This is a genomic window from Pseudoduganella albidiflava (assembly GCF_004322755.1).
GTDB classification, from domain to species: Bacteria; Pseudomonadota; Gammaproteobacteria; order Burkholderiales; family Burkholderiaceae_D; genus Rugamonas; species Rugamonas albidiflava.
Genome location: NZ_CP036401.1, coordinates 1,770,490 through 1,827,342, shown reverse-complemented (window position 1 = coordinate 1,827,342; position 56,853 = coordinate 1,770,490). Strand labels below are relative to the sequence as shown.

Here is a 56,853-nt window from a genome sequence, read left to right as displayed (position 1 = left end):
CCGCGCGTCCATTCCGCGTGGAGCCCGACCGGTACGGACGGCGGCACGCCGGACTTCCATGTGCCGGCCGCCTTCGGTCGCTTGCTCACCGCGGCATGACGATGGGAAGCCTGCGCCCGCTCGCCCTGCTCCTGGCGTTCTCGGCGCAGGCCAGTGCCGGGCCATCGCCGCAGCGTGCCGATACGCCGCTTCCCGCGTCGGCCGCGGTGGTCGACACCACGTTCCGCGCAACGGACGAGGAGATCGCCAATCCCGAGCGCGGCATGTACGTGTGGGCGGCGGACAACCTGGCCGCGTGGACGCAAGCGCAAGCCGATGCGCAGTTCGCGGCCGGCTACCGGCTCGTGTATGCACCGGTACGGCTGGACGAGTATGCCGGTGGCCCACTGCCCGCGAGGGTGCTCGCCGGCTTATCGGAAAACTTTGCGACGGCGCGGCGCGCGGGCCTGAAAGTCATTCCCCGTTTTCTCTACAACTACCCTGCGGGCGAGACTGGATACCAGGCGGCGCAGGATGCTCCGCTCGGCCGCGTTCTCGGCCACATCGCGCAGCTCGAACCGGCGCTGGCGGCCAATGCGGATGTGATCGCGTTTCTGCAGGCCGGATTCGTCGGCGCCTGGGGCGAATGGCATACATCATCCAACAACCTCACCGAACCGGCATCGCGGACCCGGATCCGCGATGCGCTGCTGGGCGCCCTACCCCCCGGCCGGTTCCTGCAGGTGCGCTATCCACCCTACCTGATGGCGTGGGCGCCAAAGGCACCGCGCTGGCGCGACGGTTCGGCCGCCTCGCGCATCGGTGTCCATAACGACTGTTTCCTGGCATCGGTCACGGATGTGGGCACCTACAGCGAGGATGCGGCGGCGCGCCGGCGCGAGCGCGGCTACGTCGCCGCGCTGTCAACCGTGGCACCATTCGGCGGCGAAACCTGCAACCCCGCGGACGCGGTCGATCCGACGCCGCGCACGGACTGCGGCGACATCCTGCGCGAAGGCCGGCGGTTCGGCCTGACTTACCTGAACGACAGCTACTACCGGGGTCTCTTCCACACGCGCTGGGAAGCGCAGGGCTGCATGGCCGAGGTGAGGCGCCGCATGGGCTACCGTTTCGAGCTGGTGTCGCTGCGGCACAGTGCCGCCATCGTGGCCGGCCGGTCGGGCGGGCTCGCGCTGGCGGTGCGCAACAGCGGCTGGGCACGCGCCTTCAACCCGCGCGGCGTGCAAGTGCTGCTCAAGCATCGCGCCACCGGCGACGTCGTGCGGATCACCCTGGCGTCGATCGATCCGCGCACCTGGCTGCCCGGCAGGACCAGCAAGATGGCCGCCAGTCTCGCCGTACCGCCCGGCACCCCGGCCGGTACCTACGACGTGCTGCTGGCGTTACCGGATGGCGCCCCTTCCCTTGCGGGCGATGTCCGCTACAGCGTGCGCCCCGCCAATGCCGCGGATGCGGCCAGGTCGCAGGGATGGGACGAAAAACTGGGAGCGTTCCGCGCTGGAACGACGCTGGATATTCTGGCTCCGTGACCTGCCGATCCACGGCCCTGCCGGCCTAGCCGGCGATCAGCAGCTCGATGCCGGCTTCCCGCAGGCCATCGCGGTATTGGGGGCCGATGTCCGCGTCCGTGATGATGGTGCTGACGCGATCCAGCTGGACGATGCGGTGCAGGCTGATGAAGCCGAACTTCGAGGCGTCGGCGAGGACGATGACTGTCCTGGCGCGTTCCACCATCTTGTGGTTCAGGCTTGCTTCGGCCTCATGGTGGGTGGTCACACCGAACTGCAGGTCGAGGCCGTCGACGCCGAGGAACAGCTTGTCGAAGCTGTAGGCCTGCAGGCAAGCCTCGGCTTGCAATCCCTGGATCGACAGCGACTGCTTGCGCAGCAGGCCTCCCGTGAGGATCAGGTCGACGCCGGGTGCGTTGACCAGTTCCCACGCGATGTTCAGGCCATTGGTCATCACCGTCACGTTCTGGGCGTCGCGCAGGTGGCGCGCCAGCGACAGCGTGGTGGTGCCCGAATCGATGATGATGTTCTCGCCCGGCTTCACCAGGCTCGCGGCCAGGGCGCCGATGCGCTCCTTCTGTTCGTGATTGAGCGCGTCTTTCTGCGAGACCGTGTGTTCGGTCGGCGGCATGCGGGCCAGCGTGGCGCCGCCGTGGCTGCGGACGGCAAGACCCTGCGCCTCGAGTGCGGTGAGATCGCTGCGGATCGTCACCGCAGAGACGTTCAGCTGCTTCACGAGTTCATTGACTTGTACCGCCCCGTGTTCGGCAAGTGCTTGCAGGATGATGTCGCGGCGCTGGCCGGTTTGCCCCATGGTCGGACGAAGAGTGTCAGTAGAAGAGCAGCTTACCAGATTGAGGCTGTTTACTAGATTGAGGCTGTTTAGCAGATCGGGGCTGTCTATCGGATTGCAGGGCCGGCACCAGGCGCCGGACGCCGCCGTGGCGTCGCCCGTGCAGCCGGCCGTGGTGACCGGCGGCTTGTCACTTTGCGCCTGCCAGGCGTTCCAGCGCGGCGGAATCGAGCGGCGTGCCGGCGTTCAGCGCCGCATACAGCGCGGCACCGAGCACCGGCGGCAGGCGCGGCGCCACCAGGCGATACGGGCCCGCGCCGCTGCCGGCCAGCGCCCGCGCGAACGGCGCGCGCAACGGCCCTTCCGCGCCGAACAGGCCGCCGGAATAGGACACCGCCACTTCCGTACCGGGGCCGGCGCCGAGCTGGCGCCGTACCGCATCGACCAGCGCGGCCACCTCCACGGCAGCCGACTCGAGGATCGCCGCCGCCTGGAAGTCGCCCTGCGCGGCCGCTTCGGAGACGAGCCGCGACAGCGCGGCCACCTTGCTGCGTTCCCCTTTCAGTTCGCCGTAGACGACCTGGCACAGGTCGAGATCGTCGCGCAGCGCCAGGCGCGTGCGCATCAGCGCATGCAGCGGCCCGCGCGGCGCGCGGCCATCGCTCATGCGCGAGAACAGCGCCAGCCCGGCGCGGGCGATCCAGTAGGCCGAGCCTTCGTCGCTGAACAGTTCGCCCCAGCCGCCGGCCCGCGCGCGCTGACCTTTGAACTCGCCATACGCCATCGAACCGGTGCCGGCGATGACGCTGATGCCATCGGCGCAGGCCAGCGATCCGGCCCAGCTGCACACCATGTCGTTGCCGCACAGGTAGCGCCCGTGGCCCAGCACGGCGCGCGGCAGTGCATCGAGCTGCGGCTGCACGGCACGGTCCTCGCCGTACGCCGGCAAGCCGAAGAAAGCGAATGCGACATCGCCCGCGGTGACGCCGGCGCCGGCGAACAGCGCCGCGCAGCCGCGCGCCAGCACGGCGGCGGCACCGTCCATGCCCACTTCGAGGTAGTACGCGCTGCTCTCCTCGTGGCGCGCGAGAACGTGCCCTTGCCGGTCGACCAGCGCGAACGCCGTCTTGGTACCGCCGCCGTCAACCCCGAGGAACATGGCCGTCTCCCGTCAGCGGATAGATGGTGACGCCGCGCACCACGCGGTTGACCGTGCCCGACACGCTCGGCGTATCCGGGCGCAGGCCCAGGGCCAGCGACTGCAGCAGCGCGAAGGCCTGGCAGAACAGGATGTACGGCAGCGCCAGCGCCAGGTCGGCGGCCAGCCCGGCGCCGTGCAGCGTGACGCAATCGCCGCCCATTTCCGGTTCGTCGCGCCCGCTCAGCGCCAGCACGCGGCCGGCGCGGCCGTCGTTGCGCAGCTCGCGCAGCAGGTCCAGGTCGTAGCGGCGCGCCTGGGCATCGTTCGACAGCAGCACTACCACGAGGGTGTCGGCATCGACGATGGTCTTGGGACCGTGGCGGAAGCCCAGCGGAGAATCGAACAGCGCCACCACCTGGCCATCGGTCAGTTCCAGCAGCTTGAGCGAGGCTTCGCGGGCCAGCCCGCGCAAGGCGTTGCTGCCGAGGTAGACCACGCGGCGGAAGCGGCGCGCCACCAATCCTTCCAGCAGCGGCACCATCGTGTCCAGCACGCGCGCGGCCGCGGCCGATGGCTCAGCGGTGGCACCCGGCGGCAGCACGCCGAACGCGCTGGCGGCGGCCAGCAGCATCGACGTGAAACTGGTGGTCATCGCGAAGCCGCGGTCGTGCGTGGCGTCCGGCAGCAGGATCGAGTAGACGTTGGCGCGCCCTTGCGCCATCTGGCACAAGGCGCCGTCGGCATTGCAGGTGATCACCAGGTGATAGACCTCGTCGACCAGCTGGTCGGCCAGCGCGACGGCGGCCACGCTTTCCGGACTGCTGCCCGAGCGGCCGAACGACACCAGCAGCGTCGGCACCTTCGGCTGCAGGAACTGCTGCGGGCCGGAGACCAGGTCGGTGGTCGGCACGGCTTCGGCGCGCCAGCCGCCGCCCAGCATGGCCGGCGCCAGGCATTCGCCGATGAAGGCCGAGGTGCCGGCGCCCGTGAGCACGATGCGCAGGTCGCCACGCGCCAGCAGCGGGCCGAGGAAGGCGTCCAGCGCCTCGCGCTGGCCCGCGACCAGGGCTTCGATCTCGGGCCAGATGGCGGGTTGCTGCGCGATTTCGCGCGCGGTGAGGCCGGCGCCGGCGGCATCGAGCCGCTCGATGCTCATGCCGAGGATCTGCCTGTTCTTGTTGCTGTCTGCGACTAGCATGCTTCCAACTCCCTTGTTGCGGCGCCTGGCGGGCAGGCGTCCTTGTTACCGGCGTCCTTGCTACAAGCTTCCCTGTCACAAGCGTACATGTATTGGCGCAGCACCCTGGCCACGCCCTCTTTCAGCAATTCCACCGGGTGATTGCGCACCCTCCCCTCGCGCACCGACTCGTACTGGGCCGGCAGGTACTGGCTCAGCAGCGTGAGCGGCGGCGCCTCCCGTTCCAGGCTTTCCAGCAGGCGCGCCTGCGCCGCCTGGATGGCCGGATGCGGCCAGTAGTAGCGGATCCGGTCGCTCAGGCTGTACTGCTGGTCGAAACGCGCGCGGCGCGGATCGCGCGGGTCGTCGCTGTAGTACTTGCGCCAGTATTCCGGCTCGGCGCGCATCACTTCCAGCACCGTGTCCTTGAAGCCGGAACCCTTGCCGTCGCCGGCCATCGCCGCTTCGATATCGGCCAGCGCCCACAGCGTTTCGCGCAGTGCAAAGGTGGCGCCGGGCCCCACCTTCAGGATCGCGAAGTGGCCGGCCACCAGCGCGGCCAGGTTGGCCGGCGTCTGGTAATCGGTCGAATGGGCTTCATAGACCAGCGTGGGCACGTCCTCGATCATGCGGCTGAGGTCCACCGCGCGCTCCGGGCGGAAGTCGATCACCTTGTGGTGGTCGAACTCGACGCCGGGCTGCACCACCAGGCCGATCACGCGCGGCCAGGCGGCATCGAGCCCGGCGGCGGAAAATGCGCTGCGGTGCGCGGCGATCGTCTGCGCCGCCGCGTCGGGCGTCGTCACGCTCAGTTCCGCCAGGTCCTCGTGCGCGCCGCCGGGCACCGGCACCTCCGTGCCGACCACGTAGACGGGTGCCTCGCCGCCGCCCGCCTGCCAGGCCCGTTCGGCGATGGCGCACAGCCGCGCGGCACGCGCGGCCACCTCGTCATCCCGCAGTGGCACCGGGTCGCCGGCACACGACATCGAGCAATCCAGGTGGATCTTGCGGAATCCCGCCGCGACGTACTGTTCGATCAGCACCTCGGCCTTCGCCATGGCGGCATCGGCGCTCTCGCCTTGCCAGGCATTGGGACCCAGGTGATCGCCGCCGAGCAGCACGCGCTCGCGCGCCAGCCCCACGCGGTCGGCGATGCCGTGCACGAAATCGCGGAAGGCGGCCGGCGTCATGCCGGTATAGCCGCCATCCTGGTTCACCTGGTTCGACGTGGCCTCGATCAGCACCGGCTGGCCAGGACCCGCCGCTGCCGCCACTTCCATCGCCGCCTCGATCACCAGCGGGTGCGCCGAGCACACCGCGTGGATGCCGACCGGCTCGCCGGCCTTGTGGCGGCGCACCAGATTCAACATGTATTCCATTGTCAGACTCCTTCGGTTGATTCGGGGGGCGCGGCGCCGTCGTCCGCCTGCAGCGCGAGGAACAGCGCGGCCGCCAGCGACAGGCCGATACCGGCCAGCCGGTAGCCGCCCGGTACCGTGCCGGCCAGCGCCATCGCGATGACGGTGGTCAGCAGCGGCGCGCCGGCGTTCACCAGCGGCGACACCGTCAGCGCCTTGCCGTGCCGGAAGGCATACACCAGCGTCAGCGCACCGACCGCGTTCAGGACCTGCGTGGCGGCGGCCAGCCACGGACCGGACAGGCCATAGTTGATCGGCTGCGAAAAATCGGTCATCGCCAGCGCCACCGGAATGCACAGCAGCGCACTCGCGGTCATGTAGAAGAAGATGCTCTCGGCATCCATGCGCGTGTTGGCCAGCTTGATGAAGTAGGCCTGCAGGCCCCATGCCACCAGCACCGCCAGCGCCAGCACGAACCACAATCCATACTGCTGCGGCGCGCCGGCCGGATTGAAGTCGAACAGCGGCAGCGCACACACGGCCAGCACGATGCCGGCCAGGCCCATGCGGCCGGTGCGTTCATGCAGGAACAGGAACGACAGCACGATCGTGATGACCGGCGAAAGGGAAATCAGCGGGAAGATCAGGTAGGCCGGCCCGGCCTTCACCGCGTAGAACAGCACCATCTGCCCGCCGGCGCCGAGCAGGCCGATGGCCAGGCCGTACGCCAGCGCAGTGCGGTCGCGGCGCACTTTCCAGCCCGAGCGCGCCAGCACGAAGAGTGCCGGCGGCACCATGGTCAGCGCCCACACCACGTACACCAGCGTCTCCGGAAAGCCGTGCTGGGTGGGCAGGCCGGCAAACGCGCCCCATACGCCCCACAGCAGCGCGGTGGCCAGCGCGTAGCCGAGCCAGCGCGGCCGGCGCGCAGCCGTGGCGCCCGGTTCATCCGGCGTCGCGGTCGTCGTCTCCACGGCGGTCGTCCTCTCCATGCGGCCCATCAGAACGTCATGCTCGCTGGCGCAACGCCGACCGGGCCCGTGGCGTCCTGAAGTGCACTGCTGCTGTTGCTTGTCATGCCGGTTTTCCCCTCGATCATGGCGCGGTCGTTGTGGATGTTGCGTTGCGGTTTGCGTTACGAACAGTTTCGATCGTAATTAATTATCGAACGAAATGCAAAGAACTTTCATTTTATTTTCGTTTGCTGGCTTTTTTCTGCCACACGACGCATCTTCTCTTTTCGAATTCTTTCGCTTATCATCCAGAACCAGGACTTCGGCCCCTTGCGAAGTCCCGCCTTCCTTGCCTGTCATCCGCCCACGTACCCGCACTTTCGAATTGTCCCGGCTTGCCAGCGACAAGATCGCAAGCATCGAAAGCGCCGGCGGATGCGGCACCGGCGATCGAAGCGACCTTTCACGACAAACAGGAGATACGCATGCAAGACCGCTGGTCCAGGATGAGTAAACAACGACAAGGTACCTTCCTTCGCAGCGTAGTCGTTGCAGCGGTCGCCTTGCTGGCCACGCAGGCGCATGGCAGTCCGGCGACCGATCCGCTGGCCCCGGCAGGCCGCTGGGAAGGCAATATGGGCGGCAGCGCCAGCACGCCGCCGATGGGCTGGAACAGCTGGAATGCGTTCCGGACGGAAGTCGACGAAGACAAGGTGATGGGCGCCGCGCGGGTGCTGGTCGACAGCGGGCTCGCGAAACTCGGCTACACGCAGGTCAACCTCGACGACGGCTGGTGGCTGAAGCGCCGCACCGGCGACGGCCGCCTGCAGATCCGTACCGGCATCTTCCCCTCGGCAGCCACCGGCGGGAAGGACGGCACCAGTTTCAAGCCCTTTACGGACAGGCTGCACGCCATGGGACTGAAAGCCGGTATCTATACGGACATCGGGCGCAACGCCTGTTCGCAAGCCTACGACCTGCATTCGCCCAACCTGCCGCAAGGCACGACCGCCGAGCGCGAGGTGGGCCTGGACGGCCACGTCACGCAGGACATCAACCTGTATTTCCGGGAATGGGGCTTCGACTACATCAAGATCGACGCCTGCGGGCTGGCCGACTTCGTGCCGGGTTCGGAGCTGGTGAAGAAACAGGACTATCGCGCGATGGCACCGCTGATCGAACGTAATTCGATCAACCGCACCGATATCGCCGCGGTGCGCGCCCGCTACGAAGCCGTGGCTGCGGCGCTGAAGGCGGCCCGGCCGGCCAACGACTACGTGCTGTCGATCTGCGCCTGGGGCATGGCCAATGTGCGCACCTGGGGCAAGGAGGTCGGCAACCTGTGGCGCACCAGCAGCGACATCACGCCCAGCTGGACCAGCATGCTGCACAACTTCGACAGCGCGGCGAAACGCCCGCTGTACGCGGGCCCCGGCCACTGGAACGATCCGGACATCCTGCACATCGGCCATGGCGACTTCGACGCCGCCCACCCGGTCGAAGTGCGTTCGCATTTCTCCTTGTGGGCGATGATCAATGCGCCGATGCTGGTCAGCTACGACCTGCGCAACGGCCCGGCATCGTTCCTCGCGGTGCTGGGCAACGCCGACGTGGTGCGCCTGAACCAGGACAAGGCGGGACACCAGGGCGTGGTGACCTACGATTCCGACGATGCGCAGATCATCGTCAAGACGCTGGGCGACGGGCAACGCAAGGCGGTGGCGCTGTTCAACCGCGGCGCATCCCCCGCCCCGGTAACGCTGCTGGCCAGGCACCTGAAACTGTCGGACAGCGCGCCGGTCACGCTGCGCGACCTATGGTCGAAGCAAAGCGTGACCTTCACCGGCGAGAAGGCCTTCACGCTCGCGCCGCGCGAGACGCTGGTGTTCGAGGCGACCGGCACGCGGCAGCTGGAGAACGGCGTGTACCTTTCCGAGATTCCCGGGTCGATCAACGTGGCCGTCGACGGCACGCGGCAGCCGCAGCCCGATCCGACCATCCACCGCATGATCGACCCGTGGTCGAACACCCGCTCCGGCGGCTCGCGGCCGCAATATGCCGGCTGGGGCGGCGCGCAGGCCGACACGACGCCATTCGGCCAGACCTTGCAGGTGGCGGGACAGGCGTTCGACTCGGGCATCGGCATCCTGGCCGACTCGCGGCTCCAGGTGAAGAACGATGCCGGCCATGCGGTGTTGACGGCCTCCGTCGGCGTGGATGACTCGACCGAGAACACCAAGCAGCCGGTGCGCTTCCACGTGTATGGCGATGGAAAACTGCTGGCCGAAAGCCCGCCGGTGGCCTTCGGCGCCAAGGCGCATCGGTTGAGGGCGGACATCCGGGGCGTGAAAGTCATCGAGCTGGTGGTACGGGGAGCGGCATCGGACGGTGCGGCGCCTGTCGTGGCGACCTGGGGGGATGTGCAGCTGGTGCGTGCGGCGGGCCGCTGAGAAGCCAGGCAGCGTTGGCCGGGCTGGTCCCGCCACCGGGCGCTACAATGCTGCCTTTGCCGTGGAGCCGCCGTGAACTGGGATTACCCCGAACCGCATGTCTTCCCCGTCAGCCCCGCCGCCGGCGATATCGACGGGCTGGACCATACCAACAATGCCGTGTACGTGCGCTGGTGCGAGCAGGCCGGCTGGTCGCATTCGGTCGCGCTGGGCCTCGACCTGGGCGACTACCGCCGGCTGAACCGGGCGATGGCGATCGGCAGCGCGGCCTACGACTACCTGCTGCCGACCGGCCTGGGGGACGGGCTGCTGCTGGGCACCTGGCTGGTCGCCACGGATGGCCGGCTGACGATGGAGCGCCGCTTCCAGCTGGTGCGCGCGGCGGACGGCGCCACGGTGATGCGCGGGCGCTGGCAGCTGGTGTGCATCGAGATCGACAGCGGAAAACCAAGGCGCATGCCGCCGGAGTTCTGCGCCGCCTATTTGCCGGCGGTGGTCGGCCAGGGTGAGCAAGGGCCGGCCGAAGGGGATGCTTGAAACCGCAGGCGAGCAAGCGCCTGCGGTGACATCCAGCCAGCTGCCAGGCTAGGCGACTTTTGCCGGGGCGTTCGCCATCACGCCCGCCATGTCTTCCAGCTTGACGCCGCGCGTTTCGGTGAAGTACCGCGCCACCACCACGAACTGCAGCACCATCGCGACGGCGAAGAACACGAACGGCAACCCGCTCGATCCCGCCGCCATCAGGGGGAACACGCCGGCGATGATGGCGTCCATCAGCCAGTGGGTCGAGGCGCCGAGGCTCTGGCCGCGCGCCCGCACCTCGGTCGGAAAGATCTCGGAGATATATACCCATACGACCGCCCCCTGGGAGAAGGCGAACGAAGCGATGAACAGGATGAGCGCCCACAGCAGCAGATCGCGGCCGCTGCCGGATAGCTGGATGGCCGCGGTGGCGGAGAGCGCCGCCACCATCCCGATCGAGCCGATCAGCAGCAGCGTCCTGCGCCCCACCCGGTCGATGACCGTCAGCGCCAGCAGGGTAAAGACCAGGTTGGTGGCCCCGATCATCACCGATTGCAGGTCCGCGGACATCTTGCCGAAGCCGGCCGCGGCGAAGATATCGTTCGAGTAGTAGAGAATCGCGTTGATGCCCGACAGCTGATTGAAAGCGGCGATCGTCACGGCCAGGAGCATCGGCTTGCGATGCCGCGCCCATGACAGGCGCGCACCGCCCCCGCGCTGGCCTTGCGCATACTGCCTCAGTTCTTCTTCCACGTCCGCCACTCCGATCTGGCGCAGCACGGCCGCCGCTTCCGCACGCCGCCCTTTCAGCGCCAGCCAGCGCGGGCTGTTCGGAATGATGAACACCAGTGCGAACAGCAGCAGCGACGGCAGCGCGGCGACCCCGAACTTCCAGCGCCATTCGTCCGCCCCCAGCGCCAGCATGCCGACCAGGTAGTTGCTCAGGTACGCCAGCAGGATGCCAAGGACGATATTGAACTGGAAGGCACCGACCATCATGCCGCGCCGGTTCGCCGGTGCGATCTCGGCCAGGTAGATCGGCGCCAGCACCGAGGAGGCGCCGATGGCGATCCCGCCCAGCACGCGCGCGCCGACCAGCACCGCCAGGTTCGGCGCCAGCCAGCAGCCCAGCGCCGACACGACATACAGCAGCGCGATGGCGCGCAGGCAATCGCGCGCGCCGAAGCGGTCGCCCGGACGGCCGGCGAACAGCGCCCCCAGCAGGGTGCCCCACAGCGCGCTGGACACGGTCATGCCGAGGGCCGCCGGAGCGAGATCGAATGCGGCGGACAAGCCTTGCGTGGTGCCGGCGATGACGGCCGTGTCGAAGCCGAACAGCAGGCCCGCCAGGCCGCCGACCAGGATTCCCTTCAGCAGTGTGTTCATCGGCCCGCGCCCTCCGTTGCGTTCGCGGGCTTGAGCTGGACCGGCTTCATCGACCAGGCCGACAGACCGGTCACGCCGGCCGTGCCGCCTTCGCTGAACAGGGCCATGTCTTTCGACGTACGGCCGGGGAATACCTGGTCGGTCAGCACGGCCTCGCCCTGGCCGGCGAACACCGTCACCGATCCGCCATCGACCAGGATGCGCATCGGCAGCTGGCCGCTGCGCAGCGCCACGGGGGCATGGTGGCGCGCTGCGAAGTCCGCGTGGAAGCCGGCCTGCCCGGCGCGACTGCGGTCGAGATAGACGGTGCCCTTCTCGCGGTCGTAGCCGACCTCGGTGTATTGGCCTCCGTGCGCCTGCACGCGAATGCCGGAATAGCGGGCGCTGCCGGGCTGCAGGCGCAGCTCGATTTCCAGCGCATCACCCGCCGCGGACGAGGATTGCACCGGCAGCACGCCGGGCGCCACCTGCGCCGAGGCCAATTCGGCCACGCGCTGCGCGCGCTGGCGCTTCAGTTCCGCCAGCGGCTGCTGCACCAGCCTGATCTTGCCATCCACCGTGGCCAGGCTCAGCTCACGCGGCACCGACTGGGCGCCGCGCCAGGGCGTGGTCGGCACTTGCTGGCCGTAGAGCCAGTTGTTCATCCAGCCGACCAGAAGCCGACGCCCGTCCGGCACGCCGTTGTAGGTCACGCCGGCGTAGAAGTCGGCGCCGTAGTCGAGCCACTGGACCTGCCCGTCCGAGGCGGCGCGGTCCCAGGTGAAGCGGGTGCCATCGAAGTCGCCCACGAAATACTGGGTGCCGGAGCCGCCAGCCGGATGGCCGGGGTTCTGGCTCATGACGAGCACCCACTTGCGGCGCGCCGGGTCGCCGTCGACCGGCAGCTCGAACAGGTCCGGGCACTCCCAGATACCGCTGACCGAACCGGCCGGGCCGAACTCGCTCATCAACTCCCACTTGAGCAGGTCGCGCGAGCTGTAGAACAAGGCCTTGTGCAGGTTGGGCAGCACCGCCACCATCACCCACTTCTTCTGCGGCTCGTGCCAGAACAGCTTTGGATCGCGGAAGTCCCGGTATTCGGCGGCGTAGGGTGCGGGCGGCAGCTCGATCACCGGGTTACCCGGGTACTGGGTCCAGCTGCGCCCGCGGTCCAGGCTGTACGCCAGCGACTGCGCCTGGGTACCGGCCTGGATGGTCTTGCCGGCCAAGGTGCGCGCCTGCGGGAACATCGCCGTGTACAGCGCCACCATGGCCGGCTTGCCGGGCTGTCCCAGGCCGCTGGCATTGGCATGGTCGACCACCGCGCTCCCGGAGAAGAACATCTGCGTGATCGCACCTTTCGCGTCCTTCTCGACCGGCAGTGCTGGCGGCAGCTCGGACCAGTTCAGCAGGTCCGGGCTGACCGCATGGCCCCAGGACATGTCGCCCCAGGCGTTGCCGCTGGGGTTGAATTGATAGAACAGGTGATATTCGCCGTCGTGGTACACCAGCCCGTTGGGGTCGTTCATCCAGTTGCGCTCGGGGCTGAAGGAAAGTTGGGGACGGTGATGCTCGCGGTAGACGGCATCCGGGGGCGGCGTGGCGCAGCCGGACAGCAGCAAGGCGCCCAGGCCCAGCGCTGGCAAAGCGGTTTTGAAAGTCATGACAAGGATCCCTTGATAAATCACAGTGGCGAAACATGGGCGGCGCGCCGGACCGGCCGGGCGCCACCCGCAGGAAAGGCAATGCGGGAGCGTCTCAGAAGCGGTAGTTGACGCTGAAGCGAATGGTGCGGCCGAACAGCGGCCGGGCCGCACCACGGTTACGCGTGCCGTCCGGCGTCAGCAGGTCCGCGACCAGCGCATCGCCTTCGGTGAACGACAGCTGGTTCGTGACGTTGGCCACGAACAGCTGGGTCGACAGGCGCTCGTTCACCTGGTACTGCGCTCCCAGGTTCAGCATGTAATACGCCGGCAGCAGCGTCACGTTGCGGTCGGTGGAATCGGAGAAACGCGAGCCGGTGACCTGGTACTGGCCATACACGGTGAGCGGAATGCCGGTGGCATGCGACAGGTCGTACGACGGCATGAAATTGAGCATGTGCCTGGCCAGGCGGCGCGAGCGCCGGCCATCTTCGCTGACCTGCTTGAACTCGTAGCCGCTGATAACGCCCTGCGCATCGCGCACACTGTCCACCACCGTGAAGCGGGCGCCGTTGATCTTGGGGTTCTGCAGCACCACGCTTCCCTTGAGTTCCAGCCCTTCGACGGCGGCTGGACGCCAGCTCAGTTCGACCTCGGCGCCGACGTTTTCCACGCCGCGCTTGTACAGCTGCGCGACCCGCGGGCAGGTCGATATCTGCGGCACCCCGCCCAGCGACACGCACTGCGGCGACTGGAAGTCGTCGTACTGGTTGATCTGGCTGCGCGGCGAGAAGTCGTTGTAGAACACCGCCACCGCCGCGCCGACGCCGCGCGTCAGGTAGCGCAGGCCCGCCTCGTACTGCTTGATCGTTTCCACCGCGTCGACTTCGATGGTGCGCCCCTCCACCACGACCGGCCGGGCCATGGCCAGGTTGTTCAGGTCTTCCACGCTCGGCAGCCGGAACGAATGCGATGCCAGCGCATACACGGCCAGGGGCTTGCCGAGGCTGTAGTTGGCGCCGATCGACCAGCCGAACGCGTGATACTTCTTGTCCAGCAAATTGGGCTTGCCCGGGAACTGGACCGCATCGTCGGCAACGGTGTCCTCCAGGGAGCCGGGGACCACATTGGCCGGGGTCAGGTTGGTGATGACCTCGCGCTCGCGCCGGTTCGCCCTCCCGTGGACGTTCTGCCAGCGCACGCCGGCGTCCACCTTCAGCCGGCTGCCCATGGTCTCCCAGTGATCGAGCAGATAGGCGGCGCTGCCCGCGGCCCTGACGTCGCTGTTCCAGCCGAACGAGCCCGGCAGCAGTGCCGCGCCGGTGGTCAGGCTCGGGCCTACCCGGTTACCGCTGGCGTCGACCACCGCCAGGTCGACCATGCGCGCATTTTCGGCGCTTTCGACGACCAGCAGCGAAGACTGGAACTGCGGCGAGAACGCATAGCGGCTCTTGTACAGGCCGAAGGTCATGTCGTGGGTACCGGCCAGTACAAAGGTCTTCTGCGCCTTCAGGTCGAGCGAGGTGCTGTGCGCCTTGGACTGGGTCACGAACGGGAGCAGGAAGTTCAGCAGCGCGTTCGGCTGCACGCGGCTGCCGTCGTTGAGGTACGTGCCGACCACGCCGGTGGCCCTGGCGTAGTTCTGGAGGAAGGCGTCGCGGCTGATGCCGGCGAACTGCGCACACGGATTGACCGCCGGGACGTTGAAGTAGCCGATCAGCTTGGCGTTTTTCAGGTCGCAGGCCAGGGCCGCGTTATGCGCCGGCGAGACCACGTCGTTCTGGTAGCGCGCCGCCAGGAAGTTGGTGGCCGAGCTGGTGTCATTGCCCGTGAAGGTCGCATTGAATCCGCTGGTGCCCCAGGTATGGCGCAGCCCCGACGACAGGCGCCAGCCGTTCTGCAGTTCATGCGACAGCTTCAAGGTCAGCATCCTGAAATTGGGATGAATGCCGTCGGCCTGGTCGATGGTGCGCTGTCCGTACTCGCCCAGCATCTGGAACTTGCGGTTGTAGGGCGATGCGGTGGTGCCGTGCGCGAACGGAATGCCGAGCGGCTCGATGGTGTCCTGCTCGAGCACGGTCGGCCTGGCCGGCGTGCCGCTCTCCGTAAAGCGCGGCACCGAGATCGGCAGGTTCTGGTAGAAGGCGGTGCGGTCGTTCAGCAGCAGGGCGTCGACGCGCGCCTGGGTCTTGCGGTCATTGCTAGTCCAGACCAGGTTGCCGCGAATCTGGCCGCCCTTGTCGGCGGTGTAGCCGGTATCGCGGATGCCATCGCTCTTGCGAACGAAGCCGCCCACGGCATAGGTCAGGTTGTTGTTGATTGGACCGGACAGGTAGGCATCGTGGCGGAAGAAGCCGTAGTCGGCGTACTCGAACTTGTAGCCGCCTTCGAGCTTGTCGCCGCCGGTGCGGGTGACGTAGTTGACGGCCGCGCCCAGGCCGTTCGAATACAGGATGCCGCCGGTGCCGCCCTTGACGACTTCGACGTTCTCGGTCATCAGGTCGGTACGGATGAACACGTCGTTGTTCATGAACGGCACTTCCGGGTCTTCGTACGCCGGCAAGCCGTCGATCAGCTGCGGCGAGAAGCGGTAGCCGCCGATCACCGGCAGGCCGCGCACGGTGATGTTGTTGCTGGCCTCGCCGGCGGTGCTGCCCTCGGCGTAGATGCCGGGAATGTTATTGAGCAGGTCGGCGGTGCTCATCGGCGCGAGCTTGAGGATCTCTTCCGAGCTGAGGGTATTGATCGAGAACGTGGCATTTTTCTTGGTGGTGACACGGGTGACGCCCGTGACGATCACCACGTTCTTCGGCTCGGCGCCCTGGCTCCCCGCTTGATCCGTGCCCTGCTCCGCCGGGGCTGCGGCAAGCTGTTCGGTATTCGGCCCGGACGCGGTTTCCTGCGCGGCGGCCTGCTCTTGTGCGAACACGGCGGCCGGGAACAGGCAGATGGCCAGTGCGGCGGAACGTCCCAGATAACGTGCAATCGAATAACGCATAGATGTTGTCTCCTTCATTGTTTTTGATGTCGCCCTTGGTGGTGGTTTCAGCGCCAGCGTTTCGCCATCCGTCCGAACCTTCCGTGTTGTTGTTTTCCGTCGTGGGTCGTTCTCCTTGTCGAAACGAATAAAATGTCCACCGTTGTCATCGTAGCCACGGATTCTCTATTTGTCTATCGTTGTCATTTGTCTGGACAGTGACGATGTCCAACGTGCGACATTTTCGCAACGCTACCCTGTTCGAGTGGAGTGCGCCACGCCCAGCCGCGCCATGCCGACGGCCAGCTTGAACGGCGAGCCGCCGACGCGGGCCGGCCGTTCGCCACAGGCACCAATCAGGCTATTCCGGGCCATCGGCGGGCCGCGTAGCGTCGATGCGCCGGCCCTGTTCATCGAAGACGTGGAGTTGTCCCGCGACCGGGCCGACCGCCCAGGTGCTGTCCGCGCGCGGCGGCTCGCCGCGCATCGCCACCACCAGCGGCCGGGCGATGCCGGGCACGCCGATGTGCACATGGGATTCGGCGCCCAGGCGCTCGACCAGCAATACCGTGCCGCGCAGCGGACCGTCCGGATCGGGCGCCAGGTGCTCCGGACGCAGGCCCACCGTGACCTTGCGCCCGACCGCGCCCGCATAGGGCCATGCCAGCCGGCTTGCCGTGCCGACTGTCACGCCACCGGCGCCGGCCACGCCATCGACCAGGTTCATCCTGGGGCTGCCGATGAAGCCGGCAACGAACACGTTGGCAGGCCGCTGGTACAGATGCATCGGGCTGCCGACCTGCTGCACGCCGCCGGGACCCAGGACCACGATGCGGTCGGCCAGCGTCATTGCCTCGACCTGGTCGTGCGTCACGTAGACCATGGTCGCCTTCAGTTGCTGGTGCAGGCGGGCGATCTCGACGCGCATGTCGGCGCGCAGGGCCGCATCCAGGTTCGACAGCGGTTCGTCGAACAGGAAGGCGCGCGGCTTTCGCACGATGGCGCGGCCGATCGCCACGCGCTGGCGCTGCCCTCCAGAGAGCTGCGGCGGGCGGCGTTCCAGCAAGTGCTCGAGCTGCAACAGCTTCGCCACCGCGCGCACCGCTGCCTGGATCTCCGCCTTCGGCGTCCTGGCAAGGCGCAGGCCGAACGCGATGTTCTCGAACACGCTCATGTGCGCATACAAGGCGTAGTTCTGGAATACCATCGACAGGCCGCGCCTGGCGGGCGGCGTTTCGTTGATGCGCTCCCCATCGATGCGGATCTCGCCGCCGCTGATCTCCTCCAGTCCGGCGATCATGCGCAGCAAGGTGGACTTGCCGCAGCCGGACGGACCGACCAGCACGACGAACTCGCCGTCCTCGATGGTAAAGCTGATGCCCTGGAGGATCGGGGTATGTTCCTGTCCCGGGTATGCCTTGGCAACATCCTGGAGGACGATCGATGCCATGCCTTTCTCCTTATTTGCAGTGAACCGCGAACGCCGGAACGGTCAGGCCCTGGTCAAGCCGGATGCTGCCATCCGCTCGTTCCAGTGATGCATGACCGGTCTCCGCCGCCGCGCCCTGTCTATCGTTGTCATTTTCGGTCAAGTCACCAGCGCGTAGCGGCCATCTTCCAGCGCGAGCGCGATCGGATCGCCGATCCCGCCCAGGAAGCCGCCGTCCGGGCCCGTGTCCTCGAAGGCCAGCAGGCAGTCGCCGCCGGTGACGGGGTCGGCCAGGATCTTGCCGGCATAGCGGCGGCATGGCACGTCGCCGTCCAGGAAGCGCTCGGCGGGACGCCATGGCCCGAGCGGATCGCCTGCCACCAGGTACGAGGTGCCGGACACCCCGCCGCCGTGCTGTGCGCGCAGTGCTGGCGCCCAGTGCTCGCGGGCATTGCAGAAAGTGCAGAACCACTGGCCGTCGCGCTCGAATACCTGCGGCACTTCCAGCTGGCCGTAATGCCCGCCGTCATACACCGGCGCGGTGGCTTCCCATGTGACCAGGTCGTCCGATACCGCATGCCCGATCACGCCGCGTTCGAACTTCCCGCCCTGATTGCGGCGCGCGGTGAAGAACATGTGGTATTTGCCGTCGATCTTTTCGGCCAGCACGTACGGGTCGCGCAGGGCGCGGTCGTGCCAGCCGCCGTCCTCGTGTTCTTCGTAGAAGCGCTCGTCCAGGTCCAGCGCCAGGCCGTTGCCCACGCGCGTCCAGGGGCCATCGATCGAGGCCGCGGTGGCGTGCCCGATGCGCTGGCGCAGGCCGTTCTCGGCACGGCAGGTGCCGGTATAGAACAGGTGGTAGCAGCCTTCGGCCTTGATCACCGAACCGGTCCAGGTGGTGTAGTCGTCCCATGCGGGCGTCGCCGCCGGGCCGAACACCCGGCCCTTCACGCTCCAGTTGCGCAGGTCGGTCGAGACGGCGTGGCCGATCGACACATGCCAGTGGCGCAGGTCGGAATTGCCGATGCTCCGGTCGGCCTGCAGGAAAAACAGGTGCTGCATGCCGTCTTCGGCGTAATGCCAGAAGTCCCAGACGTATTTGTCGTCGAGTTTGAGTGCCATGTCGAGGTAGGAGTGAGGGTTAGCCTTTGATGCCGGAACCTGCCACCGAGGCCACGAACTGCCGCTGGAATGCCAGGAACACCGCGAGTACCGGCAGCGTGATCACCGATGCGTAGGCCATGATCTGCCCCCACGAATTGGTGCGGCCGAAAAATTGCTGGATGCCTGGCTGGACCGGCCGGAACGCTTCCGACTGGATCACCATGATGGGCCACAGGTACTGGTTCCAGGCGCCGACGAAGAGAATGATGGCGGCGGTGGCGATCACCGGTCCGCTGTTGGGCATGATGATGCGCAGGTAGACCGTCCAGGGGCCGGCGCCGTCCATCTTGGCGGCTTCGTCCAGCTCGGCCGGGATGTCGCGGAAGAACTGGTAGAACAGGAAGGTGCAGAAGGCATTGGCGACGAACGGAATGATCTGCACGTGCAGGCTGTTGAACCAGCCGATCTGGAGGCCCGGCCCGCCCGGCCCGATGACCGGCCAGGGCAGGTGCGCCACCAGCGACAGCAGCGGTATGGCGATCACTTCGAACGGCACGATCACCAGCGCCACCACCACGCCCAGCACGACATGGCGGCCGCCCCAGCGCATGCGCGCAAGGGCGAAGGCGAGCATGCTGTTGAGGAACACACCGGCGACCACGGTGCACACCGCAACGATGGTCGAATTGAGCAGGAAGCGCGGCAGGTCGCTCTTCTGGAAAATGGCGCGGTAGTTGTCCATCGACCAGCCGGGGCCGGGAACATAGGTCGACCAGTGGGCCAGGTTCTCGAATACCGCCGTGTCGCCCTTGAAGGAAGCGGCGAACATGAAGGCCAGCGGCATCGCGAAAACCAGGCCAAGGCCGGCCATGATCGCCAGCAGCAGCGCCTTGCGCAACAGGGTCCGCAGGGGTTGCTTCATCGGGCCGCTCCCTTCACGGCCAGCATGCGCTGGAGCGCCGATACGCCCAGCACGATCATGAAGAACACCAGCGCGATGGTCGAACCGTAGCCGATATCCTGCTCGTGGAAGCCCTTGCGCACCGCGTGGTACACCACGGTCGAGGTGGAATCCAGCGGACCGCCCAGCGTCATCACATCCACCTGGGTAAACAGGCCGAAGGCCAGCAGCGTGGTCGACACCAGCACGAAGACGATGGTGTTGCGCAGGCCCGGCAGCGTGACATGCACGAAGCGCTGCCAGGCGTTCGCGCCCATCAGCGTGGCGGCTTCGTACTGCTCGGGCGGAATCGACTGCAGGCCGGCCAGGAACACCAGCATCTGGAAGCCGGCGCCCTGCCAGGCCGACATCAGCGCGATCGAGGCCAGCGCCAGGCGCGGATCGCCCAGCCAGTCGGGTCCGGCGCCGGGATCGTCCATCAACGCGCGCAGCAGTTCGTTGATCAGGCCACGGTCGGTGTTGAGGAGGAACGACCAGACGATCGACGCCACCACCATCGAGGTCACCACCGGCGCGAAGTAGACGGTGCGAAAGAAAATCCGGCCGCGCAGGCGCTGGTTGACCAGGATCGCCAGCCCGAGCGCGGCACCGCACTGCAGCGGCAGCACCAGCAAGGCGAACAGGAACGTATTGACCAGCGAACGGACAAACAGCGGATCTCGCGCGGCCAGCACGTAGCGGGTGGCGCCCAGGTCGACATGGAAGGCGGGACGGTAGCCGGCCAGTCCAGGACGCGCCTGCCGGCTCTGGCGCCAGGTCGGAAACCGCACGTCCTCCTCTCCAGCCTGGCGCTGGTCGGCCTGCACCGTCAGGATCGTCACCGACAGGAGGCGCGCGTAGTTGTCCAGGCCGACGAAGCGTGTCGGCTCCGGCGAGACCAGCCGGTGGTTCGTGAAGGTGGCCCCCGCCGCCAGCAGCAGCGGCAGCAGGATGAAGGCGAAGAACAGCAGCATGGCTGGCGCGGCGAAGGAGCCGATCGCCCAGATGCTGTCCTGGCCAAGCCTGGCCGTCATTGCGCCGCTCCCACCTGATTGGCTGAAGAGAAACCATAACCATTGTTGCGCGCGATATCGTGCTCGATCGCTTCGACGGCTTCGTCCAGCGCCTCGGCCGGATCCTTCCCGGCGCGCAGGTCCGACAGGGTCTTCTCGAACACGGCCGACATCGCGGGATAGGCCGGCGTGGCGGGCCGCGGCAGCGCGTAGCGTTGGGCAAACTCGAAATAGATGCGGCGCGCGCCGCCTTCACGGTAATGCTCGGTCAACGCGGCCGCCTCGCGGCTGACCGGCACGTGGCCGGTGGCGCGCGACATGGCTGCCATCTCTCCGGTGCCGATCAGGTGCGCCAGCAAGGCGGCGGCCCCCTCGGGATGCCGGCAATCGCGGGAGATGGCCCATTGCCACGATGCCGCGCCGATGCGCGGACCGTGGCCGAAGTCGGGAGGCGGCATCACCACCAGGTCGGATCCGAACAGGCGGTCGTAGTCGTCGGACTTCCAGGAACCCGTGTAGTGGAACAGCGCCCGGCCCTGTTCGAAGGCGCGCTCGTCGGCCGGATTTCGCTCGACCAGGCCTTCCGCGTAGAGCGACGCATAATAGCGCGCCACGCCAAGCGCGGACGTACCATTGAGCACCCCATCCGCCCGCAGATAGCTGGAACGGTCGATCAGGTCGGCCCCGGCGCTTTGCAGCCAGGGCAGGAACGCATAGCTCGGCCACTCGGCGCGCGAGCGGCCGTTCACGTCGAAGGGAAAGCGGGCAATCTTGCTCTGCTTGGCCTTCACCAGGATAGCGTGGAACTCGCGGGCACTATAGGGCCGGTCGATGGTGGCGATGCGCACGCCCAGCGCCGCCAGTTGCGCGCGGCGCGAAAACAGCGCCAGCGTCACGTCGAACTGGCCCACGCTGTACAGCTTTCCGCGGTAGGTGCCGCGCCCGCCGGGCAACAGGCGTGCCACCGCGTCGCGCGGCAGCAGCGAGTCGAGCGCGCGCACGTGACCGGCCCAGGCGAAATTGGGCACGGTGGGCTGGTCGATCGCGAGCACGCAGGGCAATTGCCTGACCATCGACGCCGCAGTGATGGCGCTGGTATAGGTCGATTGCGGCATGGCCTCGACCACCACCTTCCATTTTTCCTGGCTGGCGTTGAAGCGCGCCACGGCGGCGCGCCCGGCGGCCATTTCGGCGTCGCCAGTATCGTGGCGCCACATGCGGATCTCGAGCGGCGCGGCGGCGCCCGGCGTGCTGTACATCGCCGTCCATGCCGCCAAGGCAGCCAGCAGAGCACCCGGAGCCAGCCGGCTCATGTGCGCTCCCATGTGCGCTCTCATTTGCGCTTCGTCTTGGCTGGCCTGGTGACGGTACCGCGTTCCACGCCAAGGCACGGCACCCGCACCGTGTCCGCGACGGCGTCGCCGGAAAACGCGTAGCGCGCGGCCAGCGCACCCATCTCGCGGTACGGAAGGGACACCGTGGTCAAGCCTGGATCGAGCGCCTCCGAGATGAGACGGAAGTCGTCGAAGCCGACGACCGATACATCGTCCGGCACGCGCAATCCGCGCCGTTGCAGGATGAAGATGGCGCGCATGGCCATCTTGTCATTGCCGCACAAGATGGCGGTGGGCCGGTCCGCGCTGGCGAACAGCCGGTCGATGGCGTCTTCCAGGTGGCTGAACTCGGCGTCGGGAATCGGCAGCGCGCCGTGCAGCATCCACTCCTCGCGTGGCCTGACCCCGTGCTCGCGCATGGCGCGCAGAAAACCCTGGAGGCGCAGCCTGGTCGCCACCATGTTATCGATCAGCTGCAGCAGGGCGATTTTCTTGTGGCCCGCCTTGAGCACCAGCTGGGCGGCCGCGTACCCGCCGCCCTCGTCGTCGGGCACGATCTGCGGAAAGCGCGCCGGGCTCTCGAAGCAGTTGACCAGCACGGTCGGTGTCGCGCCCAGGGCAGGCCCGATCGTCACGTGCGCGTGGTGCGGCGTGGCGAACATGATCGCTTCGACGCGGCGCTCGCGCATGTCGGCCACCAGCCGGCCGGCCGTGCCGGGGTGGCCGCCGGTTTCGCCGATCAGCAGCATCTTGCCGAACTCTTCGCAGACGGACTGGATGCCCTTGATGATCTCGGAAGAGTCGGGCGTGGTGGTCAGCTGTTCAGCGATCACCGACACCAGATCGGTCGGCCGGCCGCGCAGCATGCGCGCCGCCGCCGACGGTGCGAAGTCGAGCGCCTGCATGGCCTGCTCGATCTTCGCGCGAGTCTTGTCGGACACCGACGAGGCATCGTTGAGCACCCGCGACACCGTCTTGATCGACACCCCGGCCTTTTCGGCCACGTCATGAATTGTTGACACTTGTCTCCCATCCCGGCGGCATGAGCCCTTCTTGCCGCGCCATGTCTATCGTTGTCATTTTGTGAATGGTAGAACTTTATGAAGACCTGGTCAATAAGTTCTGTGGGGTCCGGGCTGCTTGGCGCTGCAAGCATTGCACCGGCGGGAAGAAAGGCTCGATCGACGTCAGCGGCCCGCCATGCTGCTGCACGTGACGCGTATTCGACTGAGGGGAAGCGGTGAAAACGACACCGGCCCCAGAAGGGGCCGGTTCGGAAATATATGGAGGCGAGGACGGGAGTCGAACCCGTCTAGACGGCTTTGCAGGCCGCTGCATAACCGCTTTGCTACCTCGCCAGAGGGAACTTTTACTGAAGACCCCAGCCGGTTATGAGCTGAAATCCTGGAAACCTGGAGCGGGAGAAGAGTCTCGAACTCTCGACCTCAACCTTGGCAAGGTTGCGCTCTACCAACTGAGCTACTCCCGCATGGAGTGAATCTTTACTGCTGGCTCCGCGTCTTTCGACTGGAGCGGGAGAAGAGTCTCGAACTCTCGACCTCAACCTTGGCAAGGTTGCGCTCTACCAACTGAGCTACTCCCGCATTTCAGGAACCGCCTGCACTAAGCTTCATGCACTAAGCGCTACATTATCGCAGAAACATCAAACGATGCACAGCGAATTGTTGACTCAACACTAAACGCCTCAAGCACATTTGGAGCGGGAGAAGAGTCTCGAACTCTCGACCTCAACCTTGGCAAGGTTGCGCTCTACCAACTGAGCTACTCCCGCTTCGTGCTTGCTGCTGCGTCGTCATCAACAACAGGCCAGCATTATAGAGGATCGGAACGGGCTGTCAAGGGAGAAACTAAAAATACTGTTTAGCTCAAATTGCCCGAGCGTTCCTTGATCAGCGGCCAGGCCTTTTTCAGGTAGTAGAACATCGACCAGACCGTCAGCACGCTGGCCAGCCACAGCAGCTTTTCACCCCAGAAGCGCGTATCGATGGCGCCGAAGAGCACGTCGTAGTACAGCAGCGCCGGCAGCGCCGTCATCTGCGCGGCCGTCTTGATCTTGCCGATGGAATTGACCGCCACCGATTTCGATGCGCCGATCTGGGCCATCCATTCGCGCAGCGCGGAGATGGTGATCTCGCGGCCGATGATGATGAAGGCGAGGATCGCGTTGCAGCGGTCCAGCTGCACCAGCACCAGCAGCGCGCCGGCCACCATCAGCTTGTCCGCCACCGGATCGAGGAAGGCGCCGAAGGCCGAGGTCTGGTTCCAGCGGCGCGCCAGGAAGCCGTCGAACCAGTCGGTGATGGCGGCCACGATGAAGACGACGGTGGCGGCCAGGTTGCGGTCCTCCAGCGGCAGCCAGGCGGGAGGGAGGTAGAACACGCCCACGACCAGGGGGATCAGCGCAACGCGCAGCCAGGTCAGCAGGATCGGTATGTTGAATGGCATAAGTGAGGCAAAAGCGGCGGGTAAAGGCGGCGACTGTAGGAATAGTGATAACGCGCCGCTAGTCTACCTTGCCGACCGGGGTAATGCCAGCAAGCACGGTTCAGCAGAACGCCGGCCACGGTCCGTCCTGCTATCGCGCGGCCGCTCAATGCAGGCGGCGGTAGATTTCTTCGGCGAGCTTCGCGGATATGCCCTCGACGGACATCAGGTCCTCGACGCTGGCATTCGATACGCCACGCAGGCCGCCGAAGCGCGCCAGCAGGCGCTGGCGGCGCTTTGCGCCAATCCCTTCGATCTCTTCCAGCGTGGACGTCTGGCGCGTCTTGGCGCGCTTGGCGCGCATGCCGGTAATGGCGAAGCGGTGCGCCTCGTCGCGGATCATCGCCACCAGCATCAGGGCGGCCGATTCCTTGCCCAGTTCCTGCGGCGCGCGGCCGTCGACGAACATCAGCGTTTCCAGGCCCACTCTCCTGCCCTCGCCTTTCGCCACGCCGACGATCAGGCTGATGTCGAGCCCCAGTTCGACGAACACCTGGCGCGCCATCTCCACCTGGCCCTTGCCGCCGTCGATCAGCACCACGTCCGGCATCACGCCATCGCCGTTCGCCACCTTCTCGTAGCGGCGCATCAGCACCTGGCGCATCGCCGCGTAATCGTCGCCGGGCGTGATGTCGTTGATGTTGTAGCGGCGGTATTCGCTGTTCTGCATCTGGTGGTGGTGGAACACCACGCAGGAGGCTTGCGTGGCTTCGCCCATCGTGTGGCTGATGTCGAAGCATTCCACGCGCAGCGTTTCCAGGTCCTCGTTTTCCAGGCCCAGCACGTCGGCCAGGGCGCGCGTGCGCGATTGCTGCGAACCCTGTTCGGACAGCAGCCGCGCCAGCGCGATCTCGGCGCCCTTCTGCGCCAGCTCGAGCCACTGGCGGCGCTGGCCCTGCGGTTGGAACAGCAGGTTGATGCGGTGGCCGCACTGCTCCTGCAAGGCCAGGATCAGCTCCGGCTGGTCGAATTCGATATTCAGGATCAGCACGCCGGGGATGGTCTTTTCCGTGTAGTGCTGGACCAGGAAGGCCGACAGCACCTCGACATCCATCGGCAGTTCGGCCACGGCCTCGGCATCCATCACATGCGTGGGGAAGTAGGCGCGGTCGCCCAGGTGGCGGCCGCCGCGCACCATGGCGAGGTTGACGCAGGCGCGGCCGCCCTGCACCACCACGGCGATGATGTCGACGTCGGAGTCCGAGGTTTCCATGCTTTGCTGGTGCAGCACCTTCGACAGCGACTGGATCTGGTTGCGCACCGCGGCAGCCTGCTCGAACTTCAGGTCGGCGGCGAAGCCGTGCATCTTCTGCTCCAGCTCCTCCATCACCTCGGTGGTGCGGCCGCGCAGGAAGCGCGCGGCATTGTTCACGTCGACCCGGTAATCCTCGGCACTGATCGCGCCCACGCATGGCGCGCTGCAGCGGCCGATCTGGTTCAGCAGGCAGGGCCGCGTGCGGTTCTGGTAGACGCTGTCCTCGCAGGTGCGCAGCATGAACACGCGCTGCAGGATCTGCATCGATTCCTTGACCGCCCACGCGGACGGGAACGGGCCGAAGTACTGGTTCTTCTTGTCGACCGCGCCGCGGTAGTACACCATGCGCGGCACCGCGTCGCCCGTCAGCTTCAGGTAGGGGTACGACTTATCGTCGCGAAACAGGATGTTGAAGCGCGGCTGCAGCGTCTTGATCAGGTTGTTCTCGAGGATCAGCGCTTCGGCTTCGCTGCGCGTGACCGTCGTCTCCAGCCTGGCGATGCGCTCGACCATCATGGCGATGCGCGGGCTGGACAGGTTCTTCTGGAAGTAGTTCGACACGCGCTTCTTCAGGTCGCGCGCCTTGCCCACGTAGAGCACCTTGTCTTCCGCATCGAAGTAGCGGTACACGCCGGGCAGGTTCGGCAGCTTGGCCACGGTGGCCAGGACCTGCTCGCGCGCCGACGGCGCCGCCATCGTCTCCGGTGCCGCTGCCGCTACCGCTGCCGCCGTGTTCTCCACTTTCATCTCACTCATCAAGCTTCTCCACGATCACGAACGCGACCGCGTATTCCTCTTCATCGCTGACGGTGACCTGCGCCGCCAGCTGGTTGTGCTCCATGTATTGTTTCAGATCGCCGCTGCAGACGATGCACGGCTTGCCCAGCGCATCGTTGAGCAGCTGCGCGGCGGGCCATGTCATGGGCGGGCGCAGGCCCAGGCCGAGCGCTTTCGAGAACGCTTCCTTGGCGGCGAAGCGGGTGGCCAGGTAGCGCACGCCGCGCACCGCGTTGCGTTCGCTGCGGGCGCGGAACACCGCCAGTTCGTCGGGACCGAGCACGCGGCGCGCGAAGCGTTCACCCTGGCGCGCCAGCGCTTCGCCGATGCGGGGAACCTTGCAGATGTCGGTGCCGATCCCGTGGATCATCGCGCTCCCAGGCGCGTGGAGACCATGATGGCCTTCATCTCGCGCACGGCGTTTTCCCAGCCGACGAACACCGAATGGGCGACGATCGCGTGGCCGATGTTCAGTTCCTCGATCTGCGGGATGGCGGCGATGGCCTGCACGTTGGTGTAGTGCAGGCCGTGGCCGGCGTTGACCTTCAGGCCGTGGCGCACGCCCCATTGCACGCCGTTGCGCACGCGTTCCAGTTCACGCTGCTGTTCCTCGCCCTGCGCATCGGCGTAGGCGCCGGTATGCAGTTCGATGACGGGCGCGCCGACATCGGCCGCGGCCTGGATCTGCGCTTCGTCGGCATCGATGAACAGGCTGACGCGGATGTTCTCGCCCTGCAGCTGCTTCACCGCGGCGGCCACTTCCTTGTGGAAGCGCACCACGTCCAGCCCGCCCTCGGTGGTGATCTCGGTGCGCTTTTCCGGCACCAGGCACACGTCCGCCGGCTTGATGCGGCAGGCGAAATCGATCATCTCCTGCGTGACCGCCGCTTCCAGGTTCATCCGCGTGACCAGTTGCGGCGCCATGCGGATCACGTCTTCATCCTTGATGTGGCGGCGGTCTTCGCGCAGGTGCAGCGTGATGCAGTCGGCGCCGGCCTGTTCGGCCAGCAGAGCGGCGCGCACCGGGTCGGGGTATTGGGTGCCGCGCGCGTTGCGCAGCGTGGCCACGTGGTCGATATTGACGCCCAGGTCGATCATCGTGCCGGAGGGGTGCAGGAAGCTCATGGTCTCTTCTTTTTACGGTTGCTATGAGGTTTGCTATGACGTTTGCTATTGCGGTCGCTATTGCGGTTGCTGTTGCGCTTGGCACTACAGTTGCATCAGGTCGATCAGGATCTGGCGCGTGTTCAGCGGCGCGCCGTTCAGCTGGTGCGCCAGCAGGAAGCGCATCAGCTGCTTGCTCTGCGCCTGCGTGGCCGGATCGGTGTATTCCTCGCGCTGCATGTCGAGCAGCGTCTTGCCGGCCACGCGGGGCGCCGTGTCGTCGTCGCGGGCGGGCCGCGGGCCGCGCTCGGGATCGACCACGTACTGCACGGCCGCCTTCACCTTGCCGCGCGTGTCCGCGCAGCGCGTGAGGTCCGCGGCCACCCCGGTCTCTTTAAGTAAGGCCGTTTCGAACTTTCGCAAGACGATCGGCGGCGGCTCGTTGTGGGCCAGCTGGTTCAGCGTCGACACGTAGTGGTCGAACAGCGCCGGGTGCGCGTCGTCGCGCGCCAGCAGCTTGACCAGCAGCTCGTTGAGGTAGAAGCCGCACAGCAGCGCGGTCTTTTCCAGCGGCAGCAGGCCGCCGACCCAGTCGGCATCGGTCAGCGTGCGCAGCTCGTTCTTGCCGGTCCAGCCGGTGGACAGCGGCTGGAACGTCTGCAGCACGCCGCGCAGCTGCGAGTGCGGCCGCTTGGCGCCTTTTGCGATCAGCGCCACGCGGCCGAAATCGCGCGTCAGCAGCTCGACGATCAGGCTGGTTTCCTTGTACGGATAGCTGTGGAGGACGAAGGCGGGCTGTCCGCTGACGCGGGTGCCCACGGTGCGCGGCGCGGTACGCTTGCGGGCCTGCTGGGGTGGCGCCGCGGCCGGGGCCGGCGCCGGGACCGATTTAAGCAAATAGGCGACGGCGTTGTCGCGCACTTCCATGGCCGGGCTCGGGCTTGCGCTGGCGGTCGTTTCATTGCCCGGCACGGTGGCGGGGTCTTGCTCGCTGGTAGCGATATCGACGGCGTTTTCGGCCAGCGCGGCATCCGTGTCCGGGACCGGAAGTGACGGGCTGGTGTCCGCTTCCGGGATCGACCCCGGTGTGGACACGAGCCCGGCCGTGGGCTGGCGCTTAGCCATGGCCGGATTACTCGTAGCCGTAGGCGCGCAGGCCGGCCTCGTTGTCGGCCCAGCCGGACTTCACCTTGACCCAGATCTCCAGGTACACCGGGCCGCCGAACAGCTTTTCCATGTCCAGGCGAGCCTGGGTCGAGACTTCCTTCAGGCGGGCACCCTTGTTACCGATGATCATCGACTTGTGGCCATCGCGTTCGACGAGGATGGCGGCGAAGATGCGCCGCAGGTTGCCTTCCTGTTCGAACTTCTCGATCAGCACGGTGCTGGTGTACGGCAGCTCGTCGCCGACGAAGCGGAACAGCTTTTCGCGGACGATCTCGGAGGCGAGGAATTTCTCGCTGCGGTCGGTGATGTCGTCTTCGCCGAAGATCGGCGGGTTTTCCGGCAGCAGGCGCTTGATCTCGTTTTGCAGGCCATCGAGCTGGAAGCGCAGCTTGGCCGAGACCGGCACCACGGCGGCGAAGTCGAATTTCGACGCGACCTGCTGCGCGAACGGCAGCAGCACGGCCTTGTCCTTGACGCGGTCGGACTTGTTAATCACCAGCACCACGGGCACGTCTTTCGGCAGCAGGTCGATGACTTGCTGGTCGGCCTCGCCGAAGGTGCCGGCTTCCACCAGGAACAGGATCACGTCCGACGAATCGAGCGTGCCGGTGACGGTCTTGTTCAGCGTCTTGTTCAGCGCGTTCGAGTGGCGGGTCTGGAAGCCCGGCGTATCGACATAGATGAATTGCGCATCGGACAGCGTCTGGATACCGGTGATGCGGTGGCGCGTGGTTTGCGCCTTGCGCGAGGTGATGCTGACCTTGGCGCCGATCAGGGTGTTCATCAGCGTCGACTTGCCCACGTTGGGGCGGCCGACGATGGCAATGTAGCCGCAGCGAAAATCCGCGGGCGTGGTGGGGTCGGTCATGATGTTTCTCGGTTATTTGTTGGCGAGCTTTGTTTCCGCCGGGTCATCGCCCTGCACGGTGGCGATGCCCGCCAGTTTCAGCTGCGCGGCGCGCGGCTTGGCCCGGCGCGCGGCGGCCGGTGCTTTCTGCAGGGCCTGCTCGGCCACTTCCAGCGCCAGCTTGGCGGCTGCCTGTTCGCCGGCACGGCGGCTGCCGCCACGGCCATACACCTGGATGCCCAGCTTGGGCACCAGGCACTCGATTTCGAATTCCTGGCTGTGCGCGGCGCCATGCGTGGCGACCACGTTGTACAGCGGCAGTGAAATCTTTTTACTCTGCAGGAATTCCTGCAGCAGCGTCTTGGCATCCTTGCCCAGCGTGCGGGGATCGACGGTATCCAGGATCGGGATATAGAACGCCCGGATCACGCGTGCCGCGGCATCGAATCCGGCATCGAGGAAGATCGCGCCCAGCAGCGCCTCGAGGGTGTCGGCCAGGATCGACGGCCGGCGGAAGCCGCCCGATTTCAGTTCGCCCTCGCCCAGCCGCAGGAACTGCGACAGCTCCAGCTTCTGGGCGATTTCATACAGCGATTGCTGCTTCACCAGGTTGGCGCGCAGCCGCGACAGGTCGCCTTCGTCGATCTGCAGGTATCGATCGTAGAGGATCGAGGCCACGACGCAGTTCAGGATCGAATCGCCGAGGAATTCCAGGCGTTCGTTATGCAAACTGCTGTGGCTGCGGTGCGTCAGGGCCTGCTGCAGCAATCCAGCATCCCCGAAACTGTGGCCCAGCTTGGCTTGCAATAACTGTAGATTCATCGTCCTGTCTTGTCCTGTCTGTCGTGTTACTCGGGTTTGGCGGCTGGGCCGGCCTTCGCGGTCGAGCCGCTGTATTCGAGCAGCACGCTGGCCGGCCCGGCCAGGTGGATTTTCTTGTCGTAGGCGAACGAGACTTCCAGTTCGCCATCGACACGCTCGATCGTCAGGTCGCGGCCGCTGATCGAGCTGATGTAGTTTACCTCGGCGCTCCGGTCGAACGAGGCACGGATTTCCTGCGGCGTGCCGCCGGCCGTCTTGGCCTTGGCGATCGCCGCGCTGACCGAGCGGTATTCGCTGTAGGTGGGCAGGATCTTCATCGCCAGCACGCCGATCACGCCGATCAGCGCCAGCACCACGATCAGGCCGGTCAGCGAGATGCCCCGCTGCCTGTTGGCCGGAAATTGCATTCCCCGCATCGACACTCCCTTGCTGCTGGTCACTGTAGTTGGCTTACTGCGTATGGCTCAAACGTGCGGTTGCCCCGGCTGCTTACTGGATGCCGCCGATGCGGCGCAGGTTCGACAGGTTCATCCAGACCGCCACGGCCTTGCCGACGATGTTGCGGTCAGGCACGAAGCCCCAGTAGCGGCTGTCCGCGCTATTGTCGCGGTTGTCGCCCATCATGAAGTAGTTGCCGGCCGGTACCGTGCAGGTGAATCCGTCATACGTGTACGTGCACGCTTCCTTGCCGGGGAAATCGCCCACGTCCGACAGGTTCAGGGTGCCGGCGCGATCGTCGTTCAGGATGCGGTGCTCGGTGCCGGACAGGTTTTCCTTGAACTGCTTCTTGTAGTTCAGCGACTCTTCTTCGAGATAGTCTTCCAGCGGCGCGTAGCTGATCGGCTTGCCGTTCACTGTCAGGCGCTTGTTTTCATAAGTGATCTTATCACCCGGCACCCCGACCACGCGCTTGATGTAATCCTGGCTCATGTCCTTCGGGTACTTGAACACCATCACGTCGCCCCGCTGCGGATCGTTGAGCTGGATGATCTTCTTGTTGACGATCGGCAGGCGGATGCCGTACGTGAACTTGTTCACCAGGATCAGGTCGCCCACGAGCAGGGTCGGCACCATCGACGACGAAGGGATCTTGAACGGCTCGAACAGGAACGAGCGCAGCACGAACACCAGCGCGATCACGGGGAAGAAGCTGCCCGAGTATTCGATCCAGGTGGGCTGGCGCAGGTGCTCGGCCTCGATCTTCTCGCGCGCGTTCTGGTGGCTGTCCAGGCGGATGCCGTCGGCGGTCAGCTTCGCGGTGCGGGCGTCGTACTCGGCCAGCGCCCGGTCGGCGGCGGCGCGGCGCTGCTTGGCAAGATAGAACACGTCCAGGACCCAGATGATCCCGGTTACCACCATCAACACGAACAGGATCAGCGCGAAATTGCCGAGGATGCTTTGCAGTGTCATTTCTCTTCCACTTGGAGGATTGCCAGGAACGCTTCTTGCGGGATCTCAACCGAGCCGACCTGCTTCATGCGCTTCTTGCCGGCCTTCTGCTTTTCCAGCAGTTTCTTTTTCCGCGAAATGTCGCCGCCGTAGCACTTGGCCAGCACGTTCTTGCGCAATGCCTTGACGTTTTCGCGCGAGATGATGTTGGAGCCGATCGCGGCCTGGATCGCCACGTCGAACATCTGCCGCGGGATCAGTTCGCGCATCTTGGCTGCCACCTGGCGGCCGCGGTATGGCGCGTTGGCGCGGTGCACGATGATGGCCAGCGCGTCGACCTTTTCGCTGTTGATCAGCATGTCGACCTTGACCACGTCGGCCGAACGGTATTCCTTGAACTCGTAGTCCATCGACGCATAGCCGCGCGAGGTGGACTTGAGCTTGTCGAAGAAGTCCAGCACGATCTCGGCCATCGGCATCTCGTACACCAGCTTGACCTGGCGGCCGTGGTAGGCCATGTCCAGCTGGATGCCGCGCTTGGCGATGCACAGCGTGATGACGGAACCGACATACTCCTGCGGCATGTACAGGTTGACCGTGACGATCGGCTCGCGCACATCGTTGATGTGCGACGGATCGGGCATGCGCGAAGGATTGTCGACCTTCAGGATGGAGCCGTCGCGCTGCTCGACTTCATACACCACGGTCGGCGCCGTGGTGATCAGGTCCATGTCGAATTCGCGCTCCAGGCGTTCCTGCACGATTTCCATGTGCAGCAGGCCCAGGAAGCCGCAGCGGAAGCCGAAGCCCAGCGCCTGCGACACTTCCGGCTCGTACATCAGCGCGGCATCGTTCAGTTTCAGTTTTTCCAGCGAGTCGCGCAGCGCGTCATACTGGTTCGCTTCCACCGGGAAGAGGCCGGCGAACACCTGCGGCTGCACTTCCTTGAAGCCCGGCAGCGGCGCTTCGGCCGGCTTGACGGCGGTCGTGATGGTGTCGCCCACGCGGGCCACCTTCAATTCCTTGATGCCGGCGATGACGAAGCCCACCTGGCCGGCCGACAGCTGCGGCAGCGACACGGAGCGGGGCGAGAAGATACCGATGTCTTCCACCAGCTGCACGGAGTCGGTGGCCATCAGCAGGATCTTTTCCTTCGGCTTGAGCGTGCCGTTGACCACCCGCACCAGCATCACGACGCCGACATACGGGTCGTACCACGAGTCGATGATCAGCGCCTGCAGCGGCGCGGCGGGATCGCCCTTCGGCGGCGGCACCTTGGCGATGATCGATTCCAGCACGTCTTCGACGCCCAGGCCGGTCTTGGCCGAGCAGTGCACCGCGTCGCCCGCCTCGATGCCGATCACGTCTTCGATCTCGGCGATCGCCGATGGCGGATCGGCATTCGGCAAGTCGATCTTGTTCAGTACCGGCACGACTTCCACGCCGAGATCGAGCGCGGTGTAGCAGTTCGCCACCGTCTGCGCCTCGACACCCTGCGAGGCGTCGACGACCAGCAGCGCGCCTTCGCAGGCCGACAGCGAGCGCGAGACTTCATACGAGAAGTCGACGTGGCCCGGCGTGTCGATCAGGTTCAGGTTGTAGATTTCGCCATCGCGGGCCTTGTACTTCAGCGCCGCCGTCTGGGCCTTGATGGTGATGCCACGTTCGCGCTCGAGGTCCATCGAATCGAGCACCTGGGCTTCCATCTCGCGGTCCGACAGGCCGCCGCACAGCTGGATGATGCGATCCGCCAGCGTGGATTTGCCATGGTCGATGTGGGCGATGATGGAAAAATTGCGAATGTTGTTCATTTATAAAGCGGCGATAAAAACGGCGATGAATACAGCGAAAAGCACAGCGAAAAGCGCAGCGAAAAGCACAGCGAAAAGCACAGCAACAGCATGGCGTGAGCCCGAATGACCCGGCCAATACAAAAAAGCGCCCTGGGCGGAAAGCCCTGCCGAGCGCCTTTCGAGAAAACGTGCAAGGAAAAACCCCCCGCATTTTACCGGATTTCAGAGGGGAAAGCCCAAAATCCGGCGTACCGGTCAAAGGAGGTGGCCGTGACAGCCGTCAGCGGCGATGACCGCCGAGCACGGCAAGCACCTTCGGGGCATCGAGGAAGTAATGGCACAGCTGTTCGTCGCCGGCATACAGCACCGGCACGAGCTCGTCGAAACGGGCCACCAGCGCCGGATCGGCGTCCACGTCGATCACGTCGACGGAGAACGGTTGCGCGGGCGTGCGCAGGGCCAGCAAGGCGTCGAGCATGTCCTGGCACAGGTGGCAATAGCTGCGCGAATACAAGGTAAAGGTCATTGCAGGGTAAAGGTCATCGCGGCGTAGAGGTCGTCGCGGCGTAAAGGTCATCGCTGATCCGGCATCCGGACGGCGGGCGGCGGCGCGGTGGCTTGCCCGGCAACGGATCGTTGCAGGCAAACCGCTGGCCGCCGCCCTGCCCGCTTACTTCGGTGCCGGGGCCGGGGCCGGACGCAGCGTCAGGAAGCGTGCCACGTCGCCGCGGCGCACCAGTACGACGGCGTTGCGCTTCGGATCGAGCTTCGATACCAGCGCGGCGAACTGTTTCGCATCCGTGATCGGCGAGTTGTTCAGCTGCAGCAGCACGTCGTCCGGCTGGATGCCGGCGCCAGCGGCCACGCCTTCGGACGCATCCACCTTCACGCCGCCCGGCACGCCCAGCTCCTTGCGCTCGGCCGCCGACAGGTCCGACACCTTCAGGCCCAGCGCATTCGAGGCGCCTTCGCCGCTCGGCTTGCTGCGCTCGCCCCGTGCGCCTTTCGATTGTTCGGATTCCAGCTCGGCCACGGTAACCGGCAGGTCGACCGCCTTGCCCTGGCGCCAGACGGTGATGGTGGCGCGCGTATTCGGCGCGGTGTTGCCGACCAGGCGGCGCAGGTCGGACGAGCGCTCGATGTCCTTGCCGTTGAACTTGGTGACGATATCGCCCGGCTTCAGGCCCGCCTTGGCTGCCGGGCCGCCCTCCTCCACCATCGACACCTCGGCGCCGCGCGCATCCTTCAGGCCCAGCGATTCGGCCACGTCGCGCGTGACTTCGCCGATCTGCACACCGATGCGCCCGCGGGTCACCTTGCCGCTCTTCTTCAGCTGGTCGGCGACGCGCATCGCCTCGTCGATCGGGATGGCGAAGGAAATGCCGTTGTAGGCGCCGGACAGCGTGGCGATCTGCGAATTGATGCCGATCACTTCGCCGCGCATGTTGATCAGCGGGCCGCCCGAGTTGCCGGGATTGACCGCCACGTCGCTCTGGATCAGCGGCAGGTATTCGCCCGTATCGCGCGCCTTGGCCGAGATGATGCCGGCCGTGACGGTGTTCTCCAGGTTGAATGGCGAACCGATCGCCACCACCCATTCGCCGACGCGGATCTTGTTCGAATCGCCCATCGTCAGCACCGGCAGGCGCGAGCCGTCGATCTTCAGCACGGCCACGTCGGTACCGGCGTCGGCCCCCAGCACCTTGGCCTTGAACTCGCGCTTGTCGGTCAGGGTGACGTACACCTCGTCGGCGCCGGCGACCACGTGGGCATTGGTCAGCACGTAGCCGTCGGCGGAAATGATGAAGCCCGAACCCACGCCCCGCTGCACTTCGCGCTCCGCCGGTGCCTGCTGCTGCCGGCCGCGCGGCTGCTGGCCTTCGCGGCGCGGGGTCGGCACCTGGCCGCCGAAGAAGCGGCGGAAGAACTCCTGCATTTCATCCTCGTCCGTCATTCCCGGCGTGCGCATGCGCAGGCGCTCGGTGGTGCGGATGTTGACGACGGCCGGACCGACTTTGTCCACCATGTCGGCGAAATCGGGCAAACCGGCCACGGCGCCGGTGGCCGGCGCGGCATGGACGGAAGCCAACCCCAGCGCGGCGGGCGCGAACAGGATACCCGCGCTGACCAGCAGCGCCGACAGGGTTTTATTACCAGCAGAGATTTTGGTTTTCATAGGTTGTCTGTTTTCGGTATGGGTCAGGACGCAACGCAAGCCAGAGGCTTCGCCGTATGGTAAGCGAAAAGCTGGAGTTGCAGCACGCACAAGATGTTGCAACAGATAACAAATTTCAAGGGGAGATTTGTAGCGTGCTGTATCGCCGCGCTAGCGGATGTAACCACGCATGAATGGCCTGGCGGGCATGAGCGGCCCGGCGGGTGTGATCGGGCAGGAGGCGGGATCGCGGGTCACGGAAGCGTGGCGGTAGCGATGGTGGTGGCTGTGATGGTCGTGGTGGTCGTGGTGGTGGTGGCGGTCGCGGTGGCTGAACCTTCGCGCGGGGCCGTGTCGGCGGGCCGCCCCGGCATTTCTTCAGTGGCCAGGCGCTCGGCGAGCCGCGCCGCGAAACCGGCGGACAGCCCGGCCTCCGGCTGGTGCGCGCGCAGGACGTCGCCAGCCAGGTGGTAGAGGCGCCAGGCGGCGAGCCCTTCGGGTTCGGACAGCGCGGCCAAGGTCAGTTCCACTTCGCATGCCGGCAATTCCTTGTCCACCATCGCCGAGATGTTTTCCTGGAGGCGGTTCGGAGTTTCCATGACATATCCCTGCGCAGCAAAAGTAAGCAACGGGTTTACAAGCTGAACTACAAGCTGAACTACAAGCGAACTTCACGCTGAACTACAAGCTGAACTTCAAGCTGAACTCCAAGTTGCACCACAAGCTCACTTGCAACCGTGTTGCGAGCTGAGCTGCGACCTGGGTTATAACCTGAGTTATAACCTGCGTTATAACCTGAGCCATAACCTGAGCCATAACCTGAGCCATAACCTGAGCCATAACCTGAGCCATAACCTGAGCTATAACCTGAGCTATAACCTGAGCCATAACCTGAGTTGCCAGTGTCGGAGCCTCACCAGCGCTTGTCAACCGGCAGGTCCAATAGTGGCCGCAGTTTGTCGGCGATCACTTCGCGGGCGCGGAAAATACGGCTGCGCACGGTTCCGATGGGGCACGACATGATTTCCGAAATCTCGTCATAGCTCAAGCCTTCGATCTCGCGCAGCAGGATCGCCGTGCGCAAGTCGACAGGCAGCGACTCCATCGCGGCGTTGACCGTTTCCGCGATCTGCTTGGTGGCCAGCATGGACTCGGGCGTGTTGATGTCGCGCAGGCCGTTTCCTTCATCGGACCCTTCCGCGCTTGCCGCATCGACGTCGGTGGACGCAGGGGTGCGCCGGCTCTGGGTCACGAGGAAGTTCTTGGCGGTGTTGATGCCGATCCGATACAGCCACGTGTAGAAGGCGGAATCGCCACGGAAATGGCGCAGGCCGCGAAAAGCCTTGATGAAGCTTTCCTGGACGACGTCTTCCGCTTCGGCGGGATCGTGCACGATGCGCGATACCAGCCGCATCAGCCTGCGCTGATACTTCGACACGAGCAAGTCGAATGCTTGCCGTTCACCTGCCTGGACTCGCTCGACCAGCAGCTGATCGCTCTCACGGTCCGTTGTCACACCACGGTCTGTTGTCACACCTTGGCCCTCGGTGGTCCCAGCACCGGCTCTCCATATGCCTATAGAGGCCACGCGGGGTAATTGGTTCAGGGGTTTTGCGGATTTTTTTTCGCGCCGCCGGTGCCGCGGGCGGCGATCGCGCGCGCCGCCAGTGCCAGCCTGCGCCGTACGTCCGGCGCGGCACTATCCGGCAGCACGGCCAGCCAGTGCACCCGGCCGGCCTCGCGCCCGCCACGCCGTGCACCGGAGTCCTCTCCGGTGCCGTCCGCGATGCTCCCCGCAGTGTCTTCAGCGGCGGGTTCGGCAGCATCTTCCGGAACGGTTTCAGCGGCATCCAACCGCAATCGCAACAGCAGCAAACCGGGCCACAGCGTGGAGCCCGGCAGCAGCCGCACGCTTTGCCCCAAGCCCGCGTGCCGTGCGTCCTTCTGGTGGTATACCGCCAGGCGCACCTGGCCGACAGCCGAAATATCAATCCGCGCAAGCTTGACAAGCCCGCGCTGGCGGACGGCCCCCGCCACGCCTGCCGCGACCAGCAGCGCGCCGGCCAGGCTGGCCCCGCACCAGGCGCCACAAGCCAGCACCGCCACGCACAGGGCCGCATGCGCCGCGCGCAGTGTGGGCGATGGATGGATGACGGCGGACACGGCGATGGACATCGTGGAACCCGGCGAAAAGGGGTGGAACGCGCCCTGCGGCAGGGCTGCGATGCGGTTCATACCGGGTGCTGAATCCGGGCGCTGAAACCGGGCGGTAGAACCGTGCTGCGAAATCAACCGCAAAGTCGGCTGCAAAACTCCGCATTGAAATGCTGTCGCGGAAAATCACCTGCATAAGCTGCCGGGAAACGCCGCTGCAAAACGCTGCCGCAATGAGCGATGATGATGCCGATGATGTTCCCGATTAGGGGAAATGCTGGAAGCGCCGGCCTCTTGCCGGGCGATGATGTGCCGAAGAATGCCGGCACAGTGGACCGCGGCGGTCAACGTTCAAGTCAACCGCCGGGCCTTTGGCGCTCACTCCGTTAAGACCGGAGTGAGCCGGGAAAGTTCACATTTTTCCGAACACGAGGCTGCCGTTCGTTCCGCCGAAGCCGAACGAGTTCTTCACGGCATACTGGATCGCCATCGGGCGGGCGACGTTGGCGCAGAAGTCCAGGTCGCACGCCGGGTCCTGTTCGAACAGGTTGATCGTGGGCGGGGCCACCTGGTGGTGGATCGCCAGCACGGTGAACACGGCTTCGAGGCCGCCGGCGCCACCGAGCAGGTGGCCGGTCATCGACTTCGTCGAGCTCACGACCAGGCTCTTGGCGTGGTCACCGAACGCATACTTGATGCCGGTGACTTCGGCCACGTCGCCCAGCGGCGTCGAGGTGCCGTGCGCGTTCAGGTACTGCACCTGGTCGGGATTGATGCCGGCATTCTTCATTGCCGAGATCGCCGACTTGGCGCCGCCGCTGCCATCTTCCAGCGGCGAGGTCATGTGATACGCGTCGGCGCTCATGCCGAAGCCGAGCAGTTCCGCGTAAATCTTGGCGCCGCGTGCTTTCGCGTGCTCGTATTCTTCGAGCACCATCACGCCGGCGCCCTCGCCCAGCACGAAACCGTCGCGGTCCTTGTCCCATGGGCGGGACGCGGTCGCGGGATCGTCGTTGCGCGAGGACAGCGCACGGGCGGAGGCAAAGCCGCCCAGGCCCAGCGGCGACACGGTGGATTCGGCACCGCCGGCCACCATGATGTCGGCATCGCCGTATTCGATCAGGCGGGCCGCCGCGCCGATGCTGTGCAGGCCGGTGGTGCAGGCAGTCACGATCGCCAGGTTGGGACCGCGCATGCCGTATTTGATCGAGAGGTTACCGGAGATCATGTTGATGATCGAGGCCGGCACGAAGAACGGCGAGATACGGCGCGGACCGCGCTTGTCGTAATCGGCCTTCTGTTCTTCGATCATCGGCAGGCCGCCGATGCCGGAGCCGATGATCACGCCGATGCGATCGGCGTTCTCTTCGGTGACGACCAGACCGGAATCCTGGATCGCCTGGATACCCGCAGCCATGCCGTAATGGATGAAGGCATCCATATGGCGGGCTTCCTTGACGTCGAGATAGCTTTCGACGTTGAAGTTCTTGACCTCGCCGGCGAAGCGGGTCGAGAACGCGCTGGCATCAAACTTGGTGATGTTGGCGATACCGGATTTGCTTTCGGTAATCGCGTTCCACGCTTCGGCAATCGTATTGCCGATCGGGGACACGACGCCGAGGCCGGTAACCACCACACGACGGTTTTTGGAACTCAAGCGATTCTCCTGGAGTCGATCTTTGCTGCTGCTGCGAACTTAGGCCTTGACGTGGTTCGTCGCGTAGTCGATAGCCTGCTGCACGGTGGTGATCTTTTCAGCCTGTTCGTCAGGGATTTCCATTTCGAACTCGTCTTCCAGTGCCATTACCAGTTCAACGGTGTCGAGGGAGTCGGCGCCCAGGTCATCGACGAAGGACGATTCGTTCTTGATGTCGGCTTCGGCGACGCCCAGTTGTTCGGCGACGATCTTCTTAACGCGTTGTTCGATATCGGACATGTTATGGCTCCATTGTGTGTATGTTACGGAAAGCGCGCATTTTATCAGGTTTGCGCACTGAAAAACTAATTTCGGCTTCTGTGCTCAGCTTTACCGAAATCACTGCTAAAAAACGGCTTTACCCACATAAATCGTGCGCAAAGCCGCTTAATTCCTCATTCATTCCCGGCTTATTCGCCATCACCCCATGTACATGCCACCGTTCACGTGCAGCGTGGTACCGGTGATGTACGCGCCGCTCGGCGATGCCAGGAAAGCCACCGCCGCGGCGATGTCTTCCGGCTTGCCGAGACGGCCCAGCGGGATCTGCGTGAGCAGGGCCGCATGCTGGTCCTCGCCCAGCACCTTGGTCATGTCCGTGTCGATGAAGCCCGGTGCGACACAGTTGACGGTGATGTTGCGGCTGCCGATTTCACGGGCCAGCGCGCGGGACATGCCCTCCACGCCGGCCTTGGCCGCCGCATAATTCATCTGGCCAGGATTGCCGGACGACGCCACCACCGACGTGATGTTAATGATACGCCCTGCTTTGGCTTTCATCATGCCACGCAGGACCGCGCGGGACAGGCGGCCCACCGCGCTCAGGTTGGTGGCGATGACCTTGTCCCATTCATCGTCCTTCATGCGCATCGCCAGCTGGTCGGCGGTGATGCCGGCATTGTTGACGAGGATGCCGATCGCGCCGAAGCTCTTGCCGATTTCATCGATCACGGCGGCGCAGCGCGCCGCATCCGTCACGTCCAGCGCCAGGCCCTTGCCGGCATCGGCGCCGATCTCGGCCAGGTAAGCGGAAATCGCTTCGGCACCGGCTTCGGTGGTGGCCGTGCCGATCACTTTCGCGCCCTGGCGCGCCAGTTCGGTGGCAATGGCCTTGCCGATGCCGCGCGAAGCGCCCGTGACGAGCGCGACTTGGTTGGACAGGTTCATGGTGTTTCCTTCGAATTCTTCAGTCAGGTTCAGCCGGCCGGCTTCAGCGCGGCCAGCAGGCGTTCCAGCGACGCCTGGTCGGTGATGGCGTCCCCGGCCAGGTTCGCATCGATGCGCTTGGTCAAGCCCATCAGCACCTTGCCGGGGCCGCATTCGATGACCTGGGTGATGCCGCCCGCGGCCACCTTCTGCATCGTTTCCACCCAGCGCACCGGGGTGGCGGCCTGGCGTACCAGCGCATCCTTGATGCTTGCAGGATCATGCAGTACAGCAACATCGACGTTGTTGATCAAATCGATCTGCGGTGCGTTGAAATGGAGGTTTTCCATGTAGTCGCGCAAGCGGTCCGAGGCGGGCTTCAGCAGCGACGAGTGGAACGGCGCCGATACCGGCAGGCGCATCGCGCGCTTGGCGCCCTTGGCCTTGGCGATCTCGCAGGCCTTGTCGACACCGGCGGCGTGGCCGGCGATCACGACCTGGGCCGGCGCGTTGTAGTTGACGGCTTCCACCACCTGGCCCGGCGCGGCGGCCACGGCTTCGGCGCAGGCGGCCCGCACGTCTTCGTCCGACAGGCCCAGCACCACGGCCATCGTGCCCTGCCCGACCGGCACGGCTTCCTGCATCGCGTGGGCGCGGAAGCGCACCAGCGGCACGGCATCCTTGAACGGGATCACGCCGGCGGCGACCAGCGCCGAGTATTCACCGAGGCTGTGGCCCGCGACGATGGCCGGCAGCGGGCCGCCGGCGGCGATCCATGCGCGATACACGGCGACCGCGGCGGTCAGCATCACCGGCTGCGTATTGGTGGTCAGGTCGAGGTCTTCCTTCGGGCCTTCGGCGATCAGCTTGCCGAGGTCGAACTGCAGCGCGTCCGACGCTTCGGCGATCGTTTGCTCGACGACCGGGTTGCCGTTGAAGCCGGCCATCATGGCCACGGCCTGGGAACCCTGGCCGGGGAATACAAAAGCGAATTGGGTCATATGTGTTCTCGTTATGAAAAGCGGACGCGCGAGGCGCATCCGCATTTAGAGCACTGCTTCTAAAACGGCGCGCATTGTACACCGCCGTTCGCATTCCACCTAAAACTTGCATTCCCGCCACATTTGGCGAGCAGGTAAAGCTTTATCTCCTACATCCTCGCCAGGTCCTGGCGAGCAGGTAAAGCTTTTACTTCCTACATCCTCGCCAAGTCCTGGCGAGCAGGTAAAGCTTTTCGGGTCACATCCTCGCCAAGTCCTGGCGAGCAGGTAAAGCTTTTATCTCCTACATCCTCGCCAGGACGGCCCCCCACGTAAACCCGCCGCCGACGCCTTCCATCATGACGACGTCGCCCTTCTTCACGCGGCCATCGCGCACGGCGGTGTCCAGTGCCAGCGGGATCGACGCGGCCGACGTGTTGCCGTGCTGGTCGACCGTGACGACCATCTTGTCCAGCGCCAGGCCGAGCTTCTTGGCGGTGCCGTTCATGATGCGGATATTGGCCTGGTGCGGGATCAGCCAGTCGATCTGGCTGCTCGTCATGCCGGCCGCGTCCAGCGCTTCGTGCGCCACCTTTTCCAGCACGGTGACGGCCAGCTTGAAGACGGCCTGGCCATCCATGTACAGGAAGGCGCTGCCCGCCACGGCGCCGCCGGCCACGTTGCCGGGCACCGACAGGATGTCGGAATGGCGGCCGTCCGCGTGCAGCTTGCAGGCCAGCACGCCCGGCTCTTCGGAAGCACTCATCACCACGGCGCCGGCGCCGTCGCCGAACAGCACGCAGGTGGTGCGGTCTTCGAAGTTCAGGATGCGCGAAAACACTTCGGAGCCGATCACCAGGACGTTCTTGTACATGCCCGACTTGATGAAACTGTCCGCCGACGCCATCGCATACACGAAGCCGCTGCAAACAGCCTGCACATCGACGGCCGCGCTGGTGTTGGTCATGCCCAGCTTGCGCTGCACGATGCAGGCGGTGCTGGGGAAGCTGCCGAAGAAGTCCGGCGTGGAACTGGCAACGATGATCAGGTCGATGTCGTTCGGCTGCAGCTGCGCCATCTCCAGCGCGCGCTGGGCCGCGATCACGGCCAGGTCGGAGGAATTCTGTTCCGGCGCAGCGTAATGGCGCGCCGAGATACCGCTACGGGAGGAAATCCACTCGTCGGACGTTTCGATGCCCTTGGCCGCAAGCTGCTCGGTCAGTGCCTGGTTCGTCACGCGTTGTTCCGGCAGGTAGCTGCCGGTGCCGATGATTTTGCTGTACAGGGTCATGCCGTCTCATCCAATGGTTGTATTTTCGCGCGGCATCAGTTCGGCGATGAGATCCGCCAGCTGCTGCTGCACATCGTTCTTCGCAGCATCGTAGGCCCGGCGGATGGCCCATTCATAGGCTTCCGCTTCGGCACTGCCGTGGCTCTTGAACACGAGACCGCGCAGGCCCAGCAGGCTGGCACCGTTATAGCGCGCGGGATTGAGCCGCTGGCGGATCCGCTTCAACGCACTGTTGGCGATCGCGGCACCCAGCATGGTGATGGGATTGCGCTTGAGTTCGGTCGTCAGCACCATCTTGAAGAAGCCCGCCACGCCTTCAACGGCCTTGAGGGCGACATTGCCGACAAAGCCGTCGCACACGACCACATCGGTCGTGCCCTTGAAGATATCGTTGCCTTCCACGTTGCCGTAGAAGTTCAGCTTGCCGCGCTCATGGTCGGCCTGCAGCAGCGCGGACGTGGCCTTGACCACCTCGTTGCCCTTGATATCCTCGGTGCCCACGTTGAGCAGGCCGATCGTGGGGCGCGCGATGCCTTCCATCGCATGCACGAGCACGGAGCCCATGATGGCGAACTGGTGCAGGTGGTGCGGTTCGCAATCCACGTTGGCGCCCAGGTCCATCACATACGTGGGGCCATCCTTCTGGTTCGGCATGATGCCGCAGATGGCCGGGCGGTCGACGCCGGCCATGGTCTTCAGCACATAGCGGGAAACGGCCATCAGCGCGCCGGTATTGCCGGCGGAAACGCAGGCCTGGGCCTTGCCATCCTTGACCTGTTCGATGGCCACGCGCATCGACGAATCCTTCTTGCGGCGCAGCGCCACTTCGAGCGGATCGTCCATCATGACCTGCTCGGAGGCATGCAGCACGGTAATGCGGGGATGGTCTCCGGCGCGATGCTTCTTCAGTTCGGCGCGGAGCACGTCTTCGAGGCCAACCAGGATCAGTTCGGCATCGGATTCGCGGTTCAGGAAGGAAATTGCGGCAGGAACGGTGACCGACGGGCCGTGGTCGCCGCCCATGCAGTCGATAGAAATTTTAATTGTCATTGCGGGCAAGATGCAATCCCGGCGCGAGCGCCGGAGCCTGCGGTTTCAAGACACATCAGTTCCCGGCAGGCCGGGGAGCAGCATGGCGGCACAGCATATGGCACAACATATCGCAGAACATATGGCACAACAATGAGTGGCGCGCTGGATGCTGGAAAGTGCTCGGGGTCGACGAAAAGAAAAAGCGGCGCCACGACAAAACTTTCGCGTGCACCGCTTTTGGTCTTTGGCCGAAACCAAAACGCCGATTACTCGTCGTTTTTGGTCTTCAGCACCTTGCGACCACGATAAAAGCCGTTCGGGCTGATATGGTGACGCAGGTGGGTTTCGCCGGTGGTCGGCTCGACTGCCAGGTTAGGGGCGGTCAGGAAATCGTGCGAACGGTGCATGCCGCGCTTCGACGGGGACTTCTTGTTCTGTTGAACAGCCATGATGACTCCTAATACTAAGTTCTAAAATTTTAACACAATCGACTGGCAAATACATGCAAATCGAGTATCCCAGCGGCACCACACTTGCGCGAGGCACCATGCTGCATTACTACTCAATGCCAATACTCGCAGCCCGATTGGCATGTTCTTTCAACTACTCGGTGAATCCCGATAACGCGGCAGGCGGCGTGCGATAACGGCCGCGAAAGCCTGTCAACCGGGCGCATGTCGCTGCGCCGGCCGCTGCAAACCGCCGGCTGGCGCCACGCGGTAACGGATCGGAATTCCTTATTTTTTCAGCGCCTTCAGCGCATCGAATGGCGATTTCTTTTCGCTGCGCACCGAATCGAGCAGCGCCGTATCGGGGCAGACATCGTGCTTCGGTGCTTGCGGCAAGGCCAGCAGGGCCTCGTCTTCAATCAGGTCCATCAGGTTCATCGACCGCGTACCGACGATCACGTCGATCGTCTCGTCATCGACCACCTCTTCGATTTCATCGGCCTTGGCGTCGTCCTCGCCCAGCATCAGCACGGTCGAGGAATCGATCTCGTAGGCGAACGGCGCGAGGCAGCGCTGGCAAGCCAGCTGCACGGTGCCGCTGACGGCCAGGTGCATTTGCGGGAAGCCTTGCCGGCTCGTGCCGCCCTCGGCGCGCCAGGCAATCTCGCCATCGGTCGACGCGCAATCGCGCACCAGGCGTTCCATGGCAGCCACCGGCGTCACGCCTTCACGGCTGGCGCCCGTACGACAGAATTCAAAAGCGTCGATCAGCTGGGTGGTCATTGCAGCGCTCATCGGCTAAAACTTCCCTCGAAAACCTGAGATAATAACAGGGTTTTCAACGGCCGGTCAAAGACTTGCGCGTCATTCCGCACTTTCGGGGCCCAATCCAGCGGATGATGCCGTGGATAATGCAGCGGATTCGCCACATCGCTACAACACCGGTACGACGCCGCTCCAACGGCGCCCAGAGCATATAACAATTCAAAGCGCGTCGCCACAAGAAAATGTTTCCATGAACCAAAGACATTCCCCTCCCCCTCCGCTGATCCTCGCATCGAGCTCCACCTACCGCCGCGAACTGCTCGAACGGCTGCGGCTGCCATTCACCGTCGACGTGCCGGCGATCGACGAAGCGCCGCTGGCGGGCGAGTCACCATCGGCCACCGCGTTGCGCCTGGCGCGCGAGAAAGCGCGGGCCGTCGCGGCGCGCCACCCCGGCAGCCTCGTGATCGGTTCCGACCAGGTCGCCACGCTGGACGACGGACAGATCGGCAAGCCCGGCACGCACGCGGCAGCCCTCGACCAGTTGCGCAAGATGCGCGGGCGCGAAGTGATCTTCCATACCGCGCTGTGCCTGTGGGATGGCCGTACCGGCAACTGCATGCTGGAAGATATCCGCACCGCCGTCACGTTCCGCGACCTGCCCGACGCCGAACTCGATGCCTACCTGCGCATCGAGCAGCCCTACGATTGTGCCGGCAGCGCCAAGAACGAAGGCCTCGGCATCGCCATCCTGGAACGCATCGATTCGTCCGACCCCACCGCGCTGACCGGCCTGCCGCTGATCGCCCTGACCGGCATGCTGCGCGCAGCCGGCGTCACCTTCTTCCAGGACTGAACATGCCCGGCACCCTTTACCTGATTCCCAATACGCTGGGCGCGACCGCGGCGCTGGACCACGTCATTCCCGACCATGTGCAGGCGACCACGGCGCAACTGGCGCATTTCGTGGCGGAAAACGCCAAGACCGCGCGTGCGTTCCTGAAACGCGTGCACGCCGTGCACCCGCTGGCGCGGCCCTTGCAGGAAATCGCCATCACCGAGCTGAACGTGAATACCAGGGCGGATGCGCTGGCCGGCCTGCTGGCGCCGCTGCGCGACGGCCATGATGCCGGCCTGCTGTCGGAAGCCGGCGTGCCCGCCGTGGCCGACCCGGGTGCCGACCTGGTCCGCCTGGCCCACAAGGAAGGCATCCCCGTGCGGCCGCTGGTCGGCCCGTCGTCGCTGCTGCTGGCCGTGATGGCCAGCGGGCTGAATGGCCAGAGCTTCGCCTTCAATGGCTACCTGCCCACCGATGCCGCCGCGCGCGCCAAGCGGCTGAAAGACCTGGAACAGCGTTCGCGGACCGAAAAGCAGACACAGCTGTTCATTGAAACGCCGTACCGCAACGGCGCCCTGCTGGAAGCGCTGGCGACCAGCTGCCAGCCCGCCACGCTGGTCTGCGTGGCTACCGACATCAGCTTGCCGACGGAAAGCATCCGCACGCAGACGGCGGCGCAATGGAAGAGCGCACTGGCGGCGAACCAGGGGCCGGATTTCCACAAGAAGCCGACGGTCTTCCTGCTGCTGGCAGCGGGTTAGGAGGCGAAAAGAAAACCGGAGGACGCGGCGGTGGGCGCCGCGGGGCTCCGGTGTCAGCGCACCGGCGCGGCACTCACGCCGCTGGTGTATTGATTGATCCATTCGTACGCCGCCACCTGGCTCGCATACAGCGTGGAAGGCGCCAGGTCCAGCCGGTGCAGCAAGCCCGTCAATTCAGGACCTTCGCGCGCCTCTTCGACCAGTTCGATCAGCTTCAGCACGTCGCCGTAGTCGCCCGTGCGGTGCAGCAGGGCCGTGCGCACGTCGTGCAGCACGTTCACGCTGTCGAGGATTTCCGGCATCGCCACCGAGAACAGCGTATCCATCAGCGACATGATGCCCACCGTGAAGCCGATGTCGGCGCCGATACGCTCGCCCGGGCGCAGGTGTTCCATCAGGTTTTCCATCGTCTTGCCGCGTGTCGTCGCCAGCTGCAGCAGTGGCGAATCGTATTGATGGCCTTTCACGTACAGCAGGATCTGCAGCCAGCGCTGCAACTGCTGCCGCCCCAGCACCACCAGCGCATGGCCGACCGAGTTGATGCGGAACCGGGCACCGACCGCCGGCGTATTCACCAGGCGCAGCAGGTTCAGCGTGATCAGCGGGTCCAGCTTGATGGCCCGCTCGATGTCGCGCTGGTCCGCATCGGCCGCCAGCAACTCCAGCAACTGCATCACGGCCATCTGGGATGGCGCAATTTTCTTGCCGGAGAGGATCACCGGGCGGGCGAAGTAATATCCCTGGAAATATTCAAAACCCAGGTCCATGCAGTGGCGGAATTCTTCCTGCGTTTCGACCTTCTCCGCCAGTAATTTCTGGCGCGGGTTCTTCAGCGATCGGGTCAGTTCAGCCAGCGAATCGCGGGCCATGCCCTTGATGTCGATCTTGATCACGTCCATCAGCGATTGCAGCTTGGACAGGCTGTCCGAAGCGCCCACCACGTCGTCCAGGGCAAACTTGTAGCCGGCGCGCTTCAATTCCGTGACGCGCGCTACCACGTCGGGCGTCGCATCGACCGATTCGAGCACTTCCAGGATGACTTTGTCGTTGGGCAGGAAGTGGATGAAGTCGCTCATCAGGCCGGCCGTGTCCACGTTCACATAGGCCAATTGTTCGCCGACCACCTTCTGCATGCCCAGTTCGGAAGCATGGGCGATCACGGAAGCGGTGGCCGCCGCGCCGTCCGTGACTTCGACGTCATGGCTGTTGGCGTTGCGGTACAGCAGCTCATAGGCAACGAGCCGCTGGGAACGATTGAGGATGGGTTGCCGCGCCAGGAAAAAATGATTGGCGTATGGCATCGGAATATCCGGGCTTACTGCCAGCGTCATGGAGGGACCTGCTAGAAAACGATGGCGCTACCTTAACCCGTCAATAACGATATGGCAACCAGTTTATGACCGCCGCGTGACATTCCGGTTGTCCTGGACGCGCCCCGCCGACTGCTCGCCACTGTCGAGCGTGAAACCCGCGCCCTTGTCGCGCCCGAGCACCTGCACGAGGTACGGCATGACGGTTTTCAGCGTTCCCGCCAGCGTGTAGGGCGGGTTCAGCACGAACATGCCGCTGGTGTGCAGGGCGATGCCGTCCGGCGTCGGCCCGGAGACCGACAGCGTCACGTTCAGCCAGCTCTGCGCCGGCAGGTGCTTGAGCTTTTCGGCGAAATTGCGCGCCTCGATGCGCTGCAGCACCGGATACCAGATCGCATACGTACCGCTCGGGAAGCGCTTCAGCGCATCGCCCAGCATGTCGACCACCTTGCGGTAATCCTGTTTGTCCTCGTACGGCGGGTCGCACAGCACCAGCGCCCGGCGCGACGGCGGCGGCAGCAATGCGCGCACGCCGAGGAAGCCATCGGCCTTGTTGACGATCACGCGCTTGCCGCGCACGGTGCTGCGCACGCCCTGCGCCGCCTTGTGCTGCTCCAGCTTGATGAAGTTGTCGGACAGCAGCCGCACATCGGCCGGATGCAGTTCGAACAGGCGCAGGCGGTCCATCTCGCGCGCCACCTGCTCGGCCACATAGGGCGAACCCGGGTAGTGGCGCATCTTGCCGCTCGGATTCATGCCGCGCACCAGGTTCACGTACTCGGCCAGCGGTGCCGGCAAGTCGGTGCGCTCCCACAGAGGCGCGATGCCCGTTTCGAACTCGGCGGTCTTGGTGGCCTGCATGCTGTCCAGCGCGTACACGCCGGCCCCGGCATGGGTATCGATGTAGGTGTACGCCACGTCCTTCTGGTTCAGGTATTGCAGCAGCTGGATCTGAACGAAATGCTTCAGAACATCGGCATGATTGCCGGCATGGAAGGCGTGGCGGTAACTGAACATGGTCTTCTAGGGGATGATTCGAGCCGCCATTATCCCAGAGAACCGCGCGGAACCCCAAAAGCTCGCTTCGAACTGGCAGGCGGCGCCACGTTTTCGGCGCCGTCGCAGCTACCGGCGCCTCAGGCCAGCCGCTGCTGGGCCACCAGGATGCCGTCGGCATCCGCATACAGCCAGTCGCCCGGATTGACGGGCACGCCGGCGATCTGCACGCGCACATTGCGCTCGCCGGCGCCTTTCTTGGCGCCGCGCTGCGGGTGGGTGGCCAGTGCGCGGATGCCGATATCGCAACTGTCGATTTCCATGCTGTCGCGCACGCAGCCATCGACGACCACGCCGGCCCAGCCATTGTCCTGCGCCAGCAGCGCCAGCTGGCCACCGACCAGCGCACGCCGCAGGCTGCCGCCGCCATCGACCACCAGCACCTGCCCGTCGCCCGGCGTTTCCAGCATGGCGCGCACCAGCGCGTTATCCTCGAACACTTTCAGCGTGACCACGCGTCCGGCGAAACGGGTGCGCTTGCCGAAATGGCGCAGCACGGGCGGCAGCACCGCCAGCCGGCCATCCTCGAGCAGCATGGCATTGTCGTCGCACAGGTCGGCGGTGGCGAAATCGGTCACGAACGGAGCAATGCTGGGCGTGGCGTGGCTCATGGAAATTCCCGGGCTAGTTGGATTGACCCGATTCTAGGCGTTTTTCAGCGCCACGGCACGGGTGCTGCCGCCCACGCCGACCGCCGTGCCGATCGCCAGCGCCTGGAACAGCGCGATGCCGGCAAACAGCCAGCCCGGATGGCCGGCGTCCATCACCGCGCCGAACATCAGCGGGCCCACCGAGAGGCCGGTATCGAGGCCCGAATACACGACACCGTACACGCGCCCGGTGGCGTTCTTCGGCGCGGCGGCGCGGATCATCAGGTCGCGCGATGGCCCGGCCACGCCGGAGCAGAAGCCGATCAGCGCCATCAGCGGCAGCGCCAGCCAGCCCGGCACCACGGCCATGCCCAGTACCAGCGCCAGCGCGGCGGCGATCGCGAACGCAATTGCGATATTGCGATCATGGCTGCCGGAACCGGCGCCGACGAAACCGCCCACCACCATGCCCGCCGCCGAGGCCAGCATGTAGGCGGTATAGGAACTGGTCGCCAGCTCGCGCGAGATGCCGTACAGCTGCTCCAGCCCGATCGAGGAAAATGCCTGGATGCCGCCCAGCGACACGGCGGTCAGGAAAAAGAACGCAAAGCACATCCATACGGAAGGCAGCCGCAGGAAGGCCAGCGTGCCCTCGCCCGCCTGCTGCGTGCCGGTGTGTTGCGGCGGGTTCGGCCGCAGCGCATGGCGGTTCAGCACCAGCACCACCAGCACGGCGAACGGCAGCAGCGCGGCCAGCGCCAGCGCGGTACGCCAGCTGGCCAGCGCCGCCACGGTCGTCATGAACAGCGGCGATGCCGCCCAGCCCAGGTTCCCGCTGATACCGTGCACCGAGAAGCCGTGCGCCAGCCGCTCGCGCGAGACGCGCTGGTTGAGCAGCGTGTAGTCGGCCGGATGGAAGATGCTGTTGCCGATGCCGGCCAGCAGCGCGCCCGCCATCAGCGCGGCATAGCTGCCGGCCACCGACAGCACCAGTGCCGACACGCCCAGCATGCCGACGCCGAAGAACAGCACGCGCCGCGCACCGACCCGGTCGACCACGAAGCCGGCGCATGCCTGCCCCACGCCGGAGACGACGAAGAAGACCGTCATCAGCAGCCCCAGCTGCGAATAGCTGAGGTTGAAGGCGGGCTTCAGCCACGGAAACAGCGCGGCCAGGATCAAATGGTAGAAATGCGACGTGCCGTGCGCGAGCCCGACCAGGCCGATCACGCGGGCGTCCTGGCGGAAGGTTGGTTCGTTTTTCATGTCAGCCCATGGTCAAAAGGCCAGTGTAAGAAAAACGGTGGCGCCTGTTTTAAAATAGGATGTCAACTTTTATCGAAATCCTGCCATGTCGGTGCCTGTCGTCCGTCACACCCTGCCTTATCCGGATGGCTTCGAGCCCACCGTGGAGCGTCCGATCACGCTGATCGCCCGCGACCTCGACCGCCGCGATTCGATGCTGCCGCACCGCCATGCCTGGGGCCAGCTGACGCACGCGCTGGATGGCGTGCTGCGCGTGACGGCGGCCGGCAGCACGTGGATCGTGCCGCCGTCGCGCGCGGTGTGGATCGCGCCCGGCGTGGAACATGCGGTGACGGTGATGCAGGCGATCCGGCTGCGGCCGGTGCGCATCCTGGCCGAACGGGCGCCGTTCCCGGACGAGGCATGCCGGGTGCTGGAGGTGTCCACGCTGCTGCGCGAACTGATTCTGGGGCTGGAGCAGCTGCCGCCGCTGGCGCCGTCACCGCGCGCCGCGCTGCTGTCGGAATTGATGCTCGATGAGATGGCACGCTGTGAAACGCGTCCGATCCGCGTGCCGCTGCCGCGCGACAAGCGGCTGCAAAGCCTGTGCGCGCGCCTGATCGAAGCGCCCGGCGCCCCGTTGACGCTGGCCGACTGGGCACGCCAGGCCGGCGCGTCGGAACGCACGCTGGCGCGCCTGTTCGAGCGGGAGCTCGGCATGAGCTTCGGCCAATGGCGCCAGCAGGTGCGCCTGGCCCATGCCGCGCCGATGATCGCCGGCGGCATGCCGCTGGCGCGGGTCGCCGAAGAACTGGGCTATGCCAGCCAGTCGGCGTTTTCGCAGATGTTCCGCAAGACCTTCGGCACCACGCCCAGCGCGTTCTTCAGCGAACGCTGAACACGTGAGGTTGACTGCATGAGGTTGACTACCTGACGCTGGCCGCTTGTCACTTGCCACCTGCCGCTGAACGCCTCAGGGAGACCTGGCAAGGCGTGCCATCGGCGCCGCCGGCCGGCTGGCCGGCGCCGGGTCCTGTGCCGCGAGCCGGAAGGTGCCGACCACCTGCTCCAGTGCGGCCGCCTGGATGCGCAGCGATTCGGCCGCCGCGGCCGCCTCTTCGACCAGCGCCGCATTCTGCTGCGTGGCATTGTCCATATCGCCGATCGCCCCGTTCACCTGGCCGATGCCCTGGCTTTGCTCGTGGCTCGCGGTGGAGATCTGCGCCACCAGGTCGGCCACCTGCTGCACCGACCGCACGATGTCCGCCATGGCCCCACCGGCGCCATCGGCCAGCCTGCTGCCGGCGTCGACCTGGTCGACCGAGGCCAGGATCAGGTCCTTGATTTCCTTGGCGGCGGTGGCCGAACGCTGCGCCAGGTTGCGCACCTCGGAGGCGACGACAGCGAAGCCGCGGCCCTGTTCGCCCGCGCGCGCCGCTTCCACGGCGGCATTCAATGCCAGGATATTGGTCTGGAACGCGATGCCGTCGATGACGCCGATGATATCGGCGATGCGCCGCGAACTGCCGGTGATCGCGCCCATCATGTCGACCACCTGCGCCACCACGGTACCGCCCTTGCGCGCGGCCTCCGCGGTACTGGCCATCAGCGCATTCGCCTGCGCCGCGTTATCGGCATTGCTGCGCACGGTACTGGTCAATTCTTCCATCGCTGCGGCGGTTTCCTCCAGGCTCGAGGCCTGCGCTTCCGTGCGGTTCGACAGGTCGAGGTTGCCCGTGGCGATCTCGCCGGTGGCGGTGGCGATCTGGTGCGCGCTTTCCCGTACCTGCAGGATCGTGCCGTTCAGCGAAGAGATGAACCGGTTGAAGGCACCTGCCAGCGCGCCGATCTCGTCCTCCGACTCCACGCGCATCCGGCGGCTCAGGTCGCCGTTACCGTCGGCGATCTGGCCCAGCATCGTCGCCGCCCGCATCACCGGCGCGGCGATCGCACGGCTGATCAGCCAGATACCGGCCAGGCCCACGCCGCCGCCCACCAGGCCGGCGATCAGCGCGGCGATCGTGGCCGAGCGCGCGATATCGCCCAGCACTTCGCTTTCCGGCACGCGCGCCAGCACGTACAGGTTCAGTTCGCGGATATACGACGAGGCCACCAGCACCTTGCCCTGCGGGCCGTCGATGGCCGCGTGCGCGAAAGGCTGGCCGCCGAACAGCGCCTTCACCACCGCGGCATCGAAGCCCGGCTGGTCCTGCAGCAGGTGCTTGCCGTCGGCCAGTTGCGGATCGCGGTCGATCAGCAGCACGCCGTTCGGGCGCACCAGCGATACCGAGCCCGTTTCGCCCAGCCGGAAGTTGCGCACCGTGTTGGCCAGGTCGTTCACGGCCAGGCCGATGCCGGCGACGGCCAGCTTGCCGCCCGCCGTCTGCACGCGATTGTTAATGAACAGCATGTAGCTGTTCGCGCGGGCGTCCCTGTCGATGTCCAGGCGATACGGCACGTTGCTGGACAAGAAACCATAGAACCATTCGTCGCTTGCCTTTCCGGGCGCCAGCGTGCGGTCGTAGCCCTCTTCGGTAAAGTACTTGCCGGTGTCCTTCGATACCCAGAATACCGCGGCGGCCTGGTTCTTCTCCTTCAGGTGGCGCGCATAGGTCTGCCACGCGGCGGCTCCTTCGTCCGGCAGGCCGGCATCTTCCCAGGCATGGACATAGGTGTCGTTGGCCAGCGTTTCCGCCACGGCCAGCGTGCGGCCGATCTGGCGCAGCACGTCATTGCGGATTTCGCCTACCTGCGCCGGCAACTCTTGCGTCAATGCACGCGAGCGTGCGCGTTCGCCATTCATGGCCACGCTCATCACGGAAGAGATGACCATGAAGACCAGCAGGCACATGCCCATGCTCAGCATGAGCTTCTTCTGGATTGACAGTTTTTTAATGAGCTTCATCATTAATTTCCAAGAGTAAATTGCTTCTTTTGAGTGTATGCATTTGCAAGCTGCACGCTACAGAAATATTCCACAAGGAAACATCTAGTTTACCTGCTGATTCATATACGCAACAACCTATTGACTCTCCTGAAACAATGACCTGGCAGTCGGCCCCGACGAAACGAAAAGATGGAGAGAAGGCAGGTGGCCTGCGCGGATGGCGATCCGGGTCGAAAGCTGGAAGGCGGCTCGGAAAGCCGGCGGAAGCTTGGGGGGCGGATGACGAACGGCTCCTTGCACCAAGCCCGGCCCGCCTCTATGATTGCGCTCACATCATGGGCGCCTTCTACCGAAAAACACTGGCCGCGCTACTCTGCCTGCTGGCCGGCAGCCTGTTGCTGGGCTATGCCTGCGTCGAGCGCAGCTACCTGCACACGCCGCTGCTGCCGGCCCGCGACGGCACGCTGCCATGGCATGCTGGTACCAGCCTGGACCACAAAGGGGCCGCCACGACCATCGCGATCCACGAAGACCGGCAGCGGTTGCGCTTCGGCTTCCGCCTGGTGCCCTCCTCGGCCTACCCGTTCGCGGCGGCGGACCTGCTGTTCGAGGACCGCGACGGCAAGCCGGCGCACATCGACCTGTCCCGCTACGATTCCCTCACCTTCGGCGCCCGCTGCGCCCCCGCCAACACGCTGATGCTGAGCGTGCCGACCTTCGACGACCGCGTTTCGCGGCGCAACGACCTGCTGAGCTATCGCACGCCGACCGCCTTCTTCGCCTGCACCGTGGCGGGCACGCGGGTGGAAATCGACCTGTCGCGGCTGGAAACGCCGCAATGGTGGTTCGACATGTTCAAGCTCGACCTGTCCCACCAGGCCTATAAACTCGACCGCGTACCGAAAATCGCCATCGGCAGCACCTTTCAAAGTCCGGTGAATATCGCCTCGACGGTGGTCATCGAAGCGCTGGTCTTGAATGGCCGCGATTTCCGTTACCTGTACGCGCTTGCCGCGATATTGATCCTGGCCTGGGGCGGGTTCGCCGTATGGTTTTTCCGCCAGCATGCCGCCGCGCTGGTGGCCGACGTGCGGGAAAAACTGCAAAAGGATTTGCCCTTCGTCGCTTACCAGCAGCTTTCGCTGGAACCGCACCGCGACCGGGAAAAGGCGGCGGTATTACGTTATATCGCCAGCCATTATGCCGATGCGGGAATGGAACTCGACAAGGTGGTGGCGGCAACGGGCGTGAATCGCAACAAGCTGAACGACATTTTGAAGGCCGAACTGGGTTTCACCTTCACCGCCTACCTGAACAAGCTGCGGCTCACGGAAGCGGCCCGGCTGCTGTCGGAAAACGATGCGCTGGCGGTGGCGGAAATCGCCTATTCGGTCGGCTATGCCAACGTCTCGTACTTCAACAAGCTCTTCAAGGAAGAATACGGTTGCACGCCGAAGGCGTTCCGCACCGCGTGCGCAAACTGACATTCGCGCACGAATTTCTTCAACTATCCGCATTCCGCCAGGGTTTGCGCGCCGCGTGCTAGCGGCTTTCCGCCCCTCGCCCGCACACTGTGCGGCAGCGCGCCGGCTGCCGGCCGGCGCCGTTCAACCATCCGGAGCGAGACAGATTCATGCATCAACCTGACAAAGCAACACTCCTCATCGCGGCCTTGCTGGGCGCCGTGCTGTCCTGGTCGCAGGCCGCAACCGCGCAGCAACGCGATATCGACGTGCATGTCGGCCAGGTGGCCGGCAAGCTCGACAAGACATTCAACGAAGTCATCGGCGCCGGCCGCGCCAATGAGGGACTACGCGCCGACTGGCAGCGGCAATTGGCCGAAATAAAGCGCGACGCGGGCTTCCGCTATATCCGCATGCATGGCCTGCTGTCGGATGACATGGGCGTCTATAAAATCGATGCGCAAGGAAAGGAACACTACAATTTCCAGTATATCGATGCGCTGTACGATTATCTGCTGAGTATCGGCGTAAAACCTTTCGTCGAACTGGGTTTCATGCCCTCCGCAATGGCCAGTGGCGATAAAACCATTTTCTGGTGGCGCGGCAATGTCACGCCGCCACGCGATTATGCGAAATGGGGGGAACTCGTCAAAAAGCTGACGGAGCACTGGACCGAGCGCTATGGCCAGGCCGAAGTGGCCACCTGGTATTTCGAAGTGTGGAATGAACCGAATCTCGATGGTTTCTGGACCGGCACGCAGGCCGAATATTTCCGGCTGTATGACCACGCGGCGCGGGCGATCAAGAGTGTCAGCCCGGCCTACCGGGTCGGCGGGCCGGCCACCGCCGGCGCGGCCTGGATCCCGGAGATGATCGCGCATGCCACCACGAACAAGGTGCCGCTCGATTTCGTCAGCACGCACACGTATGGCGTGAACCAGGGTTTCCTCGACGAATTCGGTACCACCGGCACCGTGCTGAGCAAGGACGACGGCGCCATCGTCAACGACGTGCTGAAGAACCGCCGCGAGATCGCCGCGTCCGCCCTGCCCAAGCTGCCGCTGCACTACACGGAATGGAGTTCGTCGTACACGCCGTCCGACCCCACGCACGACAGCTACCACCAGGCTGCCTACATCCTGCAGAAGCTGAAGCAGACGGGCAATGCCGCGCAGTCGATGTCGTACTGGGTATTCACCGATATCTTCGAGGAAGCCGGCCCCCGTTTCGAGGCCTTCCACGGCGGCTTCGGGCTGATGAACACCCAGGGCATCAAGAAGCCCGCCTACTTCGCCTACCAGTTCCTGAACCAGCTCGGCAGCCAGGAATTGCGCAACGGCGACGCGAAGTCGATCGCCACCGTCGACGGCAATGGCGACGTCGGCGTGCTGCTGTGGGACTACACGCACACGCTGCCCGCGAACATCAACAACCAGCAGTACTTCATCAAGGACCTGCCGCCCAGGGCCAAGGGCGAGGTGCGGGTCACGCTGCGCGGCGTGAAGCCGGGCGCCTACACGCTGGCCATCTCGCAGGCCGGCTATCGCCGGAACGACGCCTTCACGGCCTACATCGGCATGGGGTCGCCGGCGCAGCTGACGCGCCAGCAGGTCGCGGAACTGAAGGCGCAGGCCACCGGCGCGCCGTCCGAGCAGCGGACGGTGCGGGT

The 56,853-nt window shown here is 65.4% G+C and carries 51 protein-coding genes and 4 tRNA genes (2 of these 55 cut by a window edge); 9 read left to right on the top strand and 46 right to left on the bottom strand.

All coding sequences use genetic code 11. From position 1 onward, the window contains the following. Positions 1-99, top strand: partial view of an alpha-galactosidase gene (locus EYF70_RS07865; RefSeq protein ID WP_131144904.1) — the final stretch only. It extends 2,601 nt beyond the left edge of the window; only the last 99 of its 2,700 coding nucleotides appear in the window; its start codon lies off the left edge, out of view; its stop codon occupies positions 97-99. Positions 100-101: 2 nt separating this feature from the next. Beyond that, on the top strand, positions 102-1,529 hold the full coding sequence (locus EYF70_RS07860) for a DUF4832 domain-containing protein (protein ID WP_218943760.1): 1,428 nt from the start codon (positions 102-104) through the stop codon (positions 1,527-1,529). A 25-nt stretch (positions 1,530-1,554) separates the two neighbouring features. Here EYF70_RS07860 and agaR read toward each other — a convergent pair whose 3' ends face one another. From agaR to EYF70_RS07835, 5 genes are all read right to left on the bottom strand, one after another. Further along, complete coding sequence (gene agaR / locus EYF70_RS07855) at positions 1,555-2,322, bottom strand: transcriptional repressor AgaR (protein WP_131144902.1); 768 nt, start codon at positions 2,320-2,322, stop codon at positions 1,555-1,557. Between the two features lie 169 nt (positions 2,323-2,491). After that, a complete protein-coding gene (locus EYF70_RS07850; RefSeq protein ID WP_131144901.1) occupies positions 2,492-3,460 on the bottom strand; it encodes an N-acetylglucosamine kinase in 969 nt (322 codons plus the stop codon). Beyond that, complete coding sequence (locus EYF70_RS07845; RefSeq protein WP_218943759.1) at positions 3,444-4,640, bottom strand: SIS domain-containing protein; 1,197 nt, start codon at positions 4,638-4,640, stop codon at positions 3,444-3,446. Before EYF70_RS07845 ends, EYF70_RS07850 begins: the two co-directional genes overlap by 17 nt. Further along, the gene (locus tag EYF70_RS07840) at positions 4,634-5,998 is read right to left on the bottom strand and encodes a D-tagatose-bisphosphate aldolase, class II, non-catalytic subunit (protein ID WP_131144900.1); all 1,365 of its coding nucleotides are present in this window, start codon (positions 5,996-5,998) and stop codon (positions 4,634-4,636) included. The genes EYF70_RS07845 and EYF70_RS07840 overlap by 7 nt, the downstream gene beginning before the upstream one ends. 2 nt (positions 5,999-6,000) lie before the next feature. Next, positions 6,001-6,969 (bottom strand): DMT family transporter, encoded by a 969-nt coding sequence (locus EYF70_RS07835; protein WP_131144899.1) that lies wholly within the window; start codon positions 6,967-6,969, stop codon positions 6,001-6,003. Between the two features lie 446 nt (positions 6,970-7,415). On the opposite strand from EYF70_RS07835, the gene EYF70_RS07830 reads away from it, so the two are divergent. Continuing rightward, on the top strand, positions 7,416-9,380 hold the full coding sequence (locus EYF70_RS07830; RefSeq protein WP_131144898.1) for an NPCBM/NEW2 domain-containing protein: 1,965 nt from the start codon (positions 7,416-7,418) through the stop codon (positions 9,378-9,380). Positions 9,381-9,452: 72 nt separating this feature from the next. Next, positions 9,453-9,917, top strand: a complete 465-nt coding sequence (locus tag EYF70_RS07825) for an acyl-CoA thioesterase (RefSeq protein WP_131144897.1) — start codon at positions 9,453-9,455, stop codon at positions 9,915-9,917. A 48-nt stretch (positions 9,918-9,965) separates the two neighbouring features. Here EYF70_RS07825 and EYF70_RS07820 read toward each other — a convergent pair whose 3' ends face one another. The 36 genes from EYF70_RS07820 to EYF70_RS07645 form a co-directional block, all read right to left on the bottom strand. Next, positions 9,966-11,288 (bottom strand): sugar porter family MFS transporter, encoded by a 1,323-nt coding sequence (locus tag EYF70_RS07820; protein ID WP_131144896.1) that lies wholly within the window; start codon positions 11,286-11,288, stop codon positions 9,966-9,968. Further along, positions 11,285-12,931 (bottom strand): glycoside hydrolase family 32 protein, encoded by a 1,647-nt coding sequence (locus EYF70_RS07815; RefSeq protein WP_131144895.1) that lies wholly within the window; start codon positions 12,929-12,931, stop codon positions 11,285-11,287. The genes EYF70_RS07820 and EYF70_RS07815 overlap by 4 nt, the downstream gene beginning before the upstream one ends. 94 nt (positions 12,932-13,025) lie before the next feature. Continuing rightward, a complete protein-coding gene (locus EYF70_RS07810; RefSeq protein ID WP_165497589.1) occupies positions 13,026-15,908 on the bottom strand; it encodes a TonB-dependent receptor in 2,883 nt (960 codons plus the stop codon). A 340-nt stretch (positions 15,909-16,248) separates the two neighbouring features. Then, positions 16,249-17,337, bottom strand: a complete 1,089-nt coding sequence (locus EYF70_RS07805; protein ID WP_131144893.1) for an ABC transporter ATP-binding protein — start codon at positions 17,335-17,337, stop codon at positions 16,249-16,251. A 138-nt stretch (positions 17,338-17,475) separates the two neighbouring features. Then, on the bottom strand, positions 17,476-18,438 hold the full coding sequence (locus EYF70_RS07800; RefSeq protein WP_131144892.1) for a family 43 glycosylhydrolase: 963 nt from the start codon (positions 18,436-18,438) through the stop codon (positions 17,476-17,478). 19 nt (positions 18,439-18,457) lie between these two features. Then, entirely contained in the window at positions 18,458-19,342 is an 885-nt protein-coding gene (locus EYF70_RS07795; RefSeq protein WP_131144891.1) for a carbohydrate ABC transporter permease, read from the bottom strand. After that, complete coding sequence (locus EYF70_RS07790) at positions 19,339-20,394, bottom strand: carbohydrate ABC transporter permease (protein ID WP_131144890.1); 1,056 nt, start codon at positions 20,392-20,394, stop codon at positions 19,339-19,341. The genes EYF70_RS07795 and EYF70_RS07790 overlap by 4 nt, the downstream gene beginning before the upstream one ends. Beyond that, entirely contained in the window at positions 20,391-21,686 is a 1,296-nt protein-coding gene (locus EYF70_RS07785; protein ID WP_165497588.1) for an extracellular solute-binding protein, read from the bottom strand. Before EYF70_RS07785 ends, EYF70_RS07790 begins: the two co-directional genes overlap by 4 nt. A 20-nt stretch (positions 21,687-21,706) precedes the next feature. Further along, entirely contained in the window at positions 21,707-22,729 is a 1,023-nt protein-coding gene (locus EYF70_RS07780) for a LacI family DNA-binding transcriptional regulator (protein WP_131144888.1), read from the bottom strand. A 262-nt stretch (positions 22,730-22,991) separates the two neighbouring features. After that, positions 22,992-23,065 (bottom strand) — tRNA-Cys (locus EYF70_RS07775). A 55-nt stretch (positions 23,066-23,120) separates the two neighbouring features. After that, positions 23,121-23,196, bottom strand: a tRNA-Gly gene (locus EYF70_RS07770). A 39-nt stretch (positions 23,197-23,235) separates the two neighbouring features. Further along, positions 23,236-23,311, bottom strand: a tRNA-Gly gene (locus EYF70_RS07765). A 112-nt stretch (positions 23,312-23,423) separates the two neighbouring features. After that, a tRNA-Gly gene (locus EYF70_RS07760) sits at positions 23,424-23,499 on the bottom strand. An 89-nt stretch (positions 23,500-23,588) separates the two neighbouring features. Beyond that, on the bottom strand, positions 23,589-24,173 hold the full coding sequence (gene pgsA, locus EYF70_RS07755) for a CDP-diacylglycerol--glycerol-3-phosphate 3-phosphatidyltransferase (RefSeq protein ID WP_131144887.1): 585 nt from the start codon (positions 24,171-24,173) through the stop codon (positions 23,589-23,591). Positions 24,174-24,318: 145 nt separating this feature from the next. After that, on the bottom strand, positions 24,319-26,163 hold the full coding sequence (uvrC, locus tag EYF70_RS07750) for an excinuclease ABC subunit UvrC (protein WP_131148955.1): 1,845 nt from the start codon (positions 26,161-26,163) through the stop codon (positions 24,319-24,321). A 52-nt stretch (positions 26,164-26,215) separates the two neighbouring features. Continuing rightward, positions 26,216-26,614: a holo-ACP synthase gene (acpS, locus tag EYF70_RS07745; RefSeq protein ID WP_131144886.1), complete on the bottom strand. Its 399-nt coding sequence runs from the start codon at positions 26,612-26,614 to the stop codon at positions 26,216-26,218. After that, a complete protein-coding gene (pdxJ, locus tag EYF70_RS07740) occupies positions 26,611-27,369 on the bottom strand; it encodes a pyridoxine 5'-phosphate synthase (protein WP_131144885.1) in 759 nt (252 codons plus the stop codon). Before pdxJ ends, acpS begins: the two co-directional genes overlap by 4 nt. Positions 27,370-27,453: 84 nt before the next feature. After that, entirely contained in the window at positions 27,454-28,275 is an 822-nt protein-coding gene (gene recO, locus EYF70_RS07735; RefSeq protein ID WP_131148954.1) for a DNA repair protein RecO, read from the bottom strand. Positions 28,276-28,480: 205 nt separating this feature from the next. Next, a complete protein-coding gene (gene era, locus EYF70_RS07730) occupies positions 28,481-29,383 on the bottom strand; it encodes a GTPase Era (protein WP_131144884.1) in 903 nt (300 codons plus the stop codon). Between the two features lie 12 nt (positions 29,384-29,395). Beyond that, the gene (gene rnc / locus EYF70_RS07725; protein WP_131144883.1) at positions 29,396-30,184 is read right to left on the bottom strand and encodes a ribonuclease III; all 789 of its coding nucleotides are present in this window, start codon (positions 30,182-30,184) and stop codon (positions 29,396-29,398) included. Between the two features lie 26 nt (positions 30,185-30,210). After that, on the bottom strand, positions 30,211-30,600 hold the full coding sequence (locus tag EYF70_RS07720; protein WP_307722130.1) for a DUF4845 domain-containing protein: 390 nt from the start codon (positions 30,598-30,600) through the stop codon (positions 30,211-30,213). Positions 30,601-30,673: 73 nt separating this feature from the next. Continuing rightward, positions 30,674-31,594: a signal peptidase I gene (gene lepB, locus EYF70_RS07715; protein WP_131144882.1), complete on the bottom strand. Its 921-nt coding sequence runs from the start codon at positions 31,592-31,594 to the stop codon at positions 30,674-30,676. Further along, the gene (lepA, locus tag EYF70_RS07710; RefSeq protein ID WP_131144881.1) at positions 31,591-33,384 is read right to left on the bottom strand and encodes a translation elongation factor 4; all 1,794 of its coding nucleotides are present in this window, start codon (positions 33,382-33,384) and stop codon (positions 31,591-31,593) included. Before lepA ends, lepB begins: the two co-directional genes overlap by 4 nt. A gap of 262 nt (positions 33,385-33,646) precedes the next feature. Beyond that, positions 33,647-33,892, bottom strand: a complete 246-nt coding sequence (locus EYF70_RS07705) for a glutaredoxin family protein (RefSeq protein WP_131144880.1) — start codon at positions 33,890-33,892, stop codon at positions 33,647-33,649. Between the two features lie 144 nt (positions 33,893-34,036). Continuing rightward, entirely contained in the window at positions 34,037-35,542 is a 1,506-nt protein-coding gene (locus EYF70_RS07700) for a DegQ family serine endoprotease (RefSeq protein WP_131144879.1), read from the bottom strand. A 233-nt stretch (positions 35,543-35,775) separates the two neighbouring features. Then, complete coding sequence (locus tag EYF70_RS07695) at positions 35,776-36,120, bottom strand: sigma-E factor negative regulatory protein (RefSeq protein ID WP_131144878.1); 345 nt, start codon at positions 36,118-36,120, stop codon at positions 35,776-35,778. A gap of 314 nt (positions 36,121-36,434) precedes the next feature. Further along, entirely contained in the window at positions 36,435-37,037 is a 603-nt protein-coding gene (rpoE, locus tag EYF70_RS07690) for an RNA polymerase sigma factor RpoE (RefSeq protein ID WP_131144877.1), read from the bottom strand. 86 nt (positions 37,038-37,123) lie between these two features. Further along, on the bottom strand, positions 37,124-37,756 hold the full coding sequence (locus EYF70_RS07685) for a hypothetical protein (RefSeq protein ID WP_131144876.1): 633 nt from the start codon (positions 37,754-37,756) through the stop codon (positions 37,124-37,126). Positions 37,757-38,087: 331 nt separating this feature from the next. Continuing rightward, positions 38,088-39,332 carry a beta-ketoacyl-ACP synthase II gene (gene fabF, locus EYF70_RS07680; RefSeq protein WP_131144875.1) on the bottom strand — a complete coding sequence of 415 codons (1,245 nt, stop codon included), beginning with the start codon at positions 39,330-39,332 and terminating at the stop codon, positions 38,088-38,090. A gap of 39 nt (positions 39,333-39,371) precedes the next feature. Beyond that, positions 39,372-39,611 carry an acyl carrier protein gene (gene acpP / locus EYF70_RS07675; protein ID WP_130188465.1) on the bottom strand — a complete coding sequence of 80 codons (240 nt, stop codon included), beginning with the start codon at positions 39,609-39,611 and terminating at the stop codon, positions 39,372-39,374. Positions 39,612-39,791: 180 nt separating this feature from the next. Continuing rightward, complete coding sequence (gene fabG / locus EYF70_RS07670) at positions 39,792-40,538, bottom strand: 3-oxoacyl-ACP reductase FabG (RefSeq protein WP_131144874.1); 747 nt, start codon at positions 40,536-40,538, stop codon at positions 39,792-39,794. A gap of 29 nt (positions 40,539-40,567) precedes the next feature. Then, on the bottom strand, positions 40,568-41,518 hold the full coding sequence (fabD, locus tag EYF70_RS07665; RefSeq protein ID WP_131144873.1) for an ACP S-malonyltransferase: 951 nt from the start codon (positions 41,516-41,518) through the stop codon (positions 40,568-40,570). Positions 41,519-41,801: 283 nt separating this feature from the next. Further along, complete coding sequence (locus tag EYF70_RS07660) at positions 41,802-42,788, bottom strand: beta-ketoacyl-ACP synthase III (RefSeq protein WP_131144872.1); 987 nt, start codon at positions 42,786-42,788, stop codon at positions 41,802-41,804. A 6-nt stretch (positions 42,789-42,794) separates the two neighbouring features. Continuing rightward, the gene (gene plsX / locus EYF70_RS07655) at positions 42,795-43,838 is read right to left on the bottom strand and encodes a phosphate acyltransferase PlsX (protein ID WP_131144871.1); all 1,044 of its coding nucleotides are present in this window, start codon (positions 43,836-43,838) and stop codon (positions 42,795-42,797) included. Positions 43,839-44,086: 248 nt separating this feature from the next. Next, positions 44,087-44,269 (bottom strand): 50S ribosomal protein L32, encoded by a 183-nt coding sequence (gene rpmF, locus EYF70_RS07650; protein WP_005666806.1) that lies wholly within the window; start codon positions 44,267-44,269, stop codon positions 44,087-44,089. Between the two features lie 288 nt (positions 44,270-44,557). Further along, the gene (locus EYF70_RS07645; protein WP_131144870.1) at positions 44,558-45,052 is read right to left on the bottom strand and encodes a YceD family protein; all 495 of its coding nucleotides are present in this window, start codon (positions 45,050-45,052) and stop codon (positions 44,558-44,560) included. Between the two features lie 232 nt (positions 45,053-45,284). Between EYF70_RS07645 and EYF70_RS07640 the strand changes: the two genes are divergently transcribed. After that, positions 45,285-45,890, top strand: coding sequence for a Maf-like protein (locus tag EYF70_RS07640; RefSeq protein WP_131144869.1), 606 nt, complete (start codon positions 45,285-45,287; stop codon positions 45,888-45,890). A gap of 2 nt (positions 45,891-45,892) precedes the next feature. Beyond that, a complete protein-coding gene (locus EYF70_RS07635; protein WP_131144868.1) occupies positions 45,893-46,633 on the top strand; it encodes an SAM-dependent methyltransferase in 741 nt (246 codons plus the stop codon). A 53-nt stretch (positions 46,634-46,686) separates the two neighbouring features. Here EYF70_RS07635 and EYF70_RS07630 read toward each other — a convergent pair whose 3' ends face one another. The 4 genes from EYF70_RS07630 to EYF70_RS07615 all read right to left on the bottom strand — a co-directional run bounded on the left by EYF70_RS07630 (position 46,687) and on the right by EYF70_RS07615 (position 50,855). After that, entirely contained in the window at positions 46,687-47,934 is a 1,248-nt protein-coding gene (locus EYF70_RS07630) for an EAL and HDOD domain-containing protein (RefSeq protein ID WP_229420744.1), read from the bottom strand. A gap of 93 nt (positions 47,935-48,027) precedes the next feature. After that, complete coding sequence (locus EYF70_RS07625; protein WP_131144866.1) at positions 48,028-48,960, bottom strand: 23S rRNA (adenine(2030)-N(6))-methyltransferase RlmJ; 933 nt, start codon at positions 48,958-48,960, stop codon at positions 48,028-48,030. A 119-nt stretch (positions 48,961-49,079) separates the two neighbouring features. Further along, a complete protein-coding gene (gene rraA, locus EYF70_RS07620; protein ID WP_131144865.1) occupies positions 49,080-49,610 on the bottom strand; it encodes a ribonuclease E activity regulator RraA in 531 nt (176 codons plus the stop codon). Between the two features lie 33 nt (positions 49,611-49,643). Continuing rightward, complete coding sequence (locus tag EYF70_RS07615) at positions 49,644-50,855, bottom strand: MFS transporter (protein WP_131144864.1); 1,212 nt, start codon at positions 50,853-50,855, stop codon at positions 49,644-49,646. An 85-nt stretch (positions 50,856-50,940) separates the two neighbouring features. Between EYF70_RS07615 and EYF70_RS07610 the strand changes: the two genes are divergently transcribed. Further along, positions 50,941-51,732 (top strand): helix-turn-helix transcriptional regulator, encoded by a 792-nt coding sequence (locus EYF70_RS07610; protein WP_131144863.1) that lies wholly within the window; start codon positions 50,941-50,943, stop codon positions 51,730-51,732. A 75-nt stretch (positions 51,733-51,807) separates the two neighbouring features. Here the strand turns inward: EYF70_RS07610 and EYF70_RS07605 are convergent, their stop codons facing one another. Then, on the bottom strand, positions 51,808-53,700 hold the full coding sequence (locus EYF70_RS07605; protein ID WP_229420743.1) for a methyl-accepting chemotaxis protein: 1,893 nt from the start codon (positions 53,698-53,700) through the stop codon (positions 51,808-51,810). A 356-nt stretch (positions 53,701-54,056) separates the two neighbouring features. On the opposite strand from EYF70_RS07605, the gene EYF70_RS07600 reads away from it, so the two are divergent. Further along, positions 54,057-55,205, top strand: a complete 1,149-nt coding sequence (locus EYF70_RS07600; RefSeq protein WP_131144862.1) for a helix-turn-helix domain-containing protein — start codon at positions 54,057-54,059, stop codon at positions 55,203-55,205. Positions 55,206-55,354: 149 nt separating this feature from the next. Next, positions 55,355-56,853: the 5' portion of a GH39 family glycosyl hydrolase gene (locus EYF70_RS07595; RefSeq protein WP_131144861.1), read on the top strand. Its footprint extends 97 nt past the window's final position; only the first 1,499 of its 1,596 coding nucleotides appear in the window; its start codon is at positions 55,355-55,357; its stop codon lies off the right edge, out of view.

What these genes read in the sequence shown, in the direction of transcription:
- EYF70_RS07860 (WP_218943760.1), top strand. Translation starts at nt 102, where the DNA reads ATGGGAAGCCTGCGCCCGCTCGCCCTGCTCCTGGCGTTCTCGGCGCAG.
- agaR (WP_131144902.1), bottom strand. Translation starts at nt 2,322, where the DNA reads ATGGGGCAAACCGGCCAGCGCCGCGACATCATCCTGCAAGCACTTGCC.
- EYF70_RS07850 (WP_131144901.1), bottom strand. Translation starts at nt 3,460, where the DNA reads ATGTTCCTCGGGGTTGACGGCGGCGGTACCAAGACGGCGTTCGCGCTG.
- EYF70_RS07845 (WP_218943759.1), bottom strand. Translation starts at nt 4,640, where the DNA reads ATGCTAGTCGCAGACAGCAACAAGAACAGGCAGATCCTCGGCATGAGC.
- EYF70_RS07840 (WP_131144900.1), bottom strand. Translation starts at nt 5,998, where the DNA reads ATGGAATACATGTTGAATCTGGTGCGCCGCCACAAGGCCGGCGAGCCG.
- EYF70_RS07835 (WP_131144899.1), bottom strand. Translation starts at nt 6,969, where the DNA reads ATGGAGAGGACGACCGCCGTGGAGACGACGACCGCGACGCCGGATGAA.
- EYF70_RS07830 (WP_131144898.1), top strand. Translation starts at nt 7,416, where the DNA reads ATGCAAGACCGCTGGTCCAGGATGAGTAAACAACGACAAGGTACCTTC.
- EYF70_RS07820 (WP_131144896.1), bottom strand. Translation starts at nt 11,288, where the DNA reads ATGAACACACTGCTGAAGGGAATCCTGGTCGGCGGCCTGGCGGGCCTG.
- EYF70_RS07815 (WP_131144895.1), bottom strand. Translation starts at nt 12,931, where the DNA reads ATGACTTTCAAAACCGCTTTGCCAGCGCTGGGCCTGGGCGCCTTGCTG.
- EYF70_RS07810 (WP_165497589.1), bottom strand. Translation starts at nt 15,908, where the DNA reads ATGCGTTATTCGATTGCACGTTATCTGGGACGTTCCGCCGCACTGGCC.
- EYF70_RS07805 (WP_131144893.1), bottom strand. Translation starts at nt 17,337, where the DNA reads ATGGCATCGATCGTCCTCCAGGATGTTGCCAAGGCATACCCGGGACAG.
- EYF70_RS07800 (WP_131144892.1), bottom strand. Translation starts at nt 18,438, where the DNA reads ATGGCACTCAAACTCGACGACAAATACGTCTGGGACTTCTGGCATTAC.
- EYF70_RS07795 (WP_131144891.1), bottom strand. Translation starts at nt 19,342, where the DNA reads ATGAAGCAACCCCTGCGGACCCTGTTGCGCAAGGCGCTGCTGCTGGCG.
- EYF70_RS07790 (WP_131144890.1), bottom strand. Translation starts at nt 20,394, where the DNA reads ATGACGGCCAGGCTTGGCCAGGACAGCATCTGGGCGATCGGCTCCTTC.
- EYF70_RS07785 (WP_165497588.1), bottom strand. Translation starts at nt 21,686, where the DNA reads ATGAGCCGGCTGGCTCCGGGTGCTCTGCTGGCTGCCTTGGCGGCATGG.
- pgsA (WP_131144887.1), bottom strand. Translation starts at nt 24,173, where the DNA reads ATGCCATTCAACATACCGATCCTGCTGACCTGGCTGCGCGTTGCGCTG.
- uvrC (WP_131148955.1), bottom strand. Translation starts at nt 26,163, where the DNA reads ATGGCGGCGCCGTCGGCGCGCGAGCAGGTCCTGGCCACCGTGGCCAAG.
- acpS (WP_131144886.1), bottom strand. Translation starts at nt 26,614, where the DNA reads ATGATCCACGGGATCGGCACCGACATCTGCAAGGTTCCCCGCATCGGC.
- pdxJ (WP_131144885.1), bottom strand. Translation starts at nt 27,369, where the DNA reads ATGAGCTTCCTGCACCCCTCCGGCACGATGATCGACCTGGGCGTCAAT.
- recO (WP_131148954.1), bottom strand. Translation starts at nt 28,275, where the DNA reads ATGGAAGTGCGCGACAACGCCGTCGCCTATTTGCTTAAATCGGTCCCG.
- era (WP_131144884.1), bottom strand. Translation starts at nt 29,383, where the DNA reads ATGACCGACCCCACCACGCCCGCGGATTTTCGCTGCGGCTACATTGCC.
- rnc (WP_131144883.1), bottom strand. Translation starts at nt 30,184, where the DNA reads ATGAATCTACAGTTATTGCAAGCCAAGCTGGGCCACAGTTTCGGGGAT.
- EYF70_RS07720 (WP_307722130.1), bottom strand. Translation starts at nt 30,600, where the DNA reads ATGCGGGGAATGCAATTTCCGGCCAACAGGCAGCGGGGCATCTCGCTG.
- lepB (WP_131144882.1), bottom strand. Translation starts at nt 31,594, where the DNA reads ATGACACTGCAAAGCATCCTCGGCAATTTCGCGCTGATCCTGTTCGTG.
- lepA (WP_131144881.1), bottom strand. Translation starts at nt 33,384, where the DNA reads ATGAACAACATTCGCAATTTTTCCATCATCGCCCACATCGACCATGGC.
- EYF70_RS07705 (WP_131144880.1), bottom strand. Translation starts at nt 33,892, where the DNA reads ATGACCTTTACCTTGTATTCGCGCAGCTATTGCCACCTGTGCCAGGAC.
- EYF70_RS07700 (WP_131144879.1), bottom strand. Translation starts at nt 35,542, where the DNA reads ATGAAAACCAAAATCTCTGCTGGTAATAAAACCCTGTCGGCGCTGCTG.
- EYF70_RS07695 (WP_131144878.1), bottom strand. Translation starts at nt 36,120, where the DNA reads ATGGAAACTCCGAACCGCCTCCAGGAAAACATCTCGGCGATGGTGGAC.
- EYF70_RS07685 (WP_131144876.1), bottom strand. Translation starts at nt 37,756, where the DNA reads ATGAACCGCATCGCAGCCCTGCCGCAGGGCGCGTTCCACCCCTTTTCG.
- acpP (WP_130188465.1), bottom strand. Translation starts at nt 39,611, where the DNA reads ATGTCCGATATCGAACAACGCGTTAAGAAGATCGTCGCCGAACAACTG.
- fabG (WP_131144874.1), bottom strand. Translation starts at nt 40,538, where the DNA reads ATGAACCTGTCCAACCAAGTCGCGCTCGTCACGGGCGCTTCGCGCGGC.
- fabD (WP_131144873.1), bottom strand. Translation starts at nt 41,518, where the DNA reads ATGACCCAATTCGCTTTTGTATTCCCCGGCCAGGGTTCCCAGGCCGTG.
- EYF70_RS07660 (WP_131144872.1), bottom strand. Translation starts at nt 42,788, where the DNA reads ATGACCCTGTACAGCAAAATCATCGGCACCGGCAGCTACCTGCCGGAA.
- plsX (WP_131144871.1), bottom strand. Translation starts at nt 43,838, where the DNA reads ATGACAATTAAAATTTCTATCGACTGCATGGGCGGCGACCACGGCCCG.
- rpmF (WP_005666806.1), bottom strand. Translation starts at nt 44,269, where the DNA reads ATGGCTGTTCAACAGAACAAGAAGTCCCCGTCGAAGCGCGGCATGCAC.
- EYF70_RS07645 (WP_131144870.1), bottom strand. Translation starts at nt 45,052, where the DNA reads ATGACCACCCAGCTGATCGACGCTTTTGAATTCTGTCGTACGGGCGCC.
- EYF70_RS07640 (WP_131144869.1), top strand. Translation starts at nt 45,285, where the DNA reads ATGAACCAAAGACATTCCCCTCCCCCTCCGCTGATCCTCGCATCGAGC.
- EYF70_RS07635 (WP_131144868.1), top strand. Translation starts at nt 45,893, where the DNA reads ATGCCCGGCACCCTTTACCTGATTCCCAATACGCTGGGCGCGACCGCG.
- EYF70_RS07630 (WP_229420744.1), bottom strand. Translation starts at nt 47,934, where the DNA reads ATGCCATACGCCAATCATTTTTTCCTGGCGCGGCAACCCATCCTCAAT.
- EYF70_RS07625 (WP_131144866.1), bottom strand. Translation starts at nt 48,960, where the DNA reads ATGTTCAGTTACCGCCACGCCTTCCATGCCGGCAATCATGCCGATGTT.
- rraA (WP_131144865.1), bottom strand. Translation starts at nt 49,610, where the DNA reads ATGAGCCACGCCACGCCCAGCATTGCTCCGTTCGTGACCGATTTCGCC.
- EYF70_RS07615 (WP_131144864.1), bottom strand. Translation starts at nt 50,855, where the DNA reads ATGAAAAACGAACCAACCTTCCGCCAGGACGCCCGCGTGATCGGCCTG.
- EYF70_RS07610 (WP_131144863.1), top strand. Translation starts at nt 50,941, where the DNA reads ATGTCGGTGCCTGTCGTCCGTCACACCCTGCCTTATCCGGATGGCTTC.
- EYF70_RS07605 (WP_229420743.1), bottom strand. Translation starts at nt 53,700, where the DNA reads ATGCTGAGCATGGGCATGTGCCTGCTGGTCTTCATGGTCATCTCTTCC.
- EYF70_RS07600 (WP_131144862.1), top strand. Translation starts at nt 54,057, where the DNA reads ATGGGCGCCTTCTACCGAAAAACACTGGCCGCGCTACTCTGCCTGCTG.